Origin of the sequence: Pseudoblastomonas aquimaris (assembly GCF_035481675.1) — a bacterium.
In the GTDB taxonomy this organism is placed as follows: Bacteria; Pseudomonadota; Alphaproteobacteria; order Sphingomonadales; family Sphingomonadaceae; genus Alteriqipengyuania_B.
This window is the reverse complement of sequence record NZ_JAYJJW010000002.1, coordinates 113,237-169,883: the sequence shown is the minus strand read 5'-3', so window position 1 is coordinate 169,883 and position 56,647 is coordinate 113,237. Positions and strand designations below refer to the sequence as shown.

Below are 56,647 nucleotides of genomic sequence, written 5' to 3'. Positions count from 1 at the left end.
GGGTGATTGCAATGCTGGTCATCGCTGCGGGCGTGGAGCTTCCCGAAACCGCGCTGGCAGGCATGGAGATAGAGATCGGCCTCGCGCTGGCGGTCGTGATCGTTGCGCCGCTGGTGGAAGAAGTGCTGTTCCGTGGCTGGCTATCCGGCAAGCCCGGGCGCGTTGCGGCCTTGCTCGCCATCCTGGGCGGGGCGGCGCTCGGCGGCGTGCTGACGGCCACGGGCCCGCAGAGCGATGTGCCGGGACCGGCCATGCTCGCGACCGGCGGCGGCATCGTGCTGGCGGTGATCTTGTTTATCGGCTTGCGAAATTACGACGCGCCGCAATGGTACCGCAGGGCGTTCCCGATCTTCTTCTGGCTGAGCACGCTCGCCTTTGCGTTCATCCACGTCTTCAATTTCGAAGGCGCGGAAATGCTCGCCGCTCTGCCGCTGGTGCTGCCGCAATTCATCACCGGCTCGATCCTCGGCTACATGCGCGTGCACTATGGCCTGTGGTCGAGCATCGTGCTGCACATGCTGCACAACGGCGCCGCCCTGTCGCTGGCATACACGGCGACGGAGCTTGCCGCGTAGTCGAGGATTGCCGCCCAGTCGGTGTCGTTTTCCGCCTGACGCCGCAAGACCGTGCGCCCGCTGACGAAGAGTTCGACATCCACCGGGCCTGCATCGCCGCCTTCCATGAGGCAGGCGCTCAGCTCGATGACGTCGTCCTTGCGGTTGGCCGACAAGGCATTCCATCGTTCCAGATCGATCAGCCCGCGCACCGGCGAAGGCTTGACCTTCTGGAAGTCGTTCTCGCGATAAAGCATGTTGCAGGCCTGCATCCGGGCCGTCCTGTCCTCGAACGAAAGCGGCATGTCGACCGAAGGCCGACCGCACGCGGCGACGCAGACGATCAGGACCGCCGGCAGGACCTGCTTCAAATTGTCACCGCCGTACCGCTGGCGCTGACCATCAGCATAGAGCCGGTATCGCCGATCACCTCGTAATCGAGGTCGACGCCCACCACCGCATTGCCGCCCACGCGGCCGGCCTCGGCCTGCAGCTCCGCAATCGCCTGCTCGCGCGCGTCGCGCAGGATCCGTTCGTAGCTGCCCGAGCGGCCGCCCACGATATCGCGGATATTGGCGAACAGGTCACGGAAAAGATTGGCGCCGACGATTACCTCGCCGGTCACGATGCCCCGATATTCCTGGATCGGCCGCCCCTCCAGCGTGGGCGTCGTGGTGACCGGAAAGTGGCTCGCGTCCTTGTACTGCGGGGGCATTTTCGTCTCCTCTTGGCTGGGCCGCCTATGCCATGCCGAGCGCGGCCTTGTATGTATCGAGCACCATTTCCTGCTCGCTGCGGTCGTCGGGCTTCATCTTCCGCAGGCGGACGACCTGGCGCATGATCTTGGGGTCGTATCCGACCGCCTTGGCTTCGGCATAGACGTCGCGGATGTCGTCGGCGATGCCCTTCTTCTCTTCCTCGAGGCGCTCGATCCGTTCGATCAGCAGGCGCAGGCGGTCGTCGGTGGCATCGGCCATTTCGTATCTCTCTTCTCTATCCGGGTGAATCGGTTGGCGGCCTGATAGCGAGAGCGGGCGCGGGGGTGAAGCGCGCAATCCCCGGCCCGGTCGGAGGCCGGCAAACCCGTGCGCAAGCCGAATCGGCGGCATTCGAATGCAGGCGCGCGCCGCCATACGCTTGCTTGTCTTGCGCCTGCATGCTGCCATAGGGTCGGCGAAACGCAGCCATCCGGAGTTACGCAGCACATGGCACAGATCGATCCGCGCGACCGCAAGGTGAAAATTCTCGCCACGGTCGGCCCTGCCAGCCGCGATCCGGCCATGCTGCGCAAGTTGCTCGATGCCGGGGCCGACGCCTTCCGCATCAACATGAGCCACGGCGAGCGCGACATCCACGGCGACACGATCAAGGCGATCCGCGACCTCGAAAAGGAAACCAAACGCCCGATTGCGATCCTGTGCGACCTCCAGGGCCCCAAGCTGCGCGTCGGCACGTTCAAGGACGGCAAGGCGGTGATCCGCCATTCCGGCCACTTCACGCTCGACCGCAAGGACGAACCGGGCGACGAAACCCGCGTCCAGCTGCCGCATCCCGAACTCTTCGGCATCCTCGAAAAAGGCCAGCGCCTGCTGATCAACGACGGCAAGATCAAGCTGCGCGTGATCCGGGCCGACGAGAACGAGATCCTGACCAGTGCCGAAGTCGGCGGGGTCATTTCCGACCGCAAGGGCGTGAACGTACCCGATGCCGAAGTGCCGATCCCGGCGCTGACGAAGAAGGACCGCACCGACCTTGCCTATGCGATGGACCACGGCGCGGACTGGATCGGCCTCAGCTTCGTACAGCGCGGGGAAGACCTGGCCGAAGCCCGCCGCCTGATGGGCGGGCGCGGCGCCCTGTGCGCCAAGATCGAGAAACCGGGCGCGGTCAACCGCCTCGCCGAAATCCTCGAACTGGCGGACGGCGTGATGGTGGCCCGCGGGGACCTCGGCGTGGAGCTTGATCCGCAGGACGTCCCGCCGATCCAGAAACGCATCGTCAATGCGGCGCGCGAGCTGGGCAAGCCGGTGATCGTGGCAACGCAAATGCTCGAGAGCATGATCGAAAGCCCCGCGCCGACCCGTGCCGAGGTCTCCGACGTCGCCAACGCGGTCTATGACGGTGCCGACGCGGTGATGCTGAGCGCGGAAACCGCGGCCGGCGAATGGCCCGAAGAAGCGGTGCGGATGATGGACCGGATCGCGGCTTCGGTCGAAGCCGACCCTGCCTATGCAGAGCGGGTGCATTTCCACCAGCTCTCCGCCCACCCCACCACCGCCGATGCGCTCAGCCATGCCTGCATGACCATTGCGCAGACGGTGCAGACGGCGGGCATCATCGTGTTTACGGGTTCCGGCAGCACGGCGCGGCGCGTGGCCCGCGAACGGCCTGCGGTGCCGATGTTGGTGCTCACCCCCTCCACCGCCACCGCGCGCCGTACCGCGCTCCTGTGGGGTGCGCATTCTGTCACCACCAAGGACATCGGCAGCTTCGAGGAGATGATCGCCAAGGGCAAGCGGATGGCGCTGCGCCACGGCTTCGGCAAGGCGGGCGCGAAGCTGATCGCGCTGGCAGGCGTCCCCTTCGGCACGCCGGGGTCCACCAACCTCCTCCATGTTGTCACCCTGCAGGGCAACGAGCTCGACGGCCACGCTTGAGCGCAGTCGCGCAACGTCGCGGCGAAGCTGCGGTAGCGGCCAAAATGCCACACGCCGCAACGGTACTGTAACAAAATTTAATCGCGCGCTTGAATTTTGCTGTGTTGCCTCGTTAAGGCGGCGGGGCATACGAATGCATTGAGGAGAGAGAACTCATGAAATTCCTTGGACGCTCCACCACGTCGCTGACTGCGCTTGCCCTGACGGGTGCAGGCATGGTCGCCCTGCCCTCCGCCGCGCTGGCGCAGGATGCGCAGAACTACGATTCCGACGCCGCCACGCCGGGCGAGGCGCAGGAGCCGGAAGGCCGGCAAGGTCGCCAGAGCACGCTCGACGATCTCAGCGGCGTGATCGTGGTCACCGCGACCAAGACGGAAGACGCCGAAGAAGTGCAGGACGTGCCGCTGTCGGTCACCGCCTTCAACTCGCAGAGCCTCGACGCGCTCAAGGTGCGCGACGTGCAGTCGCTGACCTACTCCGCGCCGAACGTCTCGCTCGACCAGGTCGGCACCAGCCGCGGTACGGCGAACTTCTCGATCCGCGGCCTCGGCATCAACTCCTCGATCCCGTCCATCGACCCGACGGTCGGCGTGTTCGTGGACGGCGTCTATCTCGGCGTGAACGGCGGGGTCGTGTTCGATCTCTTCGACCTAGACAGCGTGGAAATCCTGCGCGGTCCGCAGGGGGTGCTGTTCGGCCGTAACGTGACCGGCGGCGCAGTGCTCCTCAACACCGGCAACCCGACGGAAGATTTCCAGGGCAAGTTCCGTGCGGCCGTCGACGGCCCGTTCGTGGACGACCGCGGCGGCGCCAACTACTACGTCAGCGGCGTGGTGTCCGGCCCGCTGGTGGAAGACACGGTGCTGTTCAAGCTGGGCGCCTATTACAACAACGACGAAGGGTATTTCACCAACCTGTTCGACGGGTCGAACCAGGGTGCGGCGGAAACCTACATCGTTCGCGGCGCGCTCGAACTTCGCCCGCGCGACGATGTGACCCTTCTGGCCAAGGTCGACTTCTTCGATTCGACCGGTGACGGGCCCGCCGGCCAGAACCGCGGCCTTTTCCGCCGTGACACGTTCGATATCTCGATCGACAACCGCGGCAGCTACGACACCGAAATTACCACGGCCAGCCTCCGCGCGGACGTGGAAGTCGGGCCGGGCACGCTGACCAACATCTTCGGCTATCGCGATTACAATTCCGAAACCGATGGCGACATCGATTCGCTGCCGATCTTCGGGTTCCACTCCACGACCGAGTTCACGCAGGAGCAGTATTCCAACGAACTGCGCTACGCGATTTCCGAGGCCGATTACGACCTCACCTTCGGCACGTTCTACTTCACGCAGGACATCGGCTATACCGAAGTGCGCGACCTGCCCCCGCTCAGCCCGCTGACTTTCTATGGCGGCGGCACGCAGGAACATACGGTGCTGGGCGCGTTCGCCTCTGCCAAGTACTACCTGACGGAGCGCCTCAGTGTGCAGGCCGGCCTGCGCTGGTCGCGCGAAGAGAAAGACGACACGGTCACCTACATCCGCCCGCGGCCGATGTGTTCCGTGGTCGACGGAACCTGCCCGACCAGCGGCCGGAACCCCTTCATCCCGACCGAGAACAACGGCTTCGAAGACGGCAATGTCTGGGAAAACCTCAGCCCGAAGCTCGGCCTGCAGTACGAACTCGACAATGCGCAGGTCTATGCCTCGTGGACCCGCGGTTATCGCTCGGGCGGCTACAACTTCCGCATCACCAATGCGAACGTCTTCGAGAACGTCGTGGTCCCGGCAACGGACGGCAATTTCTACTTCGACGAAGAGCAGGTCGACAACTACGAGCTCGGCGCGAAATTCCAGAGCATGGACGGCCGGATCACGCTGAACGGCGCGGTATATTACACCGACATCGCCGACATGCAGCGCGAAGTGAACCAGTCCAGCCCCACCGCGGGCGTCAGCCAGTTCATCCTGAACACGGCCGATGCCTCGATCTACGGCGGTGAGCTCGAAGGCCGCTTCCGCGTCCTCGACAGCCTGCTGCTGACCGGCAACATCGGCATCATTGATGCGAGCTATGACGAAGTGCGCTTCGACATCTCCGGCGACGGGGTGATCGATGGCAAGGACCTGGCGCTGAAACTCCCGCGCGTGCCGGATCTCACCTGGGGCCTGGGGCTGATCCACGAATTGTATCTCGGTTCGGACAGCGAAATCCTGACCCGCGTGAACTTCCAGCATCGCGACGAGTTCGCCTACACCGACAGCAACCTCGGTTACATCCAGGAAGCCGACATGCTGGACGTGAACATCACGTGGAACACGCCGATGGAAGGGCTCAGCTTCTCGATCTACGGCAAGAACCTGCTCGACGAAGTGCAGGCCGGCGGCGACACGCAGTTGCCGTTCGGCGGCCCGCTGTCGACCGGCCAGGCGGTGCCCTTCGCGTTCTTCCCGCAGGGCGGCACGCTCTCGCCGCTGAGCAAGGGCCGCACGCTGGGTGCGGAAGTAACCTTCGAATTCTGACGCAGCGCAGGTACGAAGCCGAAAGGGGCGGTCCGGCAACGGGCCGCCCTTTTTCGTCGCCTAACGGCCGGCGGCGCGCTCCAGCCGGGCGCGGGCCTCGTCCTCGCCGATCAGCGGGAGCAGGGCCCCCATGTCGGGTCCCGAAGGACGCCCGGTAAGGGCGAGGCGTAGCGGCAGGAAGAGTGCTTTGCCCTTGCGGCCTGTGCTGTCTTTCAGCGCGCCGGTCAGCTGCCCCCACGGATTGTCGCCCCATTCGAGCGCGCCGGCCGCTTCGCCGACATAGGCGCGATCTTCGTCGGATAACTCGGCTTGCTCGACGGGACCGGTGACGACCTGCCACCAGTCGATGACTTCGCTCGCCTTCTCAAGGTTCGGCCGGATCGCAAGCCACGCCGCCTCGGTGAAGCCGTCGGGCAGATAGCCGCGCACCCGTTCGAACGGCAGCTGGTGGACGATCTGCGCGTTGATCCGGTGAAGCTCGGTTTCGTCGAATTTTGCCGGTGCTCGGCCGAATGTCGACAGGTCGAAGGTATCGACCAGCGCGCCGCGATCCGCGATCGGTTCGACCGGCTGCGATGTGCCGAGCCGGGCCAGCATCGCCACCAGCGCTTCGGGCTCATAACCTTGCGCGCGAAAGTGATCGCAGCCCAGCGAACCGAGGCGCTTGGAGAGCTTCCCTTCGCTCCCGACCAGCAAGGCTTCGTGCGCAAAAGAGGGCATTTTTGCTGCACCAGCTTGTGCAGTAATAAGTGCGGTAAACATTTGAATTTGCACGGCAGTGTTGGAGACATGATCCTCCCCGCGCAGGATGTCGGTCACGCCCATGTCGAGATCGTCGACCGCGCTCGGGAGCATGTAGAGCCAGCTACCGTCGGCGCGCCGCACCACCGGGTCTGACAGTTGTGCCGGACCGAATTTTTGCGGTCCGCGAACGCGGTCGTTCCACTCGATCGGCGCGTCGTGATCGAGCTTGAAGCGCCAGTGCGGAGCAATCCCTTCAGCCTCTTTCGCGGCCCGCTCCTCGTCGCTCAGTGCAAGCGCCCCGCGGTCGTAGATGGGCGGCTTGCCGCGTCCGAGCTGGATTTTGCGCTTGAGCTCGAGTTCCTGCGACGTCTCGTAGGCGGGATAGATGCGTCCCGCAGCCTTCAGCGCCTCGAATGCAGCATCGTACAACTCCAGCCGCTTCGACTGCCGCGCCTCCCCGTCCGGTTCCAGCCCGAGCCAGGCCAGGTCTGCGCGGATGGCATCGACATACTCCTCACGGCTGCGTTCGGCATCGGTGTCGTCGATGCGCAAGAGGAAGCGCCCGCCGTGCTTCTTCGCCAGCATCCAGTTGTGCAGCGCGGTGCGGATATTGCCGACATGGAGGCGGCCGGTCGGGGAAGGCGCGAAACGGGTAATCGTGGTCATGCGCGCGGCCTTAGCGCGGGCATGGTCCTATTGCGAGAAGAGCGTGACGCTGTGATCGCCCCCCTCGAACAGCAGCCCGTTCTCCGCCGTGCGCGATACAGCGGGGCTGCTGCCGAACACGGCATCGAGCGCTTCTTCCGCGGGGTAGCGTCCGCGGTCGCACACGGCGATCGGAACCGCTTCGGTGGACATCCTCCCATTCGTGTATGTGTAGGTCCAGGTGCCGCCGACGCATTGGGAGCCGTAGCGGATCGTGTCACCGGTGATGGCCACGGTGATGGCCCATCCCAGGTCGACCTCCGCTCCGTCCGTGCCGGAGACCCTGTAGTTCCCGACGAGGGAGGCCGGCGCGTTGCCCACGGCGATCTTATCCTGGGAAGCGACGGGCTTGGTCGCAGGGTCTCCGCTCGGCACAGCGGCCTGCTGCCCGCAGCCGGCGAGTGCGCAAGCGAGTGCGGCTATCGGCACCCGCCCCATCATCCGCTGCGGAAGCCGTGCGTTATCGGATACCGCCGGTCGCGGCCAAAGTTCTTCATCGTGAGCTTGACCCCCGGCGGGGCCTGGCGGCGCTTGTATTCGGCGAGGTGGAGGAGATGTTCGATCCGTTTCACGGTGGCGCGGTCCAGCCCTTCGGCGGCCAGCGTGTCGACCGACTTGTCCTGCTCGATCAGGCCGTGGAGGATCCGGTCGAGCACGGGATAGGGCGGCAAGCTGTCGCTGTCCTTCTGATCCGGGCGCAGTTCCGCGCTGGGCGGCTTGTCGATGATGTTCTGCGGGATCACCTCGCCCCCCGGCGCACCGTCCACGGCAACCCGCGGGATCGCCGTATTGCGCCACGCACACGCTTTGAACACGGTCATCTTGTAAGCGTCTTTGAGCGGGTTGTAGCCGCCCGCCATGTCACCGTAGATCGTGGCATAGCCGACGCTCATCTCGCTCTTGTTGCCGGTGGTAACCAGCATCGGGCCGAACTTGTTCGACAGCGCCATGAGGGTCACGCCGCGGATGCGCGACTGGATATTCTCTTCGGTGAGATTGACCTCTGTATCGGCGAAGTCTTCTTCCAGCATCGCGTCGAAACCGGCGATGGCGGGCTGGATCGGAATGATCGAATAACGGACGCCCAGCGCCTGCGCGCAGGCCTTTGCATCGTCGAGGCTGGTGTCGGACGTGTAGCGGCTCGGCAGCATCACGCACCACACGCGGTCCGCGCCCAGCGCATCGACGGCGATGGCGGCGCAGGCCGCACTGTCGATACCGCCCGACAGGCCGAGCAGCACACCTGAAAACCCGTTCTTGTTCACGTAATCGCGCAGGCCCACGGTCATCGCGCACCACACGTCTTCCGGATATGGGGCGAGGCTGGCGAGCGTTTGGGGTTCGCAGCGCCAGCCGCCGGTCTCGCGCCGCTGCCACTCAGTGATGGCGAGTGCCTCATCCCAATCGGCCATCTGGAGGTAGACCTCGCCATCGTCTCCCACCACGAAGCTGGCCCCGTCGAACACCAACTCGTCCTGCCCGCCGACCCGGTTGAGGTAGGCCATCGGCACGCCCGTTTCGTCGGCACGCTTGCAGGCGACCTGCTCGATCCTGAGCTCGTCCTTGTCGATTTCGTAGGGGCTGCCGTTGACGCACAGGAAGATTTCCGCGCCCGCTTCGGCAAGGTGCTTGCACACCTCGGGATGCCAAACATCCTCGCAGATCGGCAGGCCGAGCGAGACCCCGCGGAATACCACCGGCTCCGGCAGCGGGCCGGGATCGAACAGGCGCTGCTCGTCGAACGTGCCGTAATTCGGCAGTTCGTGCTTGTGCCGGATCGCGGACACTTCGCCGCCGTCGAGCAGGGCCACGGAATTGTAGAGCATTTCGCCCTCGCGCACGACCGTGCCGACCAGCATGGCCGGGCCACCGTCCGCCGTATCCTTCGCCAGTTCCTCCAGCGCCGCCGCCGCCCGCTCGATCAACGCGGGGCGCAGCACGAGGTCTTCCGGCGGATATCCGATGATCTGCATTTCGGGAAAGACTACCAGGTGCGCGCCCGCCGCTTTCCCCCGCCAAGCGCGCATGGCAGCGACATTGGCGTCGATATCGCCCACGCGCTGGTCGATCTGGGCAAGGGCGATGCAAAGCCGGTCGGTAGCCATGAGACGTGTGTGCCCCCAATGCGCCGGCAGGGCAAGTAAGGACGCCGATGTGCGCTTTCCGCACGCTGCAAAGGTTAATTTCGCCCTAACGTTTACTTTATTTTCAGTATCTTGGCGTACCTATCGGTGACCTTCCCCGCCCTATACCGCACGGTGTGATGACAAGGATTGCCTCGATGGGATTGAAAAATCGCCTGGCCAAGCTGCGCAGCGGCGCCCGCACCCTGTGGAAGGATACCGGCGGGCAGTCGTTGATGATCTTTGGCCTGATGGCCGTACCGCTGTGCGGTGCCGTCGGCATCGGGCTGGACGTGGCGCAGTGGACGGTCTGGAAACGCCAATTGCACAGCGCCGCGGATGCGGCTGCGCTGGCAGGTGCCACGGCCCGCGCCGAAGGAAAGAATGTTGACCAGGCCGTGAAACGCTCCCTGGCCCTCAACAACTTGCGCACATTTACTACCAAGGCGATCGAGAATGCGCCGACTACCGGCAGCTACAAGGGCGATGCCACCGCGGTGCGCGTCGTGCTCGAAACGAGCCAGCAGCTCGGGTTTTCGGGCATGTTCCTGAAGAAGACGCCGGCGCTGCAGGCCGAAGCGACCGCGATCGCCGCAAACGAGGTCGCCAATTGCGTGATCACGCTGGATACCTCTGGCACCGGTCTCACGATCAGCGGCAGCGCGACGGTCGACATGGACTGCGGCATGTCTTCGAACTCGGACGCGGACATCACCAGCAGCGATCCCGTCTCCGCCGGGGCGATCTCCGCCGTCGGAAATATCAACACCGGTGGGGGCCTTTCGACGGACACCAAGCTGAATCCCGGCATCCAGCCCGTGGCCGATCCGATGGCCAGCAAGGTACCGGATCTTTCGACCGCACTGCCGTGCACTTCCAACTATTGGCCGCTGGTCAAGAGTAATTGGACTGCCTCGCCAGGCTGTTACAACGGCATACAGATCAGCGGCGGCATCGTGACCCTCGAACCGGGCGTTTACTACATCGGCGAAAAAGGCATCAAGATTGCCGCCGGGGCAACCTTGCAGGGTGCGGGTGTGACCCTGGTGTTCACCAACTTCTCCTCGCCCTTCAACGATACGAAGGTCGGATCCTTTGATGCGAACGGTGGTGCCACGATCAAGTTGTCCGCGCCCACATCGGGCACCTGGGCCGGCATCCTGATGTACCAGGACCGGCGCGCGGCGTACAAAAGCACGCAGTCGATGAATGTCACCGGCAACACGCTTTCTGCCTATCAGGGGGTGATTTACGCGCCGAGCAACGAAGTGAAATTCACCGGCAACAGCTCGATGAGCACGCCGTGCATGCAGATCGTCGCCAAATACGCCAGCTTCGAAGGCAATACCTCGGTCAGCAACAGCTGCCCGGCCGGGTCAGGCGCGTCGTCCTTCGGCGGCAATGTCCTCCTGAGGCTGGTGGCATGACGAAGCTGTTTTCCTCCCTCCGCCGCCTGTGCGGCAACGAAGACGGCGTCGGGGTGATCGAGACCGCGATCCTTGTCCCCGTCCTCACCTTCATGGCGCTGGGCTTCGTGGACCTGACGCTCGGCTTTTCGGAGAAGCTGAAGGTCCAGCAATACGCCCAGACCGGCGGCGAACTGATCGTTGCGAATATCGCCGATGTCCCGACGGACTCCGACATCAAGACGCAGCTGGCGGCCGCCAGCGGATTGCCCCAGTCGGCGTTCACGATAACGCGCTGGACCGAGTGCAACGCGGCGAAAATCAACTTCAAAGCCAAATGCGCCGATGTCAGCGCGGTTGCCGCGAACTTCGTCAAGATCGACGTGGTGAAGACTTACAAGCCAATTCTGGGCGACATCGGCCCCTACGGCTATATCGGCGACACCTCGCTCAAAGGCGCGATTACCATTCGCGTGCCGGAGGACGTTTGATGGACAGGTTCTTCAACCGCATCCGCGAGGACGAGGCCGGCGCGCCGCTGGTCGAATTCGCTCTGACCCTGCCGATCATCATGGTACTCTTCATGGGCACGTTTGGCATCGGCAACTACATGTTCGCCAAGAACGCGGTGAACCATGCCGTGGACGAGGCGGCGCGTACCGCATCGATCTATCCCACGCCGACCGATAACGCTATCAAGAGCGCCTATACTGCTGCCCTTACGCGGGATTTCTCCGCAGACGGCGGCACCACCTTCACGCCGACCCACGGCGCGTCGGGCACTATTAAATACGTGGACCTCAAGGCCACCGCATCGATCCATGTGGATTTCGCATTCTACACGAAAAAGGGCGTCAAGATCGAAGCCAAGCGGCGGGTATTCCTCGCCAACTGAGCTTCCGGCTGCCGCCCATCCCGCGCAGCCGGAAACCAACGTAAAAGCCCCGCCGGAGGATCGCTCCGGCGGGGCTTTATGTTGGTCGGTCGGCTAGCGATCCGAAGCGCGATTACTCGCCGTCGGTGGGCTCCTGCGTCGGCTCGTCGGAAGCGGCATCGCTGCCTTCTTCCTTGGCTTCTTCGGTCAGGTAGTCACCGGCATCTTCATTGGTGCCGTCGGTTTCACCCATAGCCGCGCCGATCGGCGTATCGCCGGTCTGTGCTGCCACGTCGTCCTGCGCCAGTTCGGCCTCGTGCTCTTCCTCGGCCGTATCGGCCAGCACCAGCGCTTCCTGCATCTTGCGATACTGGGCGCGCAGCGCGGCGTCGCGGCTGGAGGCGGTCACGCGGACGCGGTTCATGCCCGCACCGGTCCCGGCGGGGATGAGGCGGCCGACGATCACGTTCTCCTTGAGACCGATCAGCGAGTCCTTCTTGCCTTCGACCGATGCCTGCGTAAGCACGCGGGTCGTTTCCTGGAAGGACGCGGCAGAGATGAAGCTGCGGGTCTGGAGCGATGCCTTGGTGATGCCCAGCAGGATCGGGGTGCCCTGCGCATGCTTCTTGCGCGGGGCAAGCTTGGCATTGGTTTCCATCATCTCGGCATAGTCGACCTGCTCACCCGGCAGCAGCGTGGTGTCGCCGCCATCGGTGATCTCGACCTTCTGCAGCATCTGGCGCACGATCACCTCGATGTGCTTGTCGTTGATCTTCACGCCCTGCAGTCGATAGACTTCCTGGATCTCGCTGACGAGATATTCGGCCAGCGCTTCCACGCCCAGCACTTCCAGGATGTCGTGCGGGTTCGGGCTGCCCGAAACCAGCGTATCGCCCTTCTTGACGAAGTCGCCTTCCTGCACGTCGATCACCTTGGTCTTGGCGATCAGGTACTCAACCGGATCACCCTCTTCCGGGATGATCGCGATCTTGCGCTTGGCCTTGTATTCGCGGACGAATTCGACCTTGCCGCTGATCTTGGCGATGACCGAAACGTCCTTCGGCATACGCGCTTCGAACAGTTCGGCCACACGCGGCAGACCGCCGGTGATGTCGCGGGTCTTGGCGGCTTCGCGGCTGGCACGGGCGAGGATGTCACCGGCCTGCACTTCCTGGCCGTCCTCGACCGACAGGGTCGTGCCTGGCGCCAGCATGTAGCGCGCGGCATTTTCCTCGTCGCCATCCGTCCCCTTGGCACCTTCACCGAGCAGGGTGAGGCGGGCCCGCAGGTCGTCCTTCTTGGAACGGCCCGTGGCGCGATACTCGGTGACCACGCGCTGGGCGATGCCGGTGGCTTCGTCCACGCGCTCTTCCAGCGTCTTGCCTTCGACCAGGTCCTGGTACTTCACCACACCGGCCTGTTCGGTGATGATCGGCAGGGTGAACGGATCCCATTCCGCCAGCCGGTCGCCTTCCTTCACCTTGGCGCCATCCTTGTGCATCAGGACGGTACCGTAAGGCAGCTTGTGGATTTCCCGCTCGCGGCCCTCGGCGTCGATCACCAGCAGTTCGCCATTGCGGGCGAGGCTGAGGATACGGCCCTTCTTGTCCTTGATCGTCGGCATGTCGCGATACTGGACGGTGCCGTCGCTGGTGGCTTCGAGGTGGCTGGTTTCGTTGACCTGCGCCGCGCCGCCGATGTGGAACGTCCGCATCGTCAGCTGGGTGCCGGGCTCGCCGATCGACTGCGCGGCAATGACGCCGACAGCCTCGCCGATGTTGACCGGCGTACCGCGGGCAAGATCGCGGCCGTAGCAGGTCGCGCAAACGCCCTGTTCGGCTTCGCAGACCAGCGGCGAACGGATCTTCGCCTGCTGCACTTCGGCAGCCTCGATCTCCGTCACCATGGCTTCGTCGATCAGCGTGTTCTTCTTGACGATGACCTCGTCCGTCGCGGCGTTGACGATGTCTTCCGCCGTGGTCCGGCCGAGAATACGCTCGCCGAGCGAAGCGATCACGCTGCCGCCCTGAACGATGGCACGCATTTCGAGCGCGTTCTTGGTCTTGCAGTCCGTTTCCACGATGACGCAGTCCTGCGACACGTCGACGAGGCGGCGGGTCAGGTAACCCGAGTTCGCCGTCTTCAGCGCCGTGTCGGCCAGGCCCTTGCGGGCGCCGTGGGTGGAGTTGAAGTATTCAAGAACGGTCAGGCCTTCCTTGAAGTTCGAGATGATCGGCGTTTCGATGATCTCGCCCGACGGCTTGGCCATCAGCCCGCGCATACCGGCGAGCTGCTTCATCTGCGCCGGCGAACCACGCGCACCCGAATGGCTCATCATGTAGATCGAGTTGATCTGCGCCTCGCGGCCGTCTTCGTCCTTCGGCGTCGCCTTGATCTTGTCCATCATGGCGTTCGCCACCGTGTCGCCGCAACGGCTCCACGCGTCGATCACCTTGTTGTACTTTTCCTGCTGGGTGATCAGGCCGTCCTGGTACTGCTGCTCGTAATCGGCAACCAGCGCCTTGGTCTCCTCGATCAGTCCGTCCTTCTCGTGCGGGATGATCATGTCGTCCTTGCCGAAGGAAATGCCGGCCTTGAAAGCGTGGCGGAAGCCCAGCGTCATGATCGCATCGGCGAACAGCACCGTGTCCTTCTGGCCGGTGTGACGATAGACCTGGTCGATCACGTCGGCGATTTCCTTCTTGGTGAGAAGGCGGTTCACGACGTCGAAGGGCACCGTATGGCTCTTGGGCAGGCATTCGCCGATCAGCATGCGGCCCGGCGTGGTGTCCACGCGCTGCATGTACTCCTTGCCCTTCTCGTCCGTCTGCGGGACGCGAGTGGTGATCTTGGAGTGCAGCGTCACGGCGCCGACTTCCAGTGCCTGGTGAACCTCGGCGATGTCGGCCAGGATGCGGCCTTCGCCCGGCTCGCCGTCGCGGTCCATGGACAGGTAGTAGAGGCCCAGGATCATGTCCTGCGAAGGCACGATGATCGGCTTGCCGTTGGCGGGCGAGAGGATGTTGTTGGTCGACATCATCAGCACGCGGGCTTCCAGCTGGGCTTCCAGCGAAAGCGGCACGTGGACGGCCATCTGGTCACCGTCGAAGTCGGCGTTGAAGGCCGAACACACGAGCGGGTGCAGCTGGATCGCCTTGCCTTCGATCAGCACGGGCTCGAACGCCTGGATGCCAAGGCGGTGGAGCGTCGGGGCGCGGTTCAGCATGACCGGGTGTTCGCGGATGACTTCGTCGAGGATGTCCCAGACTTCCTTGCGCTCCTTCTCGACCCACTTCTTCGCCTGCTTGAGGGTCATCGACAGACCCTTGGCGTCGAGGCGGGCGTAGATGAACGGCTTGAACAGTTCGAGCGCCATCTTTTTGGGCAAGCCGCACTGGTGCAGCTTGAGTTCCGGACCGGTCACGATGACCGAACGGCCCGAGTAGTCGACGCGCTTACCCAGAAGGTTCTGGCGGAAGCGGCCCTGCTTGCCCTTGAGCATGTCGGACAGCGACTTCAGCGGACGCTTGTTGGCGCCCGTGATCACGCGGCCGCGGCGACCGTTGTCGAACAGGGCGTCGACCGATTCCTGCAGCATGCGCTTTTCGTTGCGGACGATGATGTCCGGCGCGCGCAGTTCCATCAGGCGCTTCAGGCGATTGTTGCGGTTGATGACGCGGCGATACAGGTCGTTGAGGTCGGACGTCGCGAAACGGCCGCCGTCCAGCGGCACCAGCGGGCGCAGCTCGGGCGGGATCACGGGCACGACTTCCAGGATCATCCATTCCGGGCGGTTGCCGGAATCGATGAAGCTTTCGACGACCTTCAGGCGCTTGATGATCTTGGCGGGCTTGAGCTTGGACTTGGTGGTCGCAAGCTCTTCCATCAGGTCGTCACGCTCCTGCTCCAGGTCGAGGTCCATGAGCATGAACTTGACCGCTTCGGCGCCGATGCTGGCGGAGAATGCATCTTCGCCGTACTCGTCCTGCGCCTCGATCAGCTCGTCTTCGGACAGCAGCTGGTACTTCTCCAGCGGGGTCAGGCCCGGCTCGGTGACGATGTAGCTTTCGAAATAGAGCACGCGCTCGAGCTGCTTCAATTGCATGTCGAGCAGCAGGCCGATGCGGCTCGGCAGCGATTTCAGGAACCAGATGTGCGCAACGGGCGCAGCCAGTTCGATGTGGCCCATGCGCTCGCGGCGAACCTTGGTCACGGTCACTTCGACGCCGCACTTTTCGCAGACGACGCCCTTGTACTTCATGCGCTTGTACTTGCCGCACAGGCATTCGTAGTCCTTCACCGGACCGAAGATGCGCGCGCAGAACAGGCCGTCACGCTCGGGCTTGAACGTGCGGTAGTTGATCGTTTCCGGCTTCTTGATCTCGCCGAAGGACCAGCTGCGGATACGTTCCGGCGACGCGATTCCGATCTGGATCTGGTCGAAAGTTTCCGGCTTGGCGAGCTGGTTGGTGAATTTCGTAAGTTCGTTCATTTCTGTGTTCCCTTCCGGGCATTCATATCTTCAGCGCGGTTCGGAACCATGGACACGCCGATGGCAGCCATGGCCAAGCCGATAAACGATACCAAGAATCCAGCGACTGTAATGACATCGCCGTGTTGGCCTGCGACCAAAAGCGCGCCGACCGCAGCCAATCCGCTACCTTGCATGGCGATCAGTCGGCTCCTCGGCATGACAATGATCTCGTTGAGGTAAGAAGTCATTTTTTCCATCATTCTGCCGCGATCTGCATACCGTCTTCGTCCTCGTCGCCGTCGGTGAGCGAGGACAGTTCGACGTTGAGGCCGAGGCTGCGCATTTCCTTCACGAGCACGTTGAAGCTTTCCGGGATGCCGGCCTCGAACGTGTCGTCGCCCTTGACGATCGCTTCGTAGACCTTGGTCCGGCCGATCACGTCGTCGGACTTCACGGTCAGCATTTCCTGCAGCGTGTAGGCGGCGCCGTAGGCCTGGAGCGCCCAGACCTCCATTTCGCCGAAGCGCTGGCCGCCGAACTGCGCCTTACCGCCCAGCGGCTGCTGGGTGACGAGGCTGTACGGGCCGATCGAGCGGGCGTGGATCTTGTCGTCCACGAGGTGGTGCAGCTTCAGCATGTAGATGTAGCCCACGGTCACCTTGCGGTCGAACGCGTCGCCGGTGCGCCCGTCGAACAGCGTGACCTGGCCGGATGACGGCAGGTTCGCTTTTTCGAGCATGGCCGTCACGTCGCTTTCTCGCGCGCCATCGAACACCGGGGTACCCATCGGCACGCCGTCCTTCAGCAGGCCGGCCATCTCGACGATTTCATCGGCCGTACGGCTTTCGATCTCGTCGTGATATTCCTCGCCGTAAGCGTCCTTCATCCGGTCGATGACCGCCTGCGGCGGCTTTGCTTTGTCCGGATCGGGATTGGCTTCACGCCATTCTTCCAGCGCCTGCGTGATCTGCTGGCCGAGGCCACGGGCAGCCATGCCGAGGTGCGTTTCGAAGATCTGGCCCACGTTCATGCGCGACGGCACGCCCAGCGGGTTCAGCACGATGTCGACCGGCGTGCCGTCCTCGAGGAACGGCATGTCTTCCTGCGGCAGGATGCGCGAAATCACACCCTTGTTGCCGTGACGGCCGGCCATCTTGTCGCCCGGCTGCAGCTTGCGCTTCACCGCGACGAAGACCTTGACCATCTTGAGCACGCCCGGAGCCAGCTCGTCGCCGCGCTCCAGCTTCTCCTTGCGGTCTTCGAACTTCTCGTCGATCCGCTTCACGCTCTCGTCGTACTGGGTCTTGATCGCCTCGACCTGGCCTTGCGTCTTGTCGTCGGCCACGGCGAACTTGAACCATTCGTGCTTCTCGACCGTGTCGAGCAGCGCGGCGTCGATCACCGTGCCCTTCTTCACGCCCTTCGGCGCGGCAGAAGCGGTCTGGCCTTCGAGCATGTCGGCAAGGCGGTTGTAGGTCGCGCGGTTGAGGATGGCACGTTCGTCCGCCGCATCCTTCTTGAGCCGCTCGATCTCCTCGTTCTGGATCGCACGCGTACGATCGTCCACCTCGATACCGTGGCGGTTGAACACGCGCACTTCCACCACCGTGCCGCTGGTGCCCGGGGGCAGGCGGAGCGAGGTGTCGCGAACGTCGCTGGCCTTCTCGCCGAAGATGGCGCGCAGGAGCTTTTCTTCCGGCGTCATCGGGCTTTCGCCCTTCGGCGTGATCTTGCCGGCCAGGATATCGCCCGGGTGCACTTCGGCGCCGATGTAGACGATGCCCGCCTCGTCGAGGTTGCGCAGCGCTTCCTCGCCGACGTTGGGGATGTCGCGGGTGATGTCTTCCGGACCCAGCTTCGTGTCGCGGGCCATCACTTCGAATTCCTCGATGTGGATCGAGGTGAACACGTCGTCCTTCACGATGCGTTCGCTGATCAGGATCGAGTCTTCGTAGTTGTAGCCGTTCCACGGCATGAACGCGACGAGGCTGTTCTTTCCCAGCGCCAGTTCGCCGAGGTCGGTCGACGGGCCGTCGGCGAGGATTTCGCCGGTTTCGACCACGTCGCCCACCTTCACCAGCGGGCGCTGGTTGATGCAGGTCGACTGGTTGGAGCGCTGGAACTTCTGCAGCGTGTAGATGTCCACGCCGCTCTCGCCTTCTTCCACGTCACCCTGCGCACGGATCACGATCCGGGTCGCGTCGACCTGGTCCACGATGCCGCCGCGCTTGGCAGAAATCGCCGCGCCGCTGTCACGCGCCACGGTGGCCTCCATGCCGGTGCCGACGAACGGCGCTTCGGCCTTCACCAGCGGCACGGCCTGGCGCTGCATGTTCGAACCCATCAGCGCGCGGTTGGCGTCATCGTTTTCCAGGAACGGAATGAGCGATGCGGCCACCGAGACGAGCTGCTTGGGCGAGACGTCCATCAGCGTGACATTCTCGTTCGGGGTCATCACAAATTCGCCGTTTTCGCGGGCCGAGACCAGCTCTTCGACGAACTTGCCGTCCTTGTCCGTGTCGGCCGAAGCCTGCGCCACGGTGTGCTTCTGCTCTTCCATGGCGGAGAGATACTGCACATCGGAGGAGACCTTGCCCTCCTTCACCTGGCGATACGGCGTTTCGATGAAGCCGTACTTGTTGACGCGCGCGAAGGTCGACAGCGAGTTGATCAGGCCGATGTTCGGGCCTTCAGGCGTTTCGATCGGGCAGATGCGGCCATAGTGCGTCGGGTGGACGTCGCGGACTTCGAAGCCGGCACGCTCACGGGTGAGACCGCCCGGGCCGAGTGCGGAAACGCGGCGCTTGTGGGTGACTTCCGACAGCGGGTTGGTCTGGTCCATGAACTGCGAGAGCTGCGAGGAACCGAAGAACTCGCGCACGGCAGCCACGGCGGGCTTCGCGTTGATGAGGTCATTCGGCATCACGGTGCTGACATCGACCGAGCTCATGCGCTCCTTCACGGCGCGCTCCATGCGCAGCAGGCCGACGCGGTACTGGTTTTCCAGCAGCTCGCCCACCGAACGGACACGGCGGTTGCCGAGGTTGTCGATGTCGTCGACCTCGCCCTTGCCGTCCTTCAGGTCGACAAGTTCCTTCACCACGGCAAGGATGTCTTCCTTGCGCAGCGTGGTGACGGTGTCTTCGGCGTCGAGGCCGAGGCGCATGTTCAGCTTCACGCGGCCCACGGCAGACAGGTCGTAGCGGTCGCCATCGAAGAACAGGCCTTCGAACAGCGCTTCGGCGGTTTCCTTGGTCGGCGGTTCGCCCGGGCGCATCACCTTGTAGATCGCCTCGAGGCCTTCCTCGCGGTTTTCGGCCTTGTCGACCTGCAGCGTGTTGCGGATCCACGGGCCGGTGGTGACATGGTCGATGTCGAGCAGTTCGATCGCGTCGACGCCGGCGTTGTCCAGCTTCTCGAGGTTCTCGGGGCCGACTTCCTCGCCAGCTTCGACATAGATGCGACCGGTCTTCTCGTCGATCATGTCATAGGCGGCATAACGGCCGAAGATTTCCTCGGTCGGGATCAGCAGCGTATCGAGCCCGTCCTTTTCCGCCTTGTTGGCGGCGCGCGGGCTGATCTTCTTGTTGGCGGGGAACACTTCCTCGCCGGTCTTGGCATCGACAAGGGCGAAGGCCGGCTTCGCGCCGCGCCACTGTTCGGCCACGAACGGGATCGTCCAACCGGCAGCATCGTCGGCGCCCTTGGCACCGGCGGCGCGCTTCCAGGTTACGCGGTCATAGAAATGCTCGAGGATTTCCTCGGCGGTCAGGCCGAGGGCGTAGAGCAGCGCGGTGACCGGCTGCTTGCGCTTGCGGTCGATGCGGACGTTGACGATGTCCTTGGCGTCGAATTCGAAGTCGAGCCAGCTGCCGCGGTAGGGGATCACGCGCGCGGCGAAGAGGTACTTGCCGCTGGAGTGGGTCTTGCCGCGGTCATGGTCGAACAGCACACCCGGCGAACGGTGCATCTGCGACACGATCACGCGCTCGGTGCCGTTGATGATGAAGGTGCCGTTGCCCGTCATCAGCGGCATGTCGCCCATGTAGACGTCCTGCTCCTTGATATCGAGGACGGAGCGCGTCTCGGTTTCCTGGTCCACCTCGAAAACGATCAGGCGCAGCGTGACCTTCATCGGGGCGGCGTAGGTAATGCCGCGCTGGCGGCATTCGGTGGTGTCGTATTTCGGCGGCTCGAGCTCGTAGTGCACGAAGTCGAGTTCGGCGGTGCCGGCGAAGTCGCGAATGGGGAAGACGCTGCGGAGCGTCTTTTCGAGGCCGGAGACATAATCGATCGAGGGATCGGAGCGCAGGAACTGCTCGTAGCTTTCGCGCTGGACTTCGATCAGGTTCGGCATCGGGATGACTTCGTGCACGTCGCCGAAGATCTTGCGGATGCGCTTCTTGCTTGCGCCGCCCCGGTTGTTGAGGGCTGCGTTGGGGGCTGTCTTGCCGGCCTTGGTCGCCATAGAAATAAGTCGCCTTGCGTATCTCTGCCGCGCGCAAACGCTACGCCCGGCGGGGTGATTCGGTCATGCGGGGTGAGCCACCTGAGAGCGGACGCAAACAGCGACCGCAGCCCGCACGAACCCCTTGCGGGCCCGCAGCCACAGTCGCTTTTCCAGCTCTCACGGATGGCCCGTCGCTTCCATCCTTCTGCCCGCCCCCGCGCATGGGCGTGCCGTTCTCGAAGCGATCGGTCAGGGCGGCATATAGGGGGCCGGGCGGGGAGCGTCAACCGGAGGGTAAAGACAGATAGGGCTGCGCGAAGGCGGGCAGTCGCATTTCTCGTATTATCGTTTTTCGATATTATCGGTTGACAATAAATTTTTGGCTGCATATCGTTTATCGGCAATCAACATCAAGGAGATCGATAAATGGCCCGCTTCGCACAGCAAGTCGCCGTCGCATTCATATTTGTGAGCCTTGCCATCGGTCTGGTCGGCAAAGACGCCGCCATGCCCCCGGGAGCGTCGTGGATGTCCGGCTCCACGGTCATGCTCGTCGCTTCGGGCGTGACCGCTCCGCTCGTCAACGACCTCTACGGCGCCTTCGCGATAGGGCCCGTCACGGCCTGACCCGGCGAAGAAGGGATAATCATATGCCAAATATTTCAAATGATCCGTTGTTGGGCCTTGGCAAGGCTTTCGCAATCATTCTCCAGATCGCCAGCGCGCTGGTAGGCGGACTAGCCCTGCTCTTGATCCCGCTGGCCATTCTCATCAACCAGGGCATCATCACGGGCATCTTCGATGGCCCAAATGCCCCCCTCTTCGTCCAGTATCCCATTTCAGGCGTGGCATTGCTGCTTGCGATAGCACTCTTCCTTGCCGCCTGTTTTCTGTTCTTCGGCAAGCTTCGGGCGATGATCGGCACCATTGGGGAGGGCGATCCCTTCACGCCCGAAAACGCACAGCGTCTTAGGATGATGGCTTGGCTGGCGCTGGCCATACAGGTCCTGGCCCTGGTAGTCGCGTGGCTGCGCGTTCATTCCGGCTCCCTTTGGGCCGGCAGGGAAGGCCCGGGGCTTTTTGTCGACTTCGGTCGAGAGGACATCATTGGCGCGATGACGGTCATCGTCCTCTTCATCCTCGCCCGCGTATTCAGCCACGGTACCGCGATGCGAGAAGACCTGGAAGGAACGGTGTGATGGGAGCCGACAATGAAGGAGCAAATATCGTGGTTAGGCTCGACGACCTGCTGCACGAACGCCGCATGACGCTGACCGAGCTGGCGGACCGGGTCGGCCTGACCCTCGCCAACCTCTCGATCCTGAAGACCGGCAAGGCCAGGGCCATCCGCTTCTCCACGCTGGAGGCGATTTGCCGCGAGCTCGATTGCCAGCCGGGCGACCTGCTTGGATACAGGAACCGGTAGCGCCGGCGCTGGTTGCAGTCCCACACGGCGACGATCGCCACGTCGCCGCAACAGAGGGGAATATCATGAAGAAGCTTATCGCCGCCGTCGCCCTGCCCGCCCTGTTCACCGTTGCCGCTTGCGACGGTCCGGCAGAGGAAGTGGCCGAAGAGCGTGACGACGTGATGGAAGCAGAAGCCGAGGTCATGGATGCGCAGGCCGGTGTCGCCGAAGCGCAGGCCGACCTTGCCGAACAGAAGGCGGACGTCGCGGAAGCCGAAGGCGACAGCGTCGGCGCCGCCGAAATGGAAGAGCGGGCCGACAACATGGAACAGGCCGCCGACACGCTGGAAGACACGGCCGACGGCATGTAACGCCCCGTCCCTATGCCGCGCCGAAGTCGCTTGACTCGCAGGCGCAAATCCTTAGAGGCCCGCCGCAGACCGGTGGGCCTCTTTTGGTTCGCAGGTCATCCGTCCGAGACAGTCGGTGAGGCGGGGCGCAAGCCTTCCTCTTAATTTCCGACCGAGATGGGAAACGAGATTTGCGCGGCAGGCCACACCTTGCCGCACCGGGCGCGAAGGCGCCCCTCCTTCCCTTCGATAAACGGACTCGTCCGCGCGGCACCAGCCGCGTGGCAACTTGAGCCGGTCGCATGCGGAGCCATCCGGGTGCGATCATTTAGAAGGAGTATGGCATGGATCGTTCGCAGAAAACCGAAGCGGTCGCCCAGCTCAACGAAATCTTCAACGAGAGCGGCGTGGTCGTTGTGACCCGCAATCTCGGCCTGACGGTGGCCCAGTCCACCGAACTGCGCACGAAGATGCGTGAAGCCGGTGCGTCCTACAAGGTTGCGAAGAACCGCCTTGCTACGCTCGCCCTGAAGGACACGCAGTACGAAGGTCTCGAAGACCTTCTGAGCGGCCCGACCGCCCTCGGCTATTCCGCCGATCCGGTCGCTGCCGCAAAGGCTGCGGTGGACTTTGCCAAGTCGAACGACAAGCTGGAAATTCTCGGCGGTTCGATGGGCGGACAGATGCTCGACGAAGCAGGGATCAAGGCACTCGCCTCGATGCCGAGCCTCGACGAGCTGCGCGGCAAGCTGGTGGGCCTCGTCAACGCCCCGGCAACGAAGATTGCCCAGGTCGTCAACGCACCCGCAGGCAAGCTCGCACGTGTCTTCGGCGCATATGCCGCCAAGGACGCTGCGTAAGCGGTTTTTCCAATACGAAACATCTCATGGGGCCGGATCGCAAGGCGACCGCGCCCGACAGAACTGGAGTGAAATATTATGGCCGATATCGCCAAGCTCGTTGAAGAACTTTCGAAGCTGACCGTCCTCGAGGCTGCCGAACTGGCAACCGCGCTGGAAGAAGAGTGGGGCGTGAGCGCCGCTGCAGCCGTGGCAGTCGCTGGCCCCGCCGGTGGCGGCGAAGCCGCTGCACCCGCCGAAGAGAAGGACGAATTCGACGTCATTCTCACCGGCGACGGTGGCAAGAAGATTCAGGTGATCAAGGAAGTCCGCGCCATCACCGGCCTGGGCCTTACCGAAGCCAAGGGCCTCGTCGAAGGCGCGCCGAAGCCGCTCAAGGAAGGCGTGAACAAGGCGGAAGCCGAAGAAATCAAGGGCAAGATCGAAGCAGCCGGCGGTACCGTCGAACTGAAGTAAGCCTTTCGCTTACCGATCTCGTTTCGAGATATGCGAAGGGGCGGTGCCGCAAGGCGCCGCCCCTTTTGCATGTTGGGCAAAGGGCTTATGCACCCTGTCGCAAACAAAATCCTCGCAACTGTCCTTAGAAAACACCGGGAGCGATGAACTTGAGTCGATTTGTCACTTTTCGGAACTTCACTATCGCTGTTTGTCTGTGCTTGACAGCATCCGCGAGCTTGGCACTAACCCCGCTCATCAATCCGCAGGTGCCGCTTTATCCATTTATCGTAAGCAATTGGGTGCTGATGATCGTCGTCGTGGGGGTGTTTCGGCGTTCCAGAGCGGAATGGGTCACACGTTCGGAGAGCATTTGGTGGGATAGGCTTACGTCGCTGGTGATCGTTTCGTTCACCATCGCAGGGTTTTTCGCAGTGCATAACGGAGAAACGCTCATTCGCGCTGGAGACCTAGCTCTGGCGAACTAGGTAATCGCTGAGGGGACTAGACCGCAGATCCCCGCCCCGACTCCAGAATTGACGAACATTTCCCCGACAGCCCCGGGAAACAAACCCCGCTCAGCCTGAGCCTGTCGAAGGCCATGCCCCGACTTCGCATCAGTCGCCCTGCCGGTTTCGGGCAAGAGCCGAAATCCGGCTCCAGTCTCCGGCTATCAGGGCTTCCTTCTTTGCCCTGCTCCAGCCCTTGATCTGCCGCTCGGCTGCAAATGCCTCGTCCCGCGTGGGAAACCTGTCTGACCATACGAGTGTGACCGGCAACCGCTTTGCCGTGTAGCCACCGAGCGCACCGGTCCGATGCTGTGCAATCCGGTTTTCGAGGTCGTCGGTGTGGCCGGCATAGTAGCTCCCGTCGTTGCAGCGGAGCAGGTAGGTGTAGAAGTCCATGGCAGGTGGCTAGCTTCGGCGTGTGGCCTTCGACAAGCTCAGGCTGAGCGGAGGGGGTTCTAGGGGCCGGAGCGCCGCCCCCCCACGCACCTAGTTCGTGGCAGGGCCCATCTGGTCGGCGTAGAATTCGTCCCGGCCGGCCATGATGTCGTCCGCGTCGATCTGGCGTTCCAGCCGGTCGCAGTCGCGGTGGCGGAAGGCGGCCTCGGTGTCGTCGATATCGGCGCTCTTCAAACCCATCCGGCCGAGAGCCTTGCGGCCCATTCGGATGGCGGATTCCAGCACCTCGCGCTGGACGTGGTCGACTTCCGACCCGGCCAGCGTCATCAGCGTGCGGCGGTCGAAGGCGCGCACCATGATCGCGGCCTGCGGGAAGGCGTCCTTCACCGCGGCGACGAGTTCGGGCGTCACCTGGTCCCCGTCGATGCAGAAGACCAGCAGCTTCGCCTCGTCGGCCCCGGCCTGCCGCAGCAGGTCGATCCGCGTCCCGTCGCCGAACCACACTTTTGCGCCGAATTCGCCGGCGACGTCGATCTGGTCCACCTTGCGGTCGATCAGCGTGACCGGCACCTCCGCGGTCACCAGCATCTGTGCCACCGTCTGGCCGAAGCGGCCGAAGCCGATGACCAGCGCATGGGCGCCGCCGCCGTCCGGCGCATCGCGTTCCCGCTCCTCGCCCGGCTTGCGGATGCGGTCGTTCAGCATCATCAGGAACGGCGTGGTCGCCATCGACAGCGTGACGATCGCGCCGAACAGGCTGGCGATCTCCGCATCGATCAGCCCCCCGGCCTGAGCCTGGGTGAACATGACGAAGCCGAATTCGCCGCCCTGGCTCAGCAGTAGGCCGAGCGCCAGGGCTCCGCGCCAGTCCATGCCGAGCAGCTTGCCGAGGCCGAAGATGATTGCCGCCTTCACCGCTATCAGCGCCAGCGCCATGCCGACCACAAAGCCGGGGTTCTCGGCAATCGCGCCCAGGTCCAGCATCATGCCGACCGACAGGAAGAACAGGCCGAGCAGGATCGAGCGGAACGGCTCGATATCGGCTTCCAGCTCGTGCCGGTAAGGCGTGTCGGACAACATCACCCCGGCGATGAAAGCCCCGAGCGCGGCCGACAGGCCCAGCGCTTCCATCAGCGCGGCGGCGCCGATCACCACCGTCAGCCCGGCGACGATGAACATCTCGCGTTCGCCCAGTCGGCCGATCAGCGCGAACAGCGGGCGCAGCAGGAAGCGCCCGGCGAGCACCAGGCCGATGGTGGCGGCAATGCTCATCAGGGCAAGCTGCCAGCCGGGCAGGCCTTCCTCAGCGCCCGGCGCCACGCTGAGCGCGGCGATGATCGTGATCAGCGCGATGATCGACAGATCCTGGAACAGCAGGATCGAAAAGGCGCGCTCGCCCAAGGGCGTGTTGAGGCGGCCGCCCGATTGCAGCATCGGCAGCACCTGCGCGGTGGAGGACAGGGCGAGCGGCAGGCCGAGCGCGAGCGCGGCGGTCCAAGGATAGCCCGTCACCAGCAGGATCAGCCCGGTCAGCGCGACGCCGCACAGCGCGACCTGCGCCAGCCCGACGCCGAAGATCGCCTTGCGCATGCGCCACAGCCGCGCCGGGTTGAGCTCCAGCCCGACGATGAAGAGGAGCAGGATGATGCCGATCTCGGCAAACGTCAGCGTGACCTCGGCATTGCCGGCAAGGTTCAGCACCTGCGGCCCGACGACCGCGCCGGCCACGAGGTAGCCGAGCGTCGCGCCCAGCCCCAGCTTGCGAAAGATCAGCACGAAGACGAGGCCGAAGCCGAGCAGCGTCAGGACTGCGAGTAATATCGAATGTTCGCCGCCGTGCATCGGTTGGCCTCCCCCGGATTGCCCGCAAGGTAGGCGCTGGCAGCGGCCGCGCCAAGGCCGCCGTCAGCGGACGGCGTAGCTCAGCCGCAGGCCCATCATGTCGATGCCTGGGTTCTGCTGGGCGTTGAACAGGCGCGCGTGGCTGATGTGGACCCAGCTTGCCTCCAGCGACAGCCGGTCGGACAGGCGGGCGCCGATGGCGATTTCCGGCTCGAACAGCACCCGGCTGCCGAGATCGGTGCGCTTGCCGGTGACCTCGCTGACGCGCAGCGACGGGCCATCGTGCACCACCAGTCCCAGTCCGGGCCGGACATAGGCCGCGCGGCCGAGCGGCACCTGCCACGAGAGGCCGCCGCCGGCGAAGCTGGTGTCGCCTTCGCTGTTGAGCGATGCAATCAGATAAGGTTGCGGCGAACCGATGAAATCCAGCGCCTCCTCGCGTTCGAAGCGGTAGCCGAACTGGAGGTCGACGCCGCTTTCCTCGACGGCAAACGTGAGAGGGGTCTCGACCTCGTGAGCGTAGACGCCGCCATAGACCTCTTGCGCCTGCGCAGTGGAGGTAAGGAGACCGGCGAAAAGGGCAAAAATAGCGGAACGAAATCTCATGGGGCTGCCATGTCGCTGTTGCCGGCTTGCCGCAAGCTGAAGCGAAAATTCGCGCCGTGCCCTGCCCGCCCTATCGCCCGCCCGCGCCCGCGCCTATCCGGGCCGGCTTTATGCAGCGCATCGAAGCCTTGCCGCCGGGCCGCACGCCCTGGCGAACCGAGCTGGCGGCCACGTTACGGCTGAGCTGGCCACTGGCGCTCGCCAACCTGTTGCAGATGCTGACCTACGCGATTGACGTCATTTTCATCGCGCGGCTGGGCGAAAGCGAGCTGGCCGCATCGACGCTGGCCGTGTCGCTGTTCGGCCTCGTCGTGTGGGCGTTCTGCGGCCTGACCGGCGCGGTCGCCCCCGTCATCGCCGCCGAACTCGGCGAGCGCGCTCCCGCCTTGCGCCCGGTGCGCCGCGCCACCCGCATGGCCTTGTGGCTGGCGGTCATCACCGGCGTCATCGGCATGGGCCTGTCGATGCTGATCGGCCCGCTCGCCCGCGCCACCGGACAACAGCCGGAAATCGCCGCGATGGCCCACACCTACATGGGCGTGGTCGTCTTCTCGATGATTCCCATGCTGCTCGCCAACGTGCTGCGCAATTACGTTTCCGCGCTCGGCCGCCCGATTTTTGCCACGGTCATCACCGGCATCGGCGTGGGCGTGAACGCGCTCGCCAATTACGCCTTCATCTTCGGCAACCTCGGCGCGCCGGCGCTGGGCCTGGTCGGGGCGGGCATCGCCACGGTGACGACGTCGCTGTTCGTCATGTTCGCCTACGTCCTTGCCATCCGCATGGACCGCAGGATGCACCGCTACCGCATCTTCGGGCGGTGGTGGGCCCCGGACTGGGAGCGGTTCTGGCTGATTGCCCGCGTCGGCACGCCGATCGCGCTGACGATCACGGCAGAGGCGGGCATTTTCGGCGCGGCCGCTTTCCTGATGGGCGCCATCGGCACTTCGGAGCTGGCCGGACACACCATCGCGCTGCAGATCGCCGCGCTGATGTTCCAGGTGCCCTTCGGCATCGGCCAGGCGGCCACGATCCGCGTCGGCTATTTTTACGGAGCGCGCGACCCGGCGGGCATGGCCCGCGCGGGCTGGACGGCGATTGCGGTGGGCACCGGCTTCATGGCCTGCACCGCCGCGCTCATGGTGTTCGCGCCGCGCACGCTGATTTCGATCTACGTCGATCCCGACGCGGCCAAGAACGCCGCGCTGGTCGGCTTCGCCCTGCGCTACCTCGTCATCGCCGCGGCCTTCCAGCTGGCGGACGGGGTGCAGGCCGTCGCCGCAGGCGCGCTGCGCGGATTGCAGGACACGCGCGTGTCGATGTGGATCGCGCTGTTCGCCTATTGGGTGCCCGGCTTCGGCGTGGCGCTGGCGCTGGGGTTTGCCACGCCGCTGGAGGGCACCGGCGTGTGGATCGGGCTTGCGACCGGGCTGGCCGCAGCGGCAATCCTGCTGCTGGGCCGGTGGATGAGGCGCGAGACGCTGGGCCTGACTCATCGCGCGGCGGGAGAGCCGGCGGAGCCGCAAATCCCGCTGCCCTGAAGGGCGTTCTCCCGGCCGGTCCAACATGCGCCACGCCCCGGCGAAAAGCGCGAAACTTTTTTGCCGCCGCACCTGTTGACTCGGTGAAGGCGCCGCCCCATCTGCGCGGCGCTGGCACTCTCCATCCGGGAGTGCCAATCGACACATCAACCTTTGCTAAGGAAAGAGGTTCACATGGCATTTCGTCCATTGCACGACCGCGTTCTGGTCCGCCGCATCGAAGCCGATGAGAAGACGGCAGGCGGCATCATCATCCCCGACAGCGCCAAGGAAAAGCCGAGCGAAGGCGAAATCGTCGCCGTCGGTTCGGGCGCCAAGGCCGAAGACGGCACGGTCACCCCGCTCGACGTCAAGGAAGGCGACCGCGTCCTGTTCGGCAAGTGGTCCGGCACCGAAGTCAAGCTCGACGGCGAAGACCTGATCATCATGAAGGAAAGCGACATCATGGGGATCGTTTCCTGACGATCTTCCGGGCCCCGCCCATTGGCTAGGCCCGCCGCAATTCCCGAATCCAAGACATTCCAAACGGAGAAACCAACATGGCAGCCAAGGACGTAAAGTTCAGCCGCGACGCGCGCGAAGGCATCCTGCGCGGCGTCGACACGCTCGCAAACGCAGTGAAGGTCACGCTCGGCCCCAAGGGCCGCAACGTCGTGATCGACAAGAGCTTCGGCGCACCGCGCATCACCAAGGACGGCGTTTCCGTCGCCAAGGAAATTGAACTGAAGGACAAGTTCGAAAACATGGGCGCGCAGATGCTGAAGGAAGTGGCATCGAAGACCAACGACCTCGCCGGTGACGGCACCACCACCGCCACGGTGCTGGCGCAGTCGATCGTGACCGAAGGCATGAAGTCGGTCGCCGCCGGCATGAACCCGATGGACCTGAAGCGCGGCATCGACCTCGCCGTGGGCAAGGTCGTTGAAAACCTGGCGGGCCGTTCCAAGGACGTGTCCGGCAGCGAGGAAATCGCGCAGGTCGGCATCATTTCCGCCAACGGCGACCGTGAAGTTGGCGAGCGTATCGCCGAAGCCATGGACAAGGTCGGCAAGGAAGGCGTGATCACCGTGGAAGAGGCCAAGGGCCTCGAATTCGAACTCGATGTCGTCGAAGGCATGCAGTTCGACCGCGGCTACCTGTCGCCCTATTTCGTGACCAACCCCGAAAAGATGACGGTCGAGCTCGAAAACCCGTACATCCTGATCAACGAAGGCAAGCTGTCCAGCCTGCAGGCCATGCTGCCGGTGCTCGAAGCCGCGATGCAGAGCGGTCGCCCGCTCCTCATCATCGCCGAAGACATCGAAGGCGAAGCGCTGGCCACGCTGGTGGTCAACAAGCTGCGCGGCGGCCTGAAGGTCGCAGCGGTCAAGGCACCGGGCTTCGGCGATCGCCGCAAGGCCATGCTGCAGGACATCTCAATCCTGACCAAGGGCGAGCTGATCAGCGAAGACCTCGGCATCAAGCTGGAAAGCGTCACGCTGAACATGCTCGGCCAGGCCAAGCGCGTGTCGATCGACAAGGACAACACGACCATCGTGGACGGTGCCGGCGACGAAGCCGACATCAAGGCCCGCGTCGAGCAGATCCGTGCCCAGATCGAAACGACCACGTCGGACTACGACCGTGAAAAGCTGCAGGAACGCCTGGCGAAGCTCGCCGGCGGTGTTGCGGTGATCAAGGTCGGCGGCGCTTCGGAAGTCGAAGTGAAGGAACGCAAGGACCGCGTCGACGACGCGCTGCACGCAACCCGCGCAGCCGTGGAAGAAGGCATCGTCCCGGGCGGCGGTACCGCCCTGCTCTATGCCTCCTCGGCGCTCGACGGCCTAACCGGCATCAACGACGACCAGACCCGCGGCATCGACATCGTTCGCCGCGCGCTGCAGGCGCCGGTCCGCCAGATCGCCGAAAACGCCGGCCATGACGGTGCGGTGGTTGCCGGCAAGCTGATCGACGGCAAGGACGAAACCCTCGGCTTCAACGCCGCGACCGACACTTACGAGAACCTCGTGAATGCCGGCGTCGTCGATCCGACCAAGGTCGTCCGCACCGCGCTGCAGGATGCAGCATCGGTCGCCGGCCTGCTGATCACCACCGAAGCGGCCATCGTGGACGCTCCGGAGGAAAAGGCAGCCGGTGGCGGCATGCCCGACATGGGCGGCATGGGCGGCATGGGCGGAATGGGCGGCTTCTAAGCCCCCGACCACTCACGCACGAGAAACGGGCCCGGCGGGAGCGATCCTGCCGGGCTTTTTCTTGCCCGCCCGAGGGAAACGGACCGAAAATCGGCCAAGCATCCAAAAGCTTAGGCACTTTTTGCCATTTGGTGCATTAAGGGCCGACGGGGATCGATGAACGCGCATCACGCCATTCCGGAACCATCCACCGCCATGCCGGGCGCGGCAGGCGGCGGCGTGCGCGCGCGGCGGACCGGCGCGCGGTTCCATCTGCGCGATGTCACGCGCGGGGAGCACGACGCAACCGAAGCGGCTTTCGCGCCGTTCGACCTGTCGAAGCCAGCCGCATATCGCGCGTTCCTGCAAGCCCACGCCAGCGCGCTTGCCGCCTTGGAAGCGCCGATGGAGGGCCGTGGCTGGCAAAACCACGCATCGCGCCGCACTCTCCTTGAAGCCGACCTCGCCGATCTGGGCGACGCTGCGTGTCCTTCGGCGATGGAGCAGCCCGCCCTTTCGGGCGACGCACACGTCTGGGGCGCGCAATACGTTTTGGAGGGATCGCGCCTGGGCGGGCAAATCCTCGCGCGGCAGGTCGCCAAGGGTAATCCCACGCGCTATCTGTCCGGCAACGCCGAAGCGGGAACCGACGACATGAGACCGTGGCAGGAATTCTGCGCCGCGCTGGAAGACGAGGCGCGCCGCCACGGGCCGCAATGGCTCGCCGATGTCGAGGACGGCGCACGCGCGACCTTCCGCCTCTTCCGCGAGGCGGCGAACACTTTTGCAGGACCGACGACTTGACCGAAATGCTCCCCCGCGACGCCGCGATCGGCATCACCAATTGCGACCGCGAGCCGATCCACATCCCGGGCGGGATCCAGGACATCGGTTTCCTCGTCGCGCTCAGCGCCGACTGGCTGGTCCAGCGCGCCGCCAACACGGAGAAATTCCTCGGCATCGCGCCCGAAGACATGCTCGGCAAATCCCTGCCCGATGTCTTCGCCAAGCAGGCCGTCGACCTCGTCCGCGACCGGATTTCCATGCTGCGCGGCAAGGATTCGGTGGAGCGGCTATTCGCCGTGCCGCTGCTGGAAGACGGTTCGCTGTTCGACCTTGCGCTGCATTTCTCCGGCCGCTCGGTCGTGCTGGAGGCGGAGCGGTCGAAGGGCGACCAGGTCGAGGTGTCCTCCACCACTCGCAACATCCTCGGCCGGCTGGCCGCCAGCCGCGACGTCGACACCCTGCTCAACGAATGCGCCCGGCAGGCCCGCGCGCTGCTCGGCTTCGACCGGGTGATGATCTATCGCTTCGCCGCCGACGAAAGCGGCGAGGTGGTGGCGCAGTCCGTCGCGCGCGGGTTCGAGAGCTTCCTCGGCCTCAACTTCCCTTCCACCGACATCCCGCAGCAGGCGCGAAAGCTGTATGTGCGCAACACGTTCCGCATCATCGGCGATGCGACGGCGGAGCAGGTGCCCATCGTGCAGCGCGGCGAGGGCGAACCGCTCGACCTGTCGCTGGCGCTCTACCGCGCGGTTTCCCCGATCCATCTCGAATACCTGCGCAACATGGGCGTGGCTGCGTCGCTTTCGATCTCGATCATCGTCAACGGCAAGCTGTGGGGGCTGATCGCCTGCCACCACCACCAGCCGCACATGCCGTCCTTTGCGGAGCGGAGCGCGGCCGAACTGTTCGGTCAGATCTTCTCGCTCCAGCTCGAAAGCCGGATCAACGCCGAGAGCACGGATTACGAATCCAAGGCCCGCCACGTCGGCAACCGGGTGATGACCGCGGCGGCGCAGGATCCCACGAAGCTGCTCGACGCCGAATGGCTGCTTCAGATGATGGACGATGCGATCGAATGCGACGGCATCATGGTCCACATGGAAGGCGAGATGTCGTCGGCCGGCATCCACCCGAACGAGGGCATTTTCCAGCGCCTGGTCGACACGCTCAACACACGCGAAGCGCAGATCATCCATCATTCGCACAATTTGTCGACCTACCTCGGCGGCGAAGAGCTCGACACGCCCGCTGCCGGCTTCCTCGCGATCCCGATTTCGCGACGCCCGCGCGATTACATGGTGCTGTTCCGCGAGGAGCAATTGCGCTCCGTGCGCTGGGCCGGTGAGCAGGCGAAGCACGTCACCCAGACCGAAGACGGTCTGGAACTGACCCCGCGCAAGAGCTTCGAGGCCTGGAAGCAGACGGTGACCGGGCAGTCGAAACCCTTCAATCTGTCCGAAGTGCGGGTTGCGACTTCGCTGCGCAGCACGCTTCTGGAAATCGTCCTGCGGCTGAGCGAAGCGGCAAGCGAGGATCGGCGCAAGGCGACCGAGCAGCAGAAATTGCTGATCGCCGAGCTCAATCACCGCGTGCGCAACATCCTCGCCCTGATCCGCGCGCTGATGAGCCAGACCAAGCGCGAAGAAGGCAGCATTTCCGACGTCGTCGATACGCTGGAAAGCCGGGTGAAGGCGCTCGCCACCGCGCACGACATGCTGACGGCGGAAAACTGGGCCCCGACCCCGCTGCGCACGCTGTTCGAAGTCGAGCTGCAGGCCTACATGTCGCCCACGAAACAGCGGGTTACGATGGACGGGCCGGACGTCTCCATCCTGCCCGAAGCCATCCCGATCATGGCGCTGGTTATCCACGAACTCGCCACCAACGCTGCGAAGTACGGCGCGCTGAGCGACAGCGGCACCATCGCGCTGGACTGGCATTGCGACGACGACAAGAACCTGGTGCTCAACTGGCGCGAGAAGGGCGGCCCGGCCGTGCAGAAGCCGGAGCGACAGGGCTTCGGCACCACCATCATCAACAACTCCATCCCGCACGAACTGGGCGGCGAATCGGCGATCGAGTACAAGACGAGCGGCATCGAAGCCTGCTTCACCGTTCCTGCCAAGCACGTCGTGGTCATCGAGGATGAACAGGTTGAAACGGCGTCGGCCGAAAAGCCCGATGTCCGCTCCATCCCGCTCGGCAAGGAGCGGATGCTGCTGGTCGAGGACAGCATGCTGATCGCGCTCGACGCCGAAGACCAGCTGCGCGACATGGGCGTGGGCGAAGTGGTGCTGGCCGCCAGCAACAATGCCGCGCTGCGGGCGCTGGACGAAGGCATCACCATCGCCATGCTCGATTTCAACCTGGGCGACGAGACCAGCCTGCCGATCGCGGAAAAGCTGCGCGAGAAGGGCGTGCCCTTCTTCTTCGCATCGGGCTACGGCGCGGGCGACGTGCTGCCGGCGGAATTCGCCGACGTGCATGTCATCACCAAGCCCTATTCCCGCGACCAGATCGAGCAGGCCATCGCGCAGATCCGGGGCTGATTACCGGGAAGCTGACCGGTCCTATTCTCCGGGAGTGGGCGTACCCGGATTAACCTTGCCCTCGAAGGCGGGGACGGGCCGCGCGGCCGCGTCCGCCTCGGTCGCGGCGATGCCGTTGGCTTCGATATCCTCCAGCAGCCAGCGCATCTCGTCGATTTCCCTGCGCTGGGCACGGATGATGTCGTTGGCCAGTTTGCGCACGCGCACGTCCTCGATACCCGCCCGTTCGCTCGTCATGATGGCGATCGAATGGTGCGGGATCATGGCCGACATGTAATCGCTGTCGTCCACCGTCACTTGGCTGCGCACGAGGAACAGGGCGAGCGCAAAGGTCACCGCCGACACGCCGATGATGATCCAATTCTTCGCCCGGTTACGGTACATGCCCCACATGAAGGCGAGCATCACGACCGCCATCACCGCGCCCATGACGAACATCATCCAGAGCCGCGTCTCGCTCCAGAACACATGGTCCAGCGCATAGGTGTTGAGATACATCAGGCCGAGCATGATGACGGTAGAGGTGCCCACCATCGCCATGAACCGTCCGTAATTGCCTTCGTGTCCGCCGTGGCTGGTGCCGCGTTCATCGGCCATCGCGCTTCCCCTTGTTATCGTTGTTGCCTCCAACCAAATGCATGACACCCACCGGTCAGTTCCGAAGCAAAGCGAAGAAGGCCCATGAACCGAAGCGCAATCCTGTCCCGCCGCAATTTCATGCTCGGCAGCGCCGGCCTAGCCGGAGCCGGCCTCGCCATGCCGGCATGGGCGCGCGGGGCGAACATGGCGGAGGCCGGCAAGGGCCCCGGCACGGTTTCGGGCGAAAGCATCGACCTCACCATCGGGCGAAGCACCTTCCGCACCGGCGGGCGCAGCGGCCATGCGGTCACGGTCAACGGCACCGTGCCCGGCCCGCTTGTCCGCCTGCGCCAGGGGCAAAACGTGCGGCTCGACGTCACCAACACGCTGGACGAGGACAGTTCCATCCACTGGCACGGCCTGCTGGTCCCGTTCCAGTTCGACGGCGTGCCGGGTGTAAGCTTCCCCGGTATCCGCCCGGGCGAGACGTTCACCTACGAATTCCCGATCCGGCAGGCGGGCACATACTGGTGGCACAGCCATTCCGGCCTGCAGGAACAGATGGGCCATTACGGGCCGATCGTGGTGGAAGCGGCAGACGGTTCCGATGCCCGCTTCGACCGAGATTACGTGGTCCTGCTGAGCGAATTCACGCCGATGCATCCGCACGAGATCATGCGCAAGCTGAAGGTGTCGGAAGGCTATTTCAATTACACCAAGCAGACCGCGACCGAAGGCGACATGCCGGTGTCCGACCGCATGATGTGGGGCGGCATGCGAATGAACCCGCGCGACATTTCTGACGTCACGGGTTCGACCTATACCTATCTTGTCAACGGCCACGGACCGCTGGACGACCTGGAGTACCTCTTCACACCGGGAGAGCGGGTGCGGCTGAGGATCATCAACGGCAGCGCGATGACGTTCTTCAACGTCCGCCTGCCCGGTGTCCCGATGACCGTGATCCAGGCCGACGGTCAGGACGTGCAGGATGTCGTCGTCGACGAATTGCAGATCGGCACGGCGGAAACCTACGACGTCGTCGTCGAGCCGGGCGCGGGCGCGCACACCATCGTGGCGGAGGCGATGGATCGCAGCGGCATGGGTATCGCCACGCTGACTAGCGAGAGCGGCCGGAAGGGCATCGTACCCCCGCTGCGCGAAGTGCCGACGCTAACCATGGCCGACATGGGCATGGCGATGGACCATTCCGGAATGGCAGCCAGCGGAGAGATGGCCGGTAACGACGGGAGCATGGCTTCGGGCATGGACCATCCCGCCGGTCACGCCATGGGCGCGATGGACCACGACATGCGCAAGCCCGATATTTTGCCGCCCGATGTCGAGGCCGGGCCGGGGGTCGACATGGTAGCCCCGATGCCGGTGGACCGGATGGATTTTCCCGGACTCGGGCTCGACAGCGTCGACCACCGCGTGCTGCGGTATACCGATCTCAAGGCCATGCGCCCCAATTCGGTGCGGCCGCCCGAACGGGAAATGGAAATCCACCTCACCGGCAACATGGAACGCTACATGTGGTCCTTCGACGGCAAGGTCTTCACCTCCGTCACCGACGACCCGATCCGTTTCGGGTTCGACGAGCGGGTTCGCGTGACGCTGGTCAACAACACGATGATGGCCCACCCCATTCACCTGCACGGCCATTTCTTCGAATTGGTCAACGGAGCGGGCGAAGCGCACCAGCCGCTGAAGCACACGCTGGTCGTGCAGCCGGGCAGCAAGGCGACGTTCGATCTTACCGCGAACGAGCCCGGCGACTGGGCTTTCCATTGCCACCTGCTGTTCCACATGCATGCCGGTATGATGCAGGTGGTCACCGTGCGCCCCTTCCCGGAGGCCGGATGATGCGCAGCCTGCCGATCCTTTCAGCCGCGATGCTGATCAGCCTGTCCGCGCCCGCGGTCGCGCAGGACCACGCGCAGCACCCGCCTGCCGCGCCGCACGAAATGGACCATTGCGCGATGGGCCACCTGCCGCCCGACCAGTGTCCGCCGAAGGACGCTGACGATCCGCACGCCGGTCACAGGATGGAGGGAGCGATCCCCGCTCAAGGCGATCCGCATGCCGGCCATGCGATGGGGGGTGCGATGGCTTCCGTCCCGGAAGCCCCGCCACCGCCGCGCGCTTTCGGTGGCCCGCGCCACGCTGCCGACGCCATCTGGGGCGAGGCTGCGATGGAACGGGCGCGCGAGCAGCTGGCGCAGGAGAACGGCGGCCAGGCTTTCGGCACGCTGATGGCGGAGCGGCTGGAATATCGCGCGGGCGATGAGGACCTTTACCTGTGGGACGTGCAGGGTTGGTACGGCGGCGATATCGATCGCCTGTTCCTGAAGTCCGAAGGCGAAGGGGAATTCGGCGGAGGACTGGAAAGCGGCGAGGTCCAGGCGCTGTGGAGCCACGCCATCGGCCCGTTTTTCGACCTGCAACTGGGCGCGCGATACGATTTCGCGCCGCTCGACCGCACCTACCTCGTCGCCGGCGTTCAGGGCCTCGCGCCCTACATGTTCGAAGTGGATGCGGCCGCCTTCCTGTCGGACGAGGGCGACCTCACCGCGCGGGTCGAGGCGGAATACGACCAGCTGATAACCCAGCGCCTCGTCCTGCAACCGCGCATCGAGATCGGACTTGCCGCGCAGGATGTGCCGGAGCTCGATCTGGGCTCCGGCATCACGAAGGTCGAGGCGGGGCTGCGCCTACGCTATGAAATCGCGCGCGAATTCGCCCCATACGTGGGCCTTTCCTACGAGGCGGCCCTCGGCCGCACGGCGGATTTCGCCCGTGCCGACGGGCGCGATCCGGACGGGATCGCGCTGGTTGCCGGGGTGCGCGCCTGGTTCTGACGCGCACCCGCGTGCGGCAAATCAGCCCCCGTTGCGGCTTTCGTTGACCGCGTCGATCGCGTCCTGCGGCCAGGTGACCTGCGTCTGCGTCTGCGGGTTGAAGACGCCGCCGGGATAGATCGCTGCCTTGGCGGCGTCGATCTCGGCCTGGGTCAGGAACTCGCTCGGCGTCAATTCGAACACGTCGAGGCCGCGGGCGATTTCCGTGCCGTAGATCTTGCCGTCGTACCAGTAGGCCGACCAGTAGCCGCCCATCGTCAGGCGCGGTTCGAACACCGGACCGCGGTCGAAGAAGGCGATTTCGAACGGGTTGGCGGGATCGGTGAAGTCGATCACGCTGATGCCGCCCTGGTACCAAGCCTGCACGAAGATATCGCGGCCCGGCACCGGGATGATCGAACCGTTATGCGCGACGCAGTTTTCCTTGTCGCTCTGCGGCGCGGGCATCTTGAACTTGCCCTGCTGCACCAGCGCACGGCCTTCGACGGAATAGAACGCGTCCGCGCCCCAATCCATCCGGTCGCCGGCCTGGCACCGCGGACGGCCACCGCCGCCCCACTCGTCGGTGAACAGCACCACGCTGCCGTCGTTGTTGAACGTGGCGGAGTGCCAGTAGGCGAAGCCCGGATCGGTCACGGCGTCGAGGCGGACGGGGTTCAGCGGATCGGTGATGTCCATCAGGATACCGTTGCCCGAACACGCGCCCGCGGCGATGTTCTTGGCCGGGAACACGGTGATGTCGTGGCACTGGTCGGTCCGGTAGGTGTCCTGCGTGCCGTTGCCGTGGTCGCCGCCGGTCCACAGGCCCGCGACCTCGCCCGTTTCCTGGTTGGCGAAGACGCGCGGGCTGCGCACGATGCGCGCGGCGGCGGGATTGGCCACCGGCACTTCGATCACGTCGATGCTGAAGTAGGACGTGCCGTCGCCGCCCGGGATTTCGGTGCAGCCGGGCAGTTCCTCGCCGGACCGCACGCGCGCGGTGCCGGAGTTGTAGATGACCAGCCGGTCGGCATCGGCGCTGACGATGGAGTGGGTGTGCGAGCCGCGGCAGGTCTGCACCTGCCCGACCTGCACCGGCGCCGTCAGGTCCGAAATGTCGAAGATGCGCAGGCCGCGGAAACGCTCTGCGCTCACATCGCCGTCCACGCCCTGCCGGCCGCAATCGACGCGGCCGCGGGTCTGTTCGACCGACATGATGAGGAGGTCGCCCGCGATCGAGACGTCGCCCTGCCCGCCGGGGCAGACAACCGAGCTGATCAGCTGCGGCGCGGCATCGTCGGTCAGGCGATAGATGTTGAAGCCGTGGTAATTGCCCGCGACCATGATGTCGTCCTGGAACGCCATGTCGGTCTGGCTGAAGCTCAACAGCGGGCTGCGCGGACTCCATTCGGTGCCGGCGGCGGGGTCCTCTGCGGTCGCCTCGCTCGCTTCGCCTTCGGCTGCGGCCATCGCGCGCTGCCTGGCGAGCGGCAGGCCGGCGGGGTTGTCCGCATCGAAGAAGCCGGCGGGCTTGGGCAGGCTGGCGAGCAGCGTCATGTTCGAAATCGCCGTGCCCGCATCGCGGAAGCCGGCAGAAAGGCCCGCGCGCGGATCTTCCGAAAGGCCGGCGAGCAACACGTTCATCCGCTCGATCTCGCTCGACTGGTCGTTCTTCACGTCGCTGGTGAAGCTGTAGAGCTGCGGGTCGTAGGCCGCGCCGGGGGTGGAGAAGAGCTCGTCCACCATGGTGATCGCGCCCATGTGGTGCGCGGTCATCAGCTGCAGGAACAGGCGGTCGAACTCGGTCCCGCTGAGGCTCGCCAGCCGGGCGATATCCTCGGCCGAGGCCATGCCCTGCATCGCGAAGCCGCCATGCATCGCGTGCATCGCGTGGGGGCCGCTGGCGGCGGGAACGGCGAAGCCGCGATCGGCCAGCCAGGTGTTCATGAAGGCGATCTCGTCCGCCTGCCCGGCAAGGATACGGTTCGCGATCGTGATCACGTCATCGTTGCTGGTGCGCCCGTCGACCAGTTCCGACAGGACGGTGGCCTGGCGATGGTGCGGGATCATGGCCTGGAGGAAATGCCCGTCCGCCTCGATGAAGCGGGTGTCGGCGATCTGCGTCGCCTCGTCCGCGCTCAGCGCGCGTCCCTGCGCGCCCGGGGCGCCCGGCTGCACGATCGGCACGTCCTGCGCCATGGCGGTACCGGCCATCAGCATGGCGGCAATGGTCATACCGGCGCTGGCGCGCCGAAGGGTCTTGGTTGTCATAAATATTCTCCCAGCTCGGCGCGACATAGGCACGCCTTGGCCCCCGCTCGTCAAGCGGCGATGCAACTTTGGTCGGCGAGCATCGTTGGTTCGTCGAAGACATCATTCCAGATGAGGAGAAACTGAATGGAATTGCCGCACAAATCGCATGTCGCCGTTGTCGACGGGGAACGCTTCGTGCTGTTCCGCAACGCCGGCAGCTCGGCCGAACCGCGCCTTGAAGGCGCGCAGGAGGTTTCGGTCGAAGGCGAGAACTTCAGTGCCGGCGTCAAGCACCAGGACCCGGTCAGCCAGCGTCACGGCCGGACGGACCTGGAAGAACTCGCCCACGCGACCGCCGCAGCCGAATGGCTGAACCGCGCCGCTCTGGACGGCACGATCGAGAAGCTGGTGGTGATCGCCGACCCCAAGTCGCTCGGCGAAATGCGCCGCCATTACCACGGCAAGCTGGAAGAAAAGCTGGTCGGCGAGGTCGACAAGACCATGACCGGCGAACCCGCCGACAAGATTGCAAAGGCCATCGCTGTCGCCTGAGACCACCGCCGTAACATCGTTTCGTCGGGCTAAAGGAATCGGCCCGTCGCGCATCCATTGTGCGCGGCGGGCCGTTGCGGTTAATATTCTGCCAATAACCAATCTGATAGCTTGCGAATCATGACCTCTTCCACCTTGCGCAAACTCTTCCTTTCCCTTGGCGCGATGGGCGCCGCCCTTGGCCTGCCGGCAGTTGCCGCGGCCGACGATCTCAAGGCCACGTTCGATGCCTCGCTCGGCACCGAAGTGCGCGCCCCGGCCGATTTCAGCGCGCAATACCGCAGCGAGCTCGAACGCCGGATCGCCGCCATTGCCGACGGGTCGCGTGGCCGCATCGGCGTGTTCGCAATGGATTTGCAAAGCGGTGAGACTGTATCGGTCCTCGGCGACCAGCGTTTCCCGATGGCGAGCACCAGCAAGATCGCGATTGCCGCGACGTTCCTCGAAGGGGTCGACCAAGGCCGCTGGAGCCTGACGAGCGAATTCCCGCTGCTGCACCCGACCCGCTCGGCCAAGTTCAGTTCGTCCGTCGCGCCGGTGCGCACCGGGGACTATCTCAGCGCGATCGAGCTGATCGACCTGATGATCACCCGCTCCAGCAACCCGGCGACCGATGCGCTGCTGCGCGTCGTCGGCGGGCCGCAGGCGGTCAACGACTGGATGCGCCGCGCTGGGATCGACGAGTTTACCCTCAGCCGCGACATCGCCACGCTGGTTCGCGACGACGGGGAATACGACCCTGCCACCATCATCGACCCGCGCGACAGCGCGACGCCGCGCGCGATGGTCCAGCTGATGAGCGGAATCTGGCAGGGACGCTGGCTGAGCGATTCCAGCCGGCGGGTCATCATTTCGGCGATGGAGCGTTGCCGCACCGGTACGCGCCGCATCCCGGCCCGCATGCCGAGCTACGTCACGGTCGCCCACAAGACGGGATCGCTCAACAACACGTCGAGCGATATCGGCATGATTACCGGCCCCGACGGGCGGACGATCGCGGTGGCGATCTACGTCACCGGCCAGGGCGCGCGCGGCAATCGCGAGGCGCGGATCGCGGAAATCGCGAAGGAAGTGTTCGACGGATACCAGCAGCCGGCCCGCGTCTGGACCTCCGCCACCTACGCCAACTGACCGGTCAACAGGCCTGCGGCCCACACCGTTCGTACTTCCACCGCTGGCGCAAAAAGAAAGGGCGCGGCCTTGCGGCCACGCCCTTCCCGAAAACTCGAAAGTGAGTCTGCGGCTTATTCAGCAGCAGCTTCAGCTTCGCTTTCGCCTTCGACGGCTGCTTCGGTTTCGACAGCAGCTTCTTCGACAGCAGCTTCGCCTTCGGCAGCCATTTCTTCGCCTTCAGCAGCCATTGCGTCGGTGTTGGCTTCCATGTCAGCAGCAGCCGAATCGACGGTTGCTTCTGCGGACTCTTCGGTGCCTTCCGAGCAAGCGGCGAGCGACAGGGCGGTGGTGGCCACAGCGGCCAGAACGATCTTACGCATAGGTCAATTTCCTTGAACAGCGATTTTAAATCGCCCCGCCGGGCGGATGCCGCGGCGTTGTGGGCGGAGCCTGCGAAGCCGCAGGACACGCTCCCTAAATAAAGGCGGAAATGTGGCAATGCAAGCCCTATGCGCAGAATCGCAGTTTTCCGCGATTCTTGGGCTCGATTCGGCGCATTTATACACAGGCGGTGGCACAATTATGGCAGATTGTGTCGCGATTCGAAGCTTCCAAGCCCGACAGCCCGCGAAATCCGGCTGACCTCGGCCCCGCGCACTGCTAGCACCGCCGCCATGAGCGACAACAGCAAGCAGCATCTCTACCTGGTCGACGGGTCGGCCTATATCTTCCGGGCCTATCACCGCCTGCCTCCGCTGACCAACCCAGAAGGCACGCCGGTGGGCGCGGTCTATGGCTACACCACGATGCTGTGGAAGCTGGCGGACGACCTCGACAAGGCGGATGGCCCGACGCATCTCGCCGTGGTGCTGGACAAGTCGAGCAAGTCTTTCCGCAACGACATCTATCCCGAATACAAGGCGCACCGGCCCGACCCGCCAGAAGACCTGGTGCCGCAGTTCCCCCTCATCCGCGATGCCACCCGCGCGTTCAGCCTGCCGATGGTCGAAGAACCCGACGTAGAAGCAGACGACATGATCGCGAGCTATGCCCGCGCGGCGCAGGATGCCGGCTTCGATGTCACCATCGTCTCGTCCGACAAGGACCTGATGCAGCTGGTGGGCGAAAAGGACGGCGCCAAGATCGACATGCTCGACACCATGAAGGACGCGCGCATCTACATCCCCGAGGTCGAGGAAAAATTCGGCGTGAAGCCGGAGCAGCTGGGCGATGTCCTGGCGCTGATGGGCGACAGCGTGGACAACATCCCCGGCATCTTCGGCGTCGGCCCGAAGACGGCGAGCAAACTAATTTCCGAGAACGGCACGCTGGAAGCTGCTCTCGATTCGGCCGGGGAGATGAAGAAGTCCAAGCTGAAGGAGCGTCTGATTGAAGGGCGCGACATGGCGATGCTGAGCCGCGAGCTGGTGGAATTGCGCTCCGACTGCCCGCTGCCGATCCCGCTCGACGACATGAAGCTGGACGGCATTCCGGCCGGGCCGCTGGCCGAATTCCTCACCCTGCACGGCTTCACATCGCTGCTCAAGCGGCTCGACGCCGGCTCCGGCAGCCCGGCGCGCACGACCAATCTCGACCCGGCAAAGGCGGATACGAAAGCCGCCGAAGCGCAGGCTGACGGCGCGCGCCAGCCGTTGCCGGATTTTCCCGCCGTCGACCGCTCCGCTTATGAATGCGTGCAGGACGAGGATGCGCTGGATGGATGGATCGCGCGCGCCTTTGCCGCCCATGCGGTGGCGGTGGATACCGAAACCAGCGCGCTCGATGCCATTTCCGCCGACCTCGTCGGGATCAGCCTCGCTGTCGGCGCGAACGAGGCCTGCTACATCCCGCTCGCCCATTTCAACGAAGGCGGCGGCGGCGAAGACATGTTCGCCGAGAAGCCCAGGCAGGTGGACCGCGACGTCGCGCTCGCGAAGCTCAAGCCGCTGCTGGAAAGCGATGCGGTGCTTAAGATCGGGCAGAACATCAAATACGATCTCATTGTGCTCGCCCGCCACGGGATCGCGGTTGCGCCCATCGACGACACGATGATCGAAAGCTTCGTACTGGACGCCGGGCGCTCGCTCGACGGGATCGGCGGCGGGCACGGGATGGACGAGCTGGCCGAACGCCACCTCGGCCATACCTGCCTCAAGTTCAAGGACATCTGCGGCACCGGCAAGAAGGCAATCCCCTTCGGCGAGGTGCCGCTGGACAAGGCGACCGAATACGCCGCCGAGGATGCCGACGTGACCTGGCGTCTCCACCAGCACCTGTCCTATCGCATGGCCCCCGAAGGCGCGGTAACGATCTACGAACGCGTCGACCGCCCGCTGATCCCGGTCGTCGCCCGGATGGAGCGCGAAGGCATCAAGGTGGACCGCGACCGGCTGGCGAAGCTGTCGGGCGAATTCGCGAAGGAAACCGACCGGCTGGAAGGCGAGATCCACGAACTGGCGGGCGAGGAGTTCACCATCGGCAGCCCCAAGCAGCTGGGCGACATCCTGTTCGACAAGATGGGCCACAAGGGCGGGCGCAAGGGCAAGAGCGGCCAGTATTCGACCGACCAGGCCACGCTGGAGAAGCTGGAAGCGCAAGGCGTGCCGATCGCGCGCAAGGTGCTGGAATGGCGCCAGCTGACCAAGCTGCGCAGCACCTATACCGACGCGCTGCAGGCCGCGATCAATCCCGATACCGGCCGTGTCCACACCAGCTACAGCCTGGTCGGCGCGCAGACCGGGCGCCTCTCCTCGACCGATCCGAACCTGCAGAACATCCCGATCCGCACCGCCATCGGCCGCCAGATCCGCGAGGCGTTCGTGCCGGAAAAGGGCAACGTGCTGCTCGCCGCCGACTACAGCCAGATCGAATTGCGGCTGGCGGCGCACATGGCCGATGTCGACGCGCTGAAGGATGCTTTCGCGAAAGGCGAGGACATCCACAACCGCACCGCCCAGGAAATGTACGGCGAGGTCACGCGCGATACCCGGGCCCAGGCGAAGACGATCAACTTCGCCATTCTCTATGGCATTTCGCGCTGGGGACTGGCCGGAAGGCTGGGCGTGGAGGCGGACGAGGCGCAGGCGATGATAGACCGCTATTTCGAGCGTTTCCCCGGCATCCAGCGCTACATCGCCGAAACGATGGAGACGGTGCGGGCGCGCGGCTATTCCGAAACGCTGTTCGGGCGCAAGACGTGGTTCCCGCGCATCAATTCCAAGAACCAGGCCGAACAGCAGGGCAGCGAGCGCGCCGCGATCAACGCGCCGATCCAAGGCACCAGCGCCGACATCATCAAGCGGGCCATGGTGCGCATGCTCCCCGCCCTCGCCGACGCCGGCCTGCCCAATGTACGCATGCTGTTGCAGGTGCACGACGAGCTGGTGTTCGAGCTGCCGGAAGGCGACGTTGCCGCCGCCGGCCCGGTGATCGAGCGCGTCATGGCCGAAGCCGCCCTGCCCGCCGTGGAGCTCAGCGTACCGCTCGGCATAGAGATCGGCACCGGGCCCAGCTGGGACGCCGCGCATTGATGTGAGCGCGGCCATTCTTTAAGGGCGCCGCCATGTTCGAACGCTACAATCCCGCCAACTGGACCATCGCTTGGGACGAGGTGGCCATGGCCGCCCTCGCCTTGCTGGTCGCGGTGACAATCGCCTATATCTTCTACCGCATCGTCTTCGCGGTGATCCTGAAGCTGACTGCCATGTCGGAAACGACGGTGGACGAGATGGTGGTCAAACAGATCCGCCGCCCGATCAAATGGTCGCTGATTGCCATTGCTGTCACCATCGTCGCGCAGGCAAACCCGGCGCTGTCCGCCGTGTGGGAGCCGCTCGGCCAGTTCCTGCGCCCGGCGCTGCTCGGCTGGATCGCCTACACGCTGGTCAAGTCGTTCACTGCCGCGCTCGAGTTCCGGCTGGAGACGAGCCACGATCCCGTCGCGGTGCGCAGCCGCCGGACGCGCCTCGCCATCTTCAGCCGCACCGCGACTTTTGCCATCGTTTTCATCACCGTGGGCCTGATGCTGCTGACGATCCCCGGCGTCCGCTCCATCGGCACGACGCTGCTCGCGTCCGCCGGCCTGGCCGCGCTGGCGATCGGCGCCGCCGCGCAGCCCGCGCTGAAATCGCTCATCGCGGGCCTGCAGATGGCGATTACCGAACCGCTGCGCATCGGCGACCTCGTGGTGATCGACGGCCACACCGGGCGCGTCGAGGAAATCCGCATGAGCTTCGTCATCGTGCGCACGTGGGACGAACGCGCGGTGGTGGTGCCGACCAACCAGTTCCTCGACCAGAGCTTCGAGAACTGGTCTCGCAAGTCGGAAAAGCTGACCGGGCCGGTCATGCTGCACCTCGACCCCATCGCCGAGATCGAGCCGATCCGCGAGGAATTCCAGCGTTACGTACAGGCCCATCCGCTGTGGGACCAGCGCACGGTGCAGATGGTTATGACCGAGGCGCATCCCGAAAGCATCGAGCTGCGGCTGGGCCTCAGTTCCAACACCATCGGCGACCTGTTCCAGCTGCGCTGCGACGTGCGCGAACACATGATCGGCTGGCTGAAGGCAAACCAGCCGGAGGCGCTGATCCGCCACCGGCTGGAAGTGGAATCGGCCAACCAGCGCGTGGCCGGCGCCTGATCGTCCGGCCCCTAGGCCAGCCCTGGCCCTAGCCCTCTTCGGGTGCAGCCTCCTCGTCCGCTGCATCGCCGCCGTGCTTGCGGTCGCGCGTGGGGGTGAGCATCCCGTCGGACAGGAAGCCGATCGGCATGATTTCCGCCGCGCGCTTCTTCAGCTCGCCGCGCATCTTGCGGTATTCTTCCTCCATCTTCGACGTCACGGTGGCGCGGCTGTCCTCCAGCGCCCCGTCGAAGTCGGCCATAGTGACCGTGTCCGCCGCTTCGCCGCTGCGGCCGATGGCGTTGAGGCCGGCGCGGCGCACCACGTCTTCCAGGTCCGCCCCGGTGAAGCGCGCCGTTTCCTGCGCCACCTTGTCGAGGTCGACATCGTCCGCCAGCGGCATGTTGCGCGTGTGGATCTTGAGGATGTGGACGCGGCCCTTCCGGTCCGGCGTGCCGACATAGACCAGCTCGTCGAAGCGACCCGGGCGCAGCAGCGCGGGGTCGACCAGCGTCGGCCGGTTGGTCGCGCCGATCACGACGATAGACTGCATCTCCTCCATCCCGTCCATTTCGGCGAGGATGGTGTTGACCACACGGGCGGTGACCTGTGGCTCGTTGCCGCTGGTCCCGCGCGCGGGCACCAGGCTGTCGATCTCGTCGATGAAGAGCACGCAGGGCGCAACCTGCCGCGCGCGGGCGAACAGGCGGCTGATCTGCTGCTCGCTCTCGCCGTACCACTTGGAGAGGAGGTCGCTCGATTTCACCGAGATGAAATTGGCCTCCGCTTCCTTGGCAACCGCCTTGGCGAGCAAGGTCTTGCCGGTACCCGGGGGGCCATAAAGCAGGAAGCCGGTCGCCGGGCGGATGCCCAGCCGGCGGAAGGCATCGGGATTGCGCAGCGGCAGCTCCACGCCTTCGCGCAGCTTCTCCTGCGCATCGTCGAGCCCGCCGATGTCGGCCCAGCCGATGTCGGGCACCTGCACCATGACCTCGCGCATGGCGGAAGGCTGCACCCGCTTGAGCGCGCTCATGAAATCCTCGCGCGTGACGCTGAGCTCTTCCAGCACTTCGGGCGGGATGGTCCGCTCGTCGAGGTCCAGCTTCGGCATGATCCGCCGCACCGCCTCGATCGCCGCCTCGCGGCCCAGCGCGGCGATATCCGCGCCGACGAAGCCGTAAGTCGCCTTGGCCAGTTCCTTCAGGTCCACCTTGTCGCCCAGTGGCATGCCGCGGGTGTGGATCTGCAGGATTTCCAGCCGCGCGCCTTCGTCCGGCACGCCGATGATGATCTCGCGGTCGAACCGGCCGGGGCGGCGCAGCGCCTCGTCGATGGCGTCGGGCCGGTTGGTGGCGGCGATGACGACCACGTTGGCGCGCGCTTCCAGCCCGTCCATCAGCGTGAGCAGCTGGGCGACGAGGCGCTTCTCCGCCTCGCCCGGCACACGGTCGCGCTTGGGGGCGATGGAATCGATTTCGTCGATGAAGATGATTGCGGGCGCGGCGCGGGTCGCTTCCTCGAACACCTCCCGCAGCCGCTTCTCGCTTTCGCCATAGCCCGAGCCCATGATTTCCGGGCCGTTGATGACAAAGAATTCGGCATCGCTTTCGTTGGCGACCGCCTGGGCGAGCCGGGTCTTGCCGGTTCCGGGCGGGCCATGCAGCAGGACGCCGCGCGGCGGATCGACGCCGAGGCGGGTGAACAGCTCCGGATAGCGCAGCGGCAGCTCAACCATCTCGCGCAGCTGCTGGATCGTGCCTTCCATGCCGCCGACATCGTCGTAGTTGATGATCGCGCGGGCATCGCGCGGTTCTTCGAACTCGGCGCGCATCTCCACCTCGGTGTCCTCGTCGATATGGACGATGCCCTTGGGACTGGTGGAGACGACCTGCAGGCGGATCTGCGTCAGCGCAAAGGCGGGCGCGTTGAACATGCGGCGGATTTCCGGCGGCATGTCGGCAACCGGCTGCTGGCCCTGCGTCGCGACGAGGTCGCCGGTAACGATCGGCTTCTTGAAGAAATTGCGCTTGAGCGCCTGGGGCGGCCCCTGGATGCGCATTTCGCGGCGCGCAGGGGCGAAGACGACGCGGGTTGCGGGGCGCGATTCGGCGCGGGAAATCTCGACATGCTCGCCGCTGCCGGTTTCCGCATTGCCGCGCTGCAAGCCATCGAGGCGGACCACGGCGAGGGCCTCGTCCTCCGGATGGGCGGCGACCGCGATGGCCGCCGTCGTGCGCTTGCCTTCGATCTGGACCACGTCGCCTTCGGTGATGCCCAGCTCCTGGAAGGCGGAGCGCGGCATGCGGGCGATGCCCTGCCCGCTTTCGGCCTGCCGCGCGGCGGCAACCTGCAGGCGTACGGTGTTGGTTCGTGTCGCGGTATCGGCGTCGTCGGCCATGAATGCCCGTCCCTCGTTATGGTTATTCGCTGCGGGCGAGATGGGATCGCCCTTCAGGATTGCAAACGGGCACGGCGCGCGGGGTTTCCGGCATGGGACAAGAAAAAGGCCCGGTCGGACAAGCCAACCGGGCCGGAAAGTTTTGGGAGAGGATGCCTAAAAGGCACGAGGAGATATGCGCGCAGCGGCACCATCTCGCAAGTGCGAAAGAACGAAGCATGGTTGCATCCTTTGCAACTGAGAAGCAGATAATTGAATTTGCACCTTTTTAGGGAGAAGTCTGCGAACTTCGCATTCGAATGTATTGCATTGCAGCACAAAACCCCTCTCGCCCGGTGCACCGGCGTTGGGGGGTGACACGCCGAGGGCACGCTCCTAACAGTCGGGCACAGTGCCAAACGCTCCGGAGGCCCGATGCAGAAGCTTTATCCCGACGCCGCCGCCGCCCTCGACGGGCTGCTGACCGACGACATGCTGATCGCCAGCGGCGGCTTCGGCCTGTGCGGAATCCCTGAGCGGCTCCTGGTCGCGATCCGGGAAAGCGGGGTGAAGAACCTCACCTTCGCCAGCAACAATGCCGGGATCGACAACGAAGGCATCGGCATGCTGCTGCGCACGCAGCAGGTGAAGAAGATGATCTCTTCCTACGTGGGCGAGAACAAGGAATTCGAGCGGCAATTCCTCTCCGGCGAGCTGGAAGTGGAATTCTGCCCCCAAGGCACGCTGGCCGAACGCATGCGCGCGGGCGGTGCGGGCATCCCGGCTTTCTACACCAAGACCGGCGTCGGCACGCAGGTGGCCGAAGGCAAGGAGGTGGCGCAGTTCCCCAATCGCGAAGGCGTGATGGAGGACTATATCATGGAGCGCGGCATCTTCGCCGACCTCGCCATCGTGAAGGCGTGGAAGGCGGACGAGACGGGCAACCTGGTCTTCCGCAAGACCGCGCGCAATTTCAACCTGCCCGCCGCGACCTGCGGCAAGGTCTGCGTCGTCGAGGTTGAGGAAGTGGTCAAGGCGGGCGAGCTCGACTCCGATTGCATCCACTTGCCCGGCGTCTACGTCCAGCGGATGATTGTGGGCGCGCCCTACGACAAGAAGATCGAATTCACGACCACCCGCCAGCGGGAAGCGGCATGAAGACCGCGCCCGCCCTCGCTCTCGCCTTCGCAGCCCCGATCGCGCTCGCCGGCTGCGCCATCAATTCGGGCGACGTCCACAACGCAAGCCCGGTCGCAGCGCCCGCGGCCGACCCTGCCGACATCGTTGCGATCGATGCCGCGCTGGACGATGTCTACGCGGTCATTTCCGGTCCCGCCGGTCAGGAACGCGATTTCGAGCGGATGCGCACGCTTTTCACCCCGGACGCGCGGTTGAGCGCGATTACGCCGCGCGGCCTCAACGGCATGACCGTGGACGGCTATATCGAGCAATCCGGGCCGTTCCTGGTTTCGAGCGGCTTTACCGAGCGCCAGCTTGCCCGCCGGATCGAGATCTACGGCGACCTCGCCCATGCCTGGTCGAGCTACGAAGGGACCTTCTCCCGGCCCGACGGAAGCCCCGGCAGCGTGCGCGGCATCAACAGCTTTCAGCTGATGCGGCAGGATGACGGGCGCTGGCTGGTCCAATCGATCTTCTGGCAGGCCGAAAGCCCCGACAACCCCCTGCCTGCGGACATGGCGGGCAACTGAAGCAGCGTGACGACGAGGCGGTTCTTGGCTGTGCGGATGGCGGCGCTGCTGCTGGTTCCGGCGCTGGGCGGCTGCGTGGCGCTGGCCGGGCCGCTGGTCGGCGGCGCGATTGCGGCCACCGCCGCTTCCTCGAAAGGTCGCGTGACGGTGGAAGAGCCCGCGCCGGTGCCCACGGCGGCGGCGCCAGCAGAGGCGCCTTATGAGGTCGTGGCCGGTGCCACCGCCCTGCCCGCACCTCTCGCTGCGCCTCCTGCACCCGCGCCGGCGGCCGGGGCACTGGCGGACCTCGCCGCGTTCGCTGGCGAGCAGCTGGACCGTAACCCGGTGTTGCTGCCGCGCCTTTCTGCCATCCTGCGCGAACCGTCCGAACTCGACGGCTTCCGCACGTTCTGCGGCGTGATGCCGCCGGCGATGATCGTCGATATCGACAGCGCAGCCGGGAAAGCCGTCGCGCCTTCGACCCTCTACGGCGCGGAATTCTCGCCGGCGCTGGCCAAGCTGCGCGAAGACGGCATGGCCATCGCCTGGCTGTCCGACGCGCCGCAAGCCGAAGCGCAGGATGTGCGCGCGAGATTGCTGGCGGACGGACTGGCAGAGGCTGCGGAGGATCGGCTGCTGCTCGACACCGGACAGCGCAAGCAGCTGCGCCGCCTCGCGCTGTCGGAAACGCATTGCGTCGTCGCGATCCTCGGCACGGAGCTGGGCGATTTCGATGAGTTGTTCGATTATCTCAAGGATCCGGCCGCCGCGTGGCAGCTGGAAGAAATGATGGGCGAAGGCTGGTTCCTGCTCGGCGACAGGCCGACCGGACAAGCCGCGCTCGCAACCAGGGAAATGGAGACCGATTGATGTCAGGCGAAACCAGGGGCTGGACCCGCGACGACATGGCCGCCCGCGCCGCGCAGGAGCTGGAAGACGGGTATTACGTCAACTTGGGCATCGGCATCCCGACGCTGGTCGCGAACCACATTCCCGAAGGCATGCAGGTCACCCTGCAGAGCGAGAACGGCATGCTCGGCATCGGGCCCTTCCCTTATGAGGGCGAGGAAGATGCCGACCTCATCAACGCCGGCAAGCAGACCATCAGCGAGCTTGCCCACAGCGCCTATTTCGACAGCGCGGCAAGCTTCGCGATGATCCGCGGGGGGCATATCGACCTCACCGTGCTGGGAGCGATGGAAGTGGCCGAGAACGGCGACATCGCCAACTGGATGATCCCGGGCAAGATGATCAAGGGCATGGGCGGCGCGATGGACCTCGTCGCCGGGGTGAAGAAGATCATCGTGGTCATGGATCACACCGCGAAAGACGGCAGCGCGAAGTTCATTCCCGAATGCACCCTGCCGCTGACCGGCAAGGGCGTGGTCGACATGATCATCACCAACCTCGCCGTGTTCCAGCGGCCCGACCACGACAGCCCGTTCAGGCTGGTCGAGCTCGCCCCCGGCGTGACCGCCGACGAAGTGGCCGCCAGCACGACCGCGCATTACGTCAGCTGAGGGCGGGCAGCCACTAATCCGCGTCGGCGGGAAGCCTGACCTCGATGCCCCGGTCATCGCCCCAAGTGGGCACGGACATCACGATCCGGCCGGAATTGACGATCTCGACCACTCTTTTGGGGGACGGAAGGCGGTCCTGGGCGGGAAAGGTAACGTTGACGTCTTCAAGATGCAGGACGACCTCGTAACGCGCCGGCTTCTCATCGTCTGCCGAGGATAGCAGCGCGCCGAGCCCGCTGCTGCGGCCCGCGGTTACCGACGTGCCGCTGTCGCCGATTGCGATCAGCAAACTGTCGGCGCTCGCGTCCGCGCGGTTGACGCGCTGGGTCGAGCCGACGCTTCCTTCGAGGCACCACTGGATTTGCCGGCGCGCCTCACCGATGGCCTCGCTGTCCTCGCTTCCGTCCGCCTTGTCCTGCGCGATCATCCCGACCAGCCCGGCACCCAAGGCAGCGGAGAAATCCTGCGGCAAGTCCTTCGATGTCCCGTCGAAGGCGAGAGGCTGCGGGCAATCGATGACCGGCAAGGGCGCGAGGCCGCGGCCGGCTTGCTCCGGCCAGGTCAGCTCCGCCAGCGCCGCCCGCATCGTGTCGGCCAGCGCCGCCGCTCCCCTGCGCTCCGAAGTGGCGCGAAGCTTGACGAGGAAGCCGCCGACCTCGAACAGCGCGACGCCGGTGCTCGACAGGCCGCTCTCTTCGGGCAAGCCGTAACTTACCATCAGGCCTGACGGCGTGTCGCGGCCCGGCAGGGCTACAGGCTCGATCCCCGCGGGCATGGTCGCCCCGGCGAACTCGGGCCGCATTTCCAGCGCCATCCTGCTCTGCGCGAACCAGACGGGGACCCCGCCGCCGACGCTGCGATAGACGTAGACGGTCAGGAATTCGCCGCGCGGTGCATCGTCGAAAACGATGCCGGTGTTTAGATCGTCCTCGGAGTAGGAGACGCCCCGCGTCCGCGTGATACCGCCAAGCTCCGCGGGCACGACGATGCCGGTGTGCGGATGGCGCCAGTCCTCGCCGATCTCCAGCGGAATGACGTCCTGCGCATGCGCTGCGGTGGCAGGAACAATCAGTGCGGCCAAGGCAAGCGCCGGCCATTTCCAGTTGTGCGAACCCATCGGTAACCCCTTTCCAATTCAGAAGCTTGCACGCCCGGTGTGCCGCGGCAAGGAAAATGGTCCGGGGCCACAACCGCGTCCGGACCTAGCCCGGCTTGACCGCATCCGCAATTTCTGTAATTACAGAAAGAGAGGAAGGAAACCGAGTCGCCATGAACCCGATGGACATCCCCGAAGCCCGCGCCTTCATCCTCCACTGGGGCGAGATGGGCACGGAATGGGGCGTCAACCGCTCGGTCGCGCAGATCCATGCGCTGCTCTACCTGTCGGATCGGCCGCTCCATGCCGAGGAAATCTGCGAGCGGCTGGGCATGGCCCGCTCCAACGTGTCGGGCGGTGTCAAGGAACTGCAGTCCTACCAGATCGTCCGCCGGGTCCATGTGGAGGGCGACCGGAGGGACCACTTCGTCGCCGATACCGACCTGTGGGACATGCTCATGAAGATCACCGCCGAACGCAAGCGGCGGGAGATCGACCCCACGATCCAGCTGCTGGGCGAACTCGCCGAAAGTCTCGAAGGGCGCGGCGACGTACCGGACCACGTGAAGGATCGGATCGGCCGGATGCACGACTTCATCGGCACGCTGGCGACCTGGTATGCCGACGTCCGCCGGCTTCCCAAATCCACACTGGTCACGCTGATGAAGCTGGGCGGCAAGGTCGCCCGCCTGCTGCCGCGCGGCGGCAAGACCGCCGACTGATTTCCGCGCATGAAAGGAAGGCCCGCAATGCCGAAATTCTCAGGCCCTTCGGTTTCGCAAATTACAGAAACTTCTGGCGCAGTAGTCGGCCACCGCATGATCGCCGCGATCGGCTGGAGCGTTTTCGGGGCATCGCTGGCGCTCTGCCTGGCCGGCAGGGGCCGCAAGCATTCATCGCACCCGTCGCACAAGCGCGAGAATCCCATCCACGACCTCACTCACTGAAGGAGACGGAAAATGGTCGAAATCAGCTTGGTACTTTATCTCGTCATCAGCATTGCGCTGACGGTCTGGGTCGCGCGGACGCTGTCGAAGAACGGCATCGTCTTCCTGATCGAATGCTTCGGGCACGACGAGGTGCTCGCCCGCTCGACCAACCACTTGCTGGTCGTCGGCTTCTACCTCGTCAATCTCGGCTGGATCCTGCTGACGCTGCGCTATGGCGCAGAGCCGCAGAGCGTGGCCGGGGCGATCAAGTTCCTCGCCAGCAAGATCGGCCTTGTTGTGGTCGTGCTGGGCGCGATGCACTTCTTCAACATGAATGCCATCGCGAAATTCGGCCGCAAGGTCGGCCAGTGGCTGCGCGAGGACATGGCGGCTCAACCGGCGGTCTAGTCCGGCGGTCTGGGCCCGCAGGCGAGGCCCTGCCACGCAAATGAAAAGGGCGGCTCGCGGGCCGCCCTTTTTCGTGTTTCAGCCCAGTGCGGCCTTGAGGTCGTCCACCAGGTCGGTGCGTTCCCACGGGAAATGGTCGCCATCCGCATCGCGGCCGAAGTGGCCGTAGGCGGCGCTCTTGCGGTAGATCGGCTTGTTGAGGCCCAGGTGGGTGCGGATGCCGCGTGGGGTCAGGCCGCCCAGCTTGTCGATGCCCTTCAGCGCCTGCTCGATCGCCGCGTCGTCCACCGTGCCGGTGCCGTGGGTATCGACATAGAGCGACAGCGGCTTCGAGACGCCGATCGCATAGGCGAGCTGGATCGTGCAGCGCGTGGCATAGCCTGCCGCGACGATGTTCTTGGCGAGGTAGCGCGTGATGTAGGCGGCGCTGCGATCGACCTTGGTCGGGTCCTTGCCGCTGAACGCGCCGCCGCCATGCGGGGCCGCGCCGCCATAGGTGTCGACGATGATCTTGCGGCCCGTCAGGCCGGCATCACCGTCCGGCCCGCCGATCTCGAAGGCGCCGGTCGGGTTGATGTGCCACTCGGTCTCGTCCGAGAGCCAGCCTTCGGGCAGGATCTCGCCGACCACGCGCTTCACGTAGGACTTGAGCTCGGCTTCCTTGTCACCCTCGTGATAGCCTTTTGCGTGCTGGCTGGAGACGACGACGGCGGTGCAGGCGACCGGCTTGCCGCCTTCGTAGCGCAGCGTGACCTGGCTCTTGCTGTCGGGCTCGAGGAAGGGCGCGGTGCCGTTCTTGCGGTCCTCTGCCAGGCGATGGAGGATCTTGTGGCTGTAATCGAGCGGGGCCGGCATCAGGTCGGGCGTCTCGTCGCAGGCAAAGCCGAACATGATGCCCTGGTCGCCGGCGCCTTCGTCCTTGTTGCCGCTGGCATCCACGCCCTGCGCGATTTCCGCCGACTGGCCGTGGAGGTGGTTCTCGAAGGTCAGCGTTTCCCAGTGGAAGCCATCCTGTTCATAGCCGATTTCGCGCACGGTGTTGCGCACGACCCGTTCGATTTCCTCGAGCGCGCCATCGGCCCATTCGCCGTTCTCGAACACGCCCTTGCAGCGGATCTCGCCGGCCAGGACCACGCGCTGGGTGGTGGTCAGCGTTTCGCACGCCACGCGCGCTTCGGGGTCCTTGGCGAGAAACAGGTCGACGATGGCGTCGGAAATCTGGTCCGACACCTTGTCGGGGTGGCCTTCGGACACGCTTTCGGACGTGAACAGGTAATTGTCGCGCATTGAATTGAACCCTTTGGGAAAATTGGCCCCCAATCGCGGGGGAGATAAGTCCGGGAATAATTTGACGGGCGACTTAACCGCCCGTCCGCCGCCTGACAACCGCTGCGAGGAGCATCAGCAGCAGCGACCAGCCCACCGCCAGCCAGTTGCCTGCCTGCGCGAACGGCGTGGCGGCGTGCGCCGGCGGCAGCAATGCATCGATCCGGCCGCGCTCCTGCCACGGCAGGTGCTCGCGCAGCACCCCGCGCGCGTCGATGATGCCGCTGATCCCGGTGGTGGTGGCGCGCAGGACCGGCAGGCCTTCCTCCATCGCCCGCAGCCGCGCCTGGGCAAGATGCTGCGGCGGGCCCCAGCGGCCGAACCAGCCATCGTTGGAATCGTTGAAGATGAAATCCGGCCGGTTGCCGTCTTCCACCGTCTCACCGCTGAAGACGATTTCGTAGCAGACCTGCACCCCGACCTTGCCGAATTCGCCGAGGTCGAGCGTGCGCGCACCGGGGCCGGGGAAGAAGTCCAGGGTGCCCGGCACCAGCCGGGTTGCGCCGAGCGGCTCCAGCAGCCAGCGCAGCGCGAGATATTCGCCATAAGGGACGAGGTGCGCCTTCTGGTAGGTGCCGCGGATCGTGCCTGCGTCGTCGATTGCGTGGACGACATTATAGGCGCCGACCGCCTCCCCGTCCTCCAGCGCAAGGTCGATCGAACCGGTGAGCAGCAGGCTGCCGGGCCCGATCAGCTCCGCCACCCGCGCACGGGCAAGCTGGGCGCTGCCGCCCCAGTTCTTGCGCAGGTAATAACGCTCCGGATAGCCGTCCTGCAGGTAGTCGACCATGCCGGATTCCGGCCACAGGACGAGCCGCAATCCGTCCGTGCCTTCGCGGCGCTGGCTCAGCGTCGCGAGCTTCTGGTAATTCGTTTCGTAGAAGCGCGGATCGGCCAGCGTCGGCTGGCGGATGTCGGGCTGGGCGATCGTGACGCGCGTGGTCCCTTGCTTGCCCTCGCCTGCCGGCACCAGCATGCCGATCGTCACCAGTCCGCCAAGCAGGCCGGCCGGGATCCAGCGGCCCTTCGCGGCCAGCAGCCAGAACACCGCGCCGAGCAGCATGGCGAGGGCCGACAACGCATAGGTTCCGGTAAAGGGCAGCACGGCGGCAAGCCCCGGCGCATCGTATCCGCCCAGCAGGATCGAGCCAAGCGGGTTCCACGCGAAGCCGGTGAACACCCAGCCGCGCAGCCATTCGGTGACGCCCCATGCCCCGGCCATGGCAAGGGCAAAGGCCCAGCCGCCGCGCGGCCCGGCCAGCCAGCGGGCGGCAAACGCGCCGATGGCAGGATAGGCCGCGAGATATACGGACAGGATCGGCACCGCCGCCCAGCCGAGCGCGGCGGGCATGTTCGACTGGTAGGTAAAGGCGGTCGCGATCC

The 56,647-nt window shown here is 65.0% G+C and carries 49 protein-coding genes (2 of these 49 cut by a window edge); 30 read left to right on the top strand and 19 right to left on the bottom strand.

The features are described 5' to 3' along the window. Positions 1 to 575, top strand: partial view of a CPBP family glutamic-type intramembrane protease gene (locus tag VCJ71_RS10815; protein ID WP_324641133.1) — the 3' portion only. Its footprint begins 265 nt before the window's first position; the window shows 575 of its 840 coding nt (coding positions 266-840); the start codon falls outside the window, past its left edge; the stop codon is at positions 573 to 575. Here the strand turns inward: VCJ71_RS10815 and VCJ71_RS10810 are convergent. From VCJ71_RS10810 to VCJ71_RS10800, 3 genes are read right to left on the bottom strand one after another with little or no spacing between them, the layout of a single operon-like run. Continuing rightward, positions 485 to 925: a hypothetical protein gene (locus VCJ71_RS10810; RefSeq protein ID WP_324641131.1), complete on the bottom strand. Its 441-nt coding sequence runs from the start codon at positions 923 to 925 to the stop codon at positions 485 to 487. The two genes, VCJ71_RS10815 and VCJ71_RS10810, sit on opposite strands and share 91 nt — an antisense overlap. Next, complete coding sequence (locus VCJ71_RS10805) at positions 922 to 1,269, bottom strand: heavy metal-binding domain-containing protein (protein ID WP_324641128.1); 348 nt, start codon at positions 1,267 to 1,269, stop codon at positions 922 to 924. Before VCJ71_RS10805 ends, VCJ71_RS10810 begins: the two co-directional genes overlap by 4 nt. Before the next feature lie 25 nt (positions 1,270 to 1,294). Continuing rightward, the gene (locus VCJ71_RS10800; RefSeq protein ID WP_290136663.1) at positions 1,295 to 1,531 is read right to left on the bottom strand and encodes a DUF2312 domain-containing protein; all 237 of its coding nucleotides are present in this window, start codon (positions 1,529 to 1,531) and stop codon (positions 1,295 to 1,297) included. Between the two features lie 228 nt (positions 1,532 to 1,759). Between VCJ71_RS10800 and pyk the strand changes: the two genes are divergently transcribed. Then, entirely contained in the window at positions 1,760 to 3,211 is a 1,452-nt protein-coding gene (gene pyk / locus VCJ71_RS10795) for a pyruvate kinase (RefSeq protein ID WP_324641126.1), read from the top strand. 155 nt (positions 3,212 to 3,366) lie between these two features. Then, the gene (locus tag VCJ71_RS10790) at positions 3,367 to 5,733 is read left to right on the top strand and encodes a TonB-dependent receptor (RefSeq protein WP_324641124.1); all 2,367 of its coding nucleotides are present in this window, start codon (positions 3,367 to 3,369) and stop codon (positions 5,731 to 5,733) included. Between the two features lie 60 nt (positions 5,734 to 5,793). Here the strand turns inward: VCJ71_RS10790 and gltX are convergent, their stop codons facing one another. The 3 genes from gltX to VCJ71_RS10775 all read right to left on the bottom strand — a co-directional run bounded on the left by gltX (position 5,794) and on the right by VCJ71_RS10775 (position 9,287). After that, positions 5,794 to 7,143 (bottom strand): glutamate--tRNA ligase, encoded by a 1,350-nt coding sequence (gene gltX / locus VCJ71_RS10785; RefSeq protein WP_324641123.1) that lies wholly within the window; start codon positions 7,141 to 7,143, stop codon positions 5,794 to 5,796. 27 nt (positions 7,144 to 7,170) lie between these two features. Continuing rightward, positions 7,171 to 7,503, bottom strand: coding sequence for a hypothetical protein (locus VCJ71_RS10780; protein ID WP_324641121.1), 333 nt, complete (start codon positions 7,501 to 7,503; stop codon positions 7,171 to 7,173). Positions 7,504 to 7,619: 116 nt separating this feature from the next. Beyond that, positions 7,620 to 9,287 (bottom strand): NAD+ synthase, encoded by a 1,668-nt coding sequence (locus VCJ71_RS10775; protein WP_324641119.1) that lies wholly within the window; start codon positions 9,285 to 9,287, stop codon positions 7,620 to 7,622. A 176-nt stretch (positions 9,288 to 9,463) separates the two neighbouring features. Here VCJ71_RS10775 and VCJ71_RS10770 point away from each other — a divergent pair, with 176 nt between their 5' ends. The 3 genes from VCJ71_RS10770 to VCJ71_RS10760 are packed head-to-tail and all read left to right on the top strand — an operon-like array spanning position 9,464 to position 11,606. After that, positions 9,464 to 10,732 (top strand): pilus assembly protein TadG-related protein, encoded by a 1,269-nt coding sequence (locus tag VCJ71_RS10770; RefSeq protein WP_324641117.1) that lies wholly within the window; start codon positions 9,464 to 9,466, stop codon positions 10,730 to 10,732. After that, positions 10,729 to 11,202 (top strand): TadE/TadG family type IV pilus assembly protein, encoded by a 474-nt coding sequence (locus tag VCJ71_RS10765; protein WP_324641115.1) that lies wholly within the window; start codon positions 10,729 to 10,731, stop codon positions 11,200 to 11,202. The genes VCJ71_RS10770 and VCJ71_RS10765 overlap by 4 nt, the downstream gene beginning before the upstream one ends. Then, positions 11,202 to 11,606 (top strand): TadE/TadG family type IV pilus assembly protein, encoded by a 405-nt coding sequence (locus VCJ71_RS10760; RefSeq protein WP_324641113.1) that lies wholly within the window; start codon positions 11,202 to 11,204, stop codon positions 11,604 to 11,606. The genes VCJ71_RS10765 and VCJ71_RS10760 overlap by 1 nt, the downstream gene beginning before the upstream one ends. A gap of 112 nt (positions 11,607 to 11,718) precedes the next feature. Here the strand turns inward: VCJ71_RS10760 and rpoC are convergent, their stop codons facing one another. Genes rpoC through rpoB form a run of 3 tightly spaced genes read right to left on the bottom strand, consistent with a single transcriptional unit; the run spans position 11,719 to position 20,527 of the window. Then, entirely contained in the window at positions 11,719 to 16,077 is a 4,359-nt protein-coding gene (gene rpoC, locus VCJ71_RS10755; RefSeq protein ID WP_324641111.1) for a DNA-directed RNA polymerase subunit beta', read from the bottom strand. After that, positions 16,074 to 16,319 (bottom strand): hypothetical protein, encoded by a 246-nt coding sequence (locus VCJ71_RS10750; RefSeq protein WP_324641109.1) that lies wholly within the window; start codon positions 16,317 to 16,319, stop codon positions 16,074 to 16,076. The genes rpoC and VCJ71_RS10750 overlap by 4 nt, the downstream gene beginning before the upstream one ends. Beyond that, positions 16,316 to 20,527, bottom strand: coding sequence for a DNA-directed RNA polymerase subunit beta (gene rpoB, locus VCJ71_RS10745; protein WP_324641107.1), 4,212 nt, complete (start codon positions 20,525 to 20,527; stop codon positions 16,316 to 16,318). The genes VCJ71_RS10750 and rpoB overlap by 4 nt, the downstream gene beginning before the upstream one ends. A 408-nt stretch (positions 20,528 to 20,935) precedes the next feature. Between rpoB and VCJ71_RS10740 the strand changes: the two genes are divergently transcribed. The 6 genes from VCJ71_RS10740 to rplL all read left to right on the top strand — a co-directional run bounded on the left by VCJ71_RS10740 (position 20,936) and on the right by rplL (position 23,583). Further along, on the top strand, positions 20,936 to 21,136 hold the full coding sequence (locus VCJ71_RS10740; protein WP_324641106.1) for a hypothetical protein: 201 nt from the start codon (positions 20,936 to 20,938) through the stop codon (positions 21,134 to 21,136). A gap of 23 nt (positions 21,137 to 21,159) precedes the next feature. Continuing rightward, positions 21,160 to 21,708 (top strand): DUF2975 domain-containing protein, encoded by a 549-nt coding sequence (locus VCJ71_RS10735; protein WP_324641105.1) that lies wholly within the window; start codon positions 21,160 to 21,162, stop codon positions 21,706 to 21,708. Further along, complete coding sequence (locus VCJ71_RS10730) at positions 21,708 to 21,935, top strand: helix-turn-helix domain-containing protein (protein ID WP_324641103.1); 228 nt, start codon at positions 21,708 to 21,710, stop codon at positions 21,933 to 21,935. The genes VCJ71_RS10735 and VCJ71_RS10730 overlap by 1 nt, the downstream gene beginning before the upstream one ends. A gap of 65 nt (positions 21,936 to 22,000) precedes the next feature. Continuing rightward, entirely contained in the window at positions 22,001 to 22,288 is a 288-nt protein-coding gene (locus VCJ71_RS10725) for a hypothetical protein (RefSeq protein ID WP_324641101.1), read from the top strand. 323 nt (positions 22,289 to 22,611) lie between these two features. Continuing rightward, on the top strand, positions 22,612 to 23,127 hold the full coding sequence (gene rplJ, locus VCJ71_RS10720) for a 50S ribosomal protein L10 (RefSeq protein WP_324641100.1): 516 nt from the start codon (positions 22,612 to 22,614) through the stop codon (positions 23,125 to 23,127). Between the two features lie 78 nt (positions 23,128 to 23,205). Next, entirely contained in the window at positions 23,206 to 23,583 is a 378-nt protein-coding gene (gene rplL / locus VCJ71_RS10715) for a 50S ribosomal protein L7/L12 (RefSeq protein ID WP_324641098.1), read from the top strand. 596 nt (positions 23,584 to 24,179) lie between these two features. Here rplL and VCJ71_RS10710 read toward each other — a convergent pair. The 3 genes from VCJ71_RS10710 to VCJ71_RS10700 form a co-directional block, all read right to left on the bottom strand. Next, a complete protein-coding gene (locus tag VCJ71_RS10710; protein WP_324641096.1) occupies positions 24,180 to 24,467 on the bottom strand; it encodes a GIY-YIG nuclease family protein in 288 nt (95 codons plus the stop codon). Positions 24,468 to 24,557: 90 nt separating this feature from the next. Further along, positions 24,558 to 26,309 carry a cation:proton antiporter domain-containing protein gene (locus tag VCJ71_RS10705; protein ID WP_324641094.1) on the bottom strand — a complete coding sequence of 584 codons (1,752 nt, stop codon included), beginning with the start codon at positions 26,307 to 26,309 and terminating at the stop codon, positions 24,558 to 24,560. Between the two features lie 63 nt (positions 26,310 to 26,372). Further along, entirely contained in the window at positions 26,373 to 26,915 is a 543-nt protein-coding gene (locus VCJ71_RS10700) for an acyloxyacyl hydrolase (protein WP_324641092.1), read from the bottom strand. A 110-nt stretch (positions 26,916 to 27,025) separates the two neighbouring features. On the opposite strand from VCJ71_RS10700, the gene VCJ71_RS10695 reads away from it, so the two are divergent. From VCJ71_RS10695 to VCJ71_RS10675, 5 genes are all read left to right on the top strand, one after another. Beyond that, positions 27,026 to 28,456 carry an MATE family efflux transporter gene (locus VCJ71_RS10695; RefSeq protein ID WP_324641090.1) on the top strand — a complete coding sequence of 477 codons (1,431 nt, stop codon included), beginning with the start codon at positions 27,026 to 27,028 and terminating at the stop codon, positions 28,454 to 28,456. A 174-nt stretch (positions 28,457 to 28,630) separates the two neighbouring features. Continuing rightward, positions 28,631 to 28,918, top strand: coding sequence for a co-chaperone GroES (groES, locus tag VCJ71_RS10690; protein ID WP_290136642.1), 288 nt, complete (start codon positions 28,631 to 28,633; stop codon positions 28,916 to 28,918). A gap of 77 nt (positions 28,919 to 28,995) precedes the next feature. Next, a complete protein-coding gene (groL, locus tag VCJ71_RS10685; RefSeq protein ID WP_324641089.1) occupies positions 28,996 to 30,648 on the top strand; it encodes a chaperonin GroEL in 1,653 nt (550 codons plus the stop codon). 156 nt (positions 30,649 to 30,804) lie between these two features. Beyond that, entirely contained in the window at positions 30,805 to 31,431 is a 627-nt protein-coding gene (locus VCJ71_RS10680; protein ID WP_324641088.1) for a biliverdin-producing heme oxygenase, read from the top strand. Between the two features lie 5 nt (positions 31,432 to 31,436). Next, positions 31,437 to 33,962 (top strand): HWE histidine kinase domain-containing protein, encoded by a 2,526-nt coding sequence (locus VCJ71_RS10675; RefSeq protein WP_324641522.1) that lies wholly within the window; start codon positions 31,437 to 31,439, stop codon positions 33,960 to 33,962. Between the two features lie 21 nt (positions 33,963 to 33,983). On the opposite strand, the gene VCJ71_RS10670 is transcribed toward VCJ71_RS10675, so the two are convergent. Beyond that, entirely contained in the window at positions 33,984 to 34,496 is a 513-nt protein-coding gene (locus VCJ71_RS10670; RefSeq protein WP_324641521.1) for a DUF305 domain-containing protein, read from the bottom strand. Positions 34,497 to 34,643: 147 nt separating this feature from the next. On the opposite strand from VCJ71_RS10670, the gene VCJ71_RS10665 reads away from it, so the two are divergent. Together VCJ71_RS10665 and VCJ71_RS10660 are read left to right on the top strand one after the other, a co-directional pair. Beyond that, positions 34,644 to 36,407, top strand: a complete 1,764-nt coding sequence (locus VCJ71_RS10665) for a copper resistance system multicopper oxidase (protein WP_324641087.1) — start codon at positions 34,644 to 34,646, stop codon at positions 36,405 to 36,407. After that, the gene (locus VCJ71_RS10660) at positions 36,404 to 37,402 is read left to right on the top strand and encodes a copper resistance protein B (RefSeq protein WP_324641086.1); all 999 of its coding nucleotides are present in this window, start codon (positions 36,404 to 36,406) and stop codon (positions 37,400 to 37,402) included. Before VCJ71_RS10665 ends, VCJ71_RS10660 begins: the two co-directional genes overlap by 4 nt. Positions 37,403 to 37,423: 21 nt before the next feature. Here the strand turns inward: VCJ71_RS10660 and VCJ71_RS10655 are convergent, their stop codons facing one another. Continuing rightward, a complete protein-coding gene (locus tag VCJ71_RS10655) occupies positions 37,424 to 39,652 on the bottom strand; it encodes a DUF305 domain-containing protein (protein WP_324641084.1) in 2,229 nt (742 codons plus the stop codon). Positions 39,653 to 39,778: 126 nt separating this feature from the next. Here VCJ71_RS10655 and VCJ71_RS10650 point away from each other — a divergent pair, with 126 nt between their 5' ends. Beyond that, positions 39,779 to 40,186 (top strand): baeRF12 domain-containing protein, encoded by a 408-nt coding sequence (locus tag VCJ71_RS10650; protein ID WP_324641083.1) that lies wholly within the window; start codon positions 39,779 to 39,781, stop codon positions 40,184 to 40,186. A 120-nt stretch (positions 40,187 to 40,306) separates the two neighbouring features. Then, positions 40,307 to 41,317, top strand: a complete 1,011-nt coding sequence (locus tag VCJ71_RS10645) for a serine hydrolase (protein ID WP_416379169.1) — start codon at positions 40,307 to 40,309, stop codon at positions 41,315 to 41,317. 113 nt (positions 41,318 to 41,430) lie between these two features. Here VCJ71_RS10645 and VCJ71_RS10640 read toward each other — a convergent pair whose 3' ends face one another. Continuing rightward, positions 41,431 to 41,679 (bottom strand): hypothetical protein, encoded by a 249-nt coding sequence (locus VCJ71_RS10640; RefSeq protein ID WP_324641082.1) that lies wholly within the window; start codon positions 41,677 to 41,679, stop codon positions 41,431 to 41,433. 294 nt (positions 41,680 to 41,973) lie between these two features. Between VCJ71_RS10640 and polA the strand changes: the two genes are divergently transcribed. Together polA and VCJ71_RS10630 are read left to right on the top strand one after the other, a co-directional pair. Next, positions 41,974 to 44,829, top strand: coding sequence for a DNA polymerase I (polA, locus tag VCJ71_RS10635; protein ID WP_324641081.1), 2,856 nt, complete (start codon positions 41,974 to 41,976; stop codon positions 44,827 to 44,829). A 32-nt stretch (positions 44,830 to 44,861) separates the two neighbouring features. Then, entirely contained in the window at positions 44,862 to 45,941 is a 1,080-nt protein-coding gene (locus VCJ71_RS10630; RefSeq protein WP_324641080.1) for a mechanosensitive ion channel family protein, read from the top strand. 28 nt (positions 45,942 to 45,969) lie between these two features. On the opposite strand, the gene VCJ71_RS10625 is transcribed toward VCJ71_RS10630, so the two are convergent. Then, positions 45,970 to 48,318: a CDC48 family AAA ATPase gene (locus VCJ71_RS10625; protein ID WP_324641079.1), complete on the bottom strand. Its 2,349-nt coding sequence runs from the start codon at positions 48,316 to 48,318 to the stop codon at positions 45,970 to 45,972. A gap of 414 nt (positions 48,319 to 48,732) precedes the next feature. Between VCJ71_RS10625 and VCJ71_RS10620 the strand changes: the two genes are divergently transcribed. Genes VCJ71_RS10620 through VCJ71_RS10605 form a run of 4 tightly spaced genes read left to right on the top strand, consistent with a single transcriptional unit; the run spans position 48,733 to position 51,505 of the window. Beyond that, positions 48,733 to 49,455 (top strand): CoA transferase subunit A, encoded by a 723-nt coding sequence (locus VCJ71_RS10620; RefSeq protein WP_324641077.1) that lies wholly within the window; start codon positions 48,733 to 48,735, stop codon positions 49,453 to 49,455. Beyond that, positions 49,452 to 50,006: a YybH family protein gene (locus tag VCJ71_RS10615; protein ID WP_324641076.1), complete on the top strand. Its 555-nt coding sequence runs from the start codon at positions 49,452 to 49,454 to the stop codon at positions 50,004 to 50,006. The genes VCJ71_RS10620 and VCJ71_RS10615 overlap by 4 nt, the downstream gene beginning before the upstream one ends. A gap of 24 nt (positions 50,007 to 50,030) precedes the next feature. Then, entirely contained in the window at positions 50,031 to 50,855 is an 825-nt protein-coding gene (locus VCJ71_RS10610; RefSeq protein ID WP_324641075.1) for an HAD family hydrolase, read from the top strand. Next, positions 50,855 to 51,505: a CoA transferase subunit B gene (locus VCJ71_RS10605; protein WP_290136625.1), complete on the top strand. Its 651-nt coding sequence runs from the start codon at positions 50,855 to 50,857 to the stop codon at positions 51,503 to 51,505. The genes VCJ71_RS10610 and VCJ71_RS10605 overlap by 1 nt, the downstream gene beginning before the upstream one ends. A 13-nt stretch (positions 51,506 to 51,518) precedes the next feature. Here the strand turns inward: VCJ71_RS10605 and VCJ71_RS10600 are convergent, their stop codons facing one another. Next, positions 51,519 to 52,622 carry a hypothetical protein gene (locus VCJ71_RS10600; RefSeq protein ID WP_324641073.1) on the bottom strand — a complete coding sequence of 368 codons (1,104 nt, stop codon included), beginning with the start codon at positions 52,620 to 52,622 and terminating at the stop codon, positions 51,519 to 51,521. A gap of 152 nt (positions 52,623 to 52,774) precedes the next feature. Here VCJ71_RS10600 and VCJ71_RS10595 point away from each other — a divergent pair, with 152 nt between their 5' ends. From VCJ71_RS10595 to VCJ71_RS10585, 3 genes are all read left to right on the top strand, one after another. Further along, the gene (locus tag VCJ71_RS10595; protein WP_324641072.1) at positions 52,775 to 53,323 is read left to right on the top strand and encodes a GbsR/MarR family transcriptional regulator; all 549 of its coding nucleotides are present in this window, start codon (positions 52,775 to 52,777) and stop codon (positions 53,321 to 53,323) included. Between the two features lie 96 nt (positions 53,324 to 53,419). Continuing rightward, positions 53,420 to 53,548, top strand: a complete 129-nt coding sequence (locus VCJ71_RS10590; protein ID WP_324641071.1) for a hypothetical protein — start codon at positions 53,420 to 53,422, stop codon at positions 53,546 to 53,548. 12 nt (positions 53,549 to 53,560) lie between these two features. Next, on the top strand, positions 53,561 to 53,938 hold the full coding sequence (locus VCJ71_RS10585) for a hypothetical protein (RefSeq protein ID WP_324641070.1): 378 nt from the start codon (positions 53,561 to 53,563) through the stop codon (positions 53,936 to 53,938). A 78-nt stretch (positions 53,939 to 54,016) separates the two neighbouring features. Here VCJ71_RS10585 and metK read toward each other — a convergent pair whose 3' ends face one another. Further along, positions 54,017 to 55,225 (bottom strand): methionine adenosyltransferase, encoded by a 1,209-nt coding sequence (gene metK / locus VCJ71_RS10580; protein WP_324641069.1) that lies wholly within the window; start codon positions 55,223 to 55,225, stop codon positions 54,017 to 54,019. Positions 55,226 to 55,298: 73 nt separating this feature from the next. Beyond that, positions 55,299 to 56,647: the 3' portion of an apolipoprotein N-acyltransferase gene (lnt, locus tag VCJ71_RS10575; RefSeq protein ID WP_324641068.1), read on the bottom strand. 229 nt of this gene lie beyond the right edge of the window; only the last 1,349 of its 1,578 coding nucleotides appear in the window; its start codon lies off the right edge, out of view; its stop codon occupies positions 55,299 to 55,301.

What these genes read in the sequence shown, in the direction of transcription:
- VCJ71_RS10805 (WP_324641128.1), bottom strand. Translation starts at nt 1,269, where the DNA reads ATGCCCCCGCAGTACAAGGACGCGAGCCACTTTCCGGTCACCACGACG.
- VCJ71_RS10800 (WP_290136663.1), bottom strand. Translation starts at nt 1,531, where the DNA reads ATGGCCGATGCCACCGACGACCGCCTGCGCCTGCTGATCGAACGGATC.
- pyk (WP_324641126.1), top strand. Translation starts at nt 1,760, where the DNA reads ATGGCACAGATCGATCCGCGCGACCGCAAGGTGAAAATTCTCGCCACG.
- VCJ71_RS10790 (WP_324641124.1), top strand. Translation starts at nt 3,367, where the DNA reads ATGAAATTCCTTGGACGCTCCACCACGTCGCTGACTGCGCTTGCCCTG.
- gltX (WP_324641123.1), bottom strand. Translation starts at nt 7,143, where the DNA reads ATGACCACGATTACCCGTTTCGCGCCTTCCCCGACCGGCCGCCTCCAT.
- VCJ71_RS10775 (WP_324641119.1), bottom strand. Translation starts at nt 9,287, where the DNA reads ATGGCTACCGACCGGCTTTGCATCGCCCTTGCCCAGATCGACCAGCGC.
- VCJ71_RS10770 (WP_324641117.1), top strand. Translation starts at nt 9,464, where the DNA reads ATGGGATTGAAAAATCGCCTGGCCAAGCTGCGCAGCGGCGCCCGCACC.
- VCJ71_RS10765 (WP_324641115.1), top strand. Translation starts at nt 10,729, where the DNA reads ATGACGAAGCTGTTTTCCTCCCTCCGCCGCCTGTGCGGCAACGAAGAC.
- VCJ71_RS10760 (WP_324641113.1), top strand. Translation starts at nt 11,202, where the DNA reads ATGGACAGGTTCTTCAACCGCATCCGCGAGGACGAGGCCGGCGCGCCG.
- rpoC (WP_324641111.1), bottom strand. Translation starts at nt 16,077, where the DNA reads ATGAACGAACTTACGAAATTCACCAACCAGCTCGCCAAGCCGGAAACT.
- VCJ71_RS10750 (WP_324641109.1), bottom strand. Translation starts at nt 16,319, where the DNA reads ATGATGGAAAAAATGACTTCTTACCTCAACGAGATCATTGTCATGCCG.
- rpoB (WP_324641107.1), bottom strand. Translation starts at nt 20,527, where the DNA reads ATGGCGACCAAGGCCGGCAAGACAGCCCCCAACGCAGCCCTCAACAAC.
- VCJ71_RS10740 (WP_324641106.1), top strand. Translation starts at nt 20,936, where the DNA reads ATGGCCCGCTTCGCACAGCAAGTCGCCGTCGCATTCATATTTGTGAGC.
- VCJ71_RS10735 (WP_324641105.1), top strand. Translation starts at nt 21,160, where the DNA reads ATGCCAAATATTTCAAATGATCCGTTGTTGGGCCTTGGCAAGGCTTTC.
- VCJ71_RS10730 (WP_324641103.1), top strand. Translation starts at nt 21,708, where the DNA reads ATGGGAGCCGACAATGAAGGAGCAAATATCGTGGTTAGGCTCGACGAC.
- VCJ71_RS10725 (WP_324641101.1), top strand. Translation starts at nt 22,001, where the DNA reads ATGAAGAAGCTTATCGCCGCCGTCGCCCTGCCCGCCCTGTTCACCGTT.
- rplJ (WP_324641100.1), top strand. Translation starts at nt 22,612, where the DNA reads ATGGATCGTTCGCAGAAAACCGAAGCGGTCGCCCAGCTCAACGAAATC.
- rplL (WP_324641098.1), top strand. Translation starts at nt 23,206, where the DNA reads ATGGCCGATATCGCCAAGCTCGTTGAAGAACTTTCGAAGCTGACCGTC.
- VCJ71_RS10710 (WP_324641096.1), bottom strand. Translation starts at nt 24,467, where the DNA reads ATGGACTTCTACACCTACCTGCTCCGCTGCAACGACGGGAGCTACTAT.
- VCJ71_RS10705 (WP_324641094.1), bottom strand. Translation starts at nt 26,309, where the DNA reads ATGCACGGCGGCGAACATTCGATATTACTCGCAGTCCTGACGCTGCTC.
- VCJ71_RS10700 (WP_324641092.1), bottom strand. Translation starts at nt 26,915, where the DNA reads ATGAGATTTCGTTCCGCTATTTTTGCCCTTTTCGCCGGTCTCCTTACC.
- VCJ71_RS10695 (WP_324641090.1), top strand. Translation starts at nt 27,026, where the DNA reads ATGCAGCGCATCGAAGCCTTGCCGCCGGGCCGCACGCCCTGGCGAACC.
- groES (WP_290136642.1), top strand. Translation starts at nt 28,631, where the DNA reads ATGGCATTTCGTCCATTGCACGACCGCGTTCTGGTCCGCCGCATCGAA.
- groL (WP_324641089.1), top strand. Translation starts at nt 28,996, where the DNA reads ATGGCAGCCAAGGACGTAAAGTTCAGCCGCGACGCGCGCGAAGGCATC.
- VCJ71_RS10680 (WP_324641088.1), top strand. Translation starts at nt 30,805, where the DNA reads ATGAACGCGCATCACGCCATTCCGGAACCATCCACCGCCATGCCGGGC.
- VCJ71_RS10675 (WP_324641522.1), top strand. Translation starts at nt 31,437, where the DNA reads ATGCTCCCCCGCGACGCCGCGATCGGCATCACCAATTGCGACCGCGAG.
- VCJ71_RS10670 (WP_324641521.1), bottom strand. Translation starts at nt 34,496, where the DNA reads ATGGTGGGCACCTCTACCGTCATCATGCTCGGCCTGATGTATCTCAAC.
- VCJ71_RS10665 (WP_324641087.1), top strand. Translation starts at nt 34,644, where the DNA reads ATGAACCGAAGCGCAATCCTGTCCCGCCGCAATTTCATGCTCGGCAGC.
- VCJ71_RS10660 (WP_324641086.1), top strand. Translation starts at nt 36,404, where the DNA reads ATGATGCGCAGCCTGCCGATCCTTTCAGCCGCGATGCTGATCAGCCTG.
- VCJ71_RS10655 (WP_324641084.1), bottom strand. Translation starts at nt 39,652, where the DNA reads ATGACAACCAAGACCCTTCGGCGCGCCAGCGCCGGTATGACCATTGCC.
- VCJ71_RS10650 (WP_324641083.1), top strand. Translation starts at nt 39,779, where the DNA reads ATGGAATTGCCGCACAAATCGCATGTCGCCGTTGTCGACGGGGAACGC.
- VCJ71_RS10645 (WP_416379169.1), top strand. Translation starts at nt 40,307, where the DNA reads ATGACCTCTTCCACCTTGCGCAAACTCTTCCTTTCCCTTGGCGCGATG.
- VCJ71_RS10640 (WP_324641082.1), bottom strand. Translation starts at nt 41,679, where the DNA reads ATGCGTAAGATCGTTCTGGCCGCTGTGGCCACCACCGCCCTGTCGCTC.
- polA (WP_324641081.1), top strand. Translation starts at nt 41,974, where the DNA reads ATGAGCGACAACAGCAAGCAGCATCTCTACCTGGTCGACGGGTCGGCC.
- VCJ71_RS10630 (WP_324641080.1), top strand. Translation starts at nt 44,862, where the DNA reads ATGTTCGAACGCTACAATCCCGCCAACTGGACCATCGCTTGGGACGAG.
- VCJ71_RS10625 (WP_324641079.1), bottom strand. Translation starts at nt 48,318, where the DNA reads ATGGCCGACGACGCCGATACCGCGACACGAACCAACACCGTACGCCTG.
- VCJ71_RS10620 (WP_324641077.1), top strand. Translation starts at nt 48,733, where the DNA reads ATGCAGAAGCTTTATCCCGACGCCGCCGCCGCCCTCGACGGGCTGCTG.
- VCJ71_RS10615 (WP_324641076.1), top strand. Translation starts at nt 49,452, where the DNA reads ATGAAGACCGCGCCCGCCCTCGCTCTCGCCTTCGCAGCCCCGATCGCG.
- VCJ71_RS10605 (WP_290136625.1), top strand. Translation starts at nt 50,855, where the DNA reads ATGTCAGGCGAAACCAGGGGCTGGACCCGCGACGACATGGCCGCCCGC.
- VCJ71_RS10600 (WP_324641073.1), bottom strand. Translation starts at nt 52,622, where the DNA reads ATGGGTTCGCACAACTGGAAATGGCCGGCGCTTGCCTTGGCCGCACTG.
- VCJ71_RS10595 (WP_324641072.1), top strand. Translation starts at nt 52,775, where the DNA reads ATGAACCCGATGGACATCCCCGAAGCCCGCGCCTTCATCCTCCACTGG.
- VCJ71_RS10590 (WP_324641071.1), top strand. Translation starts at nt 53,420, where the DNA reads ATGATCGCCGCGATCGGCTGGAGCGTTTTCGGGGCATCGCTGGCGCTC.
- VCJ71_RS10585 (WP_324641070.1), top strand. Translation starts at nt 53,561, where the DNA reads ATGGTCGAAATCAGCTTGGTACTTTATCTCGTCATCAGCATTGCGCTG.
- metK (WP_324641069.1), bottom strand. Translation starts at nt 55,225, where the DNA reads ATGCGCGACAATTACCTGTTCACGTCCGAAAGCGTGTCCGAAGGCCAC.